We start from the raw sequence: 57,091 nt of genomic DNA on the forward strand, positions 1-57,091 counted from the left end.
TGACTCATGTATCAGGCATGCCCATCGAGTCTCTTATCAATGCAGACCAAAACACTCGAGACCGAGCAATGCGGCTACTGTTGCAATTGCTGTTCAAAGAGATATTTGAATTTAAATTGGTCCAAACTGACCCAAACTTTGCCAACTTTCTGTTTAATTCGGAGCAACAAAAAATCGCATTACTCGATTTTGGAGCTACTCGAAGCTACAGCGACAATATCAGCAACGGATATCGCCATGCGTTCAGTGCGATTTTAGATACCGATACAAAACGACTGGACGCTGCGTTGCAGCAGATTGGTTTCTTCAATCAAGACATTCTTCCAGAGCAGAAAAGTGCAATCTTTGACCTCGTCACCTTAGCTTGTGAACCGTTAATGACATCTGGCCTCTATGATTTTGGTTCTAGTAATTTAGCGCAGCGCTTGAGTCAAGCTGGTACAGTGCTTAGCATGGAAAAAGACTACTGGCACACACCGCCTGCTGATGCTCTATTTTTGCACCGTAAAATTGGTGGACTCTATCTGTTAGCGGCCAGATTAAAAGCAAAGGTAGACGTGCAAGACTTGTTTACGCCTTACATTCTCACGCAGCCTTAAAGAGCCAACTCACAAACAACAATGTGTTACAAACAATCGATACATTTATAAAACGGCGCGTTTTATTCTTAAGTAATCGTCACAATTGCCGATACCATTTGAAAGCCCACAAGGAAGTGCTTAAATGACAAAACTAGGCAGGACATCCAGCAACAATGACTCGTTAGTATTAATTGTCATTTTGGTGATTTCGATTATGCTGGCATCTGCTTTGGGGTATGCTTTCTACACTAGCCATCAAAATCATATCTCGCCTAGCCGCGTGTATGGTAACTGGATAGAAATCGGAGCTCCCAAACAAAGCACCGAAATTTTGACCTTTACGGATTATGGAGCCTTGCGTAACCACAGATTGATAGCAACTTCTTTCGAATTTGATGGTCGAGTCGTCAAGTTGAAAACAGGCAGTGGTTTATGGATTTATGAACGAGTGGGCACTCCTAGGTCACCGCAGTTACGCAGAATCTCCCCTGCTCTACCCCCACAACGATTCATTTTTGAAGGCTATGAACACACAGTACCGATGGATGGCTATAACCCAGGGCAAAATCGACGTTCAGCGCTTAGGGAACATTTCTCCACTAAATAGCCCTTCGGCAGCAAGTTCGGTAAACCTTTTTCTCCTAAACTACCTAAGCCTGTGAAAAACAATGTCTTTGCATTACATTATGACAGAACCCTGAATTACAACGCTTGATAGTTTACTATGATAGCGCCATTTACAATTGACCCAGCCTATAATATGAAGTTCACATCCATAAAAGAATCTAAGATTGCAGGCATGCTCTGTCTTGCAGCATTTGCTTCCCTAACATTCATCATTTCGCTGGTGTTTTTTCCTAGTCATCTAACATCCATTGTTACAGAGGCAATTGGAGCGCTGATGCAAAACCTTACCTATTCTGCCGGGCATCAAGGTTTTCTGATTTCATTGGCTATCTTCATGGGACTTATTGCGTGGCATCGTCGTCAAGCGACTAACAATCTACACCTATTGATTCAGTTGGGATTACTGCTTGTTCTGAGTTTCGGAGCAAAAACCTTCCTTAAAGAATTTACTCAAAGCCCGCGACCTTACACGGAAACACTCGCTGAGCTTCATGTCATCGACTCACCACAGACCTTCTACAATCTCACCGTTGATGAGAAAAATGACAGGATTCATCAAGTGGAAGAACAGGTTAGTGAATGGCGTACTAAGCACTGGATTGGAGAGACTGACTATTCGTTTCCATCAGGTCATACTATTTTCGTTTCTGTATGTGTGTTGTTTTTTGGGGGGCTTTTCGCAAGCCAAGGCCGTTATGTACTCGCTTCATTGGTCATAGTATGGGGCGTAGGCGTGGCAGCAAGCCGTTTGTGGTTAGGCATGCATAGACCTGCCGACCTTTTTGCTTCGATGTTCTTTGGGCTTATCCTCTATATCATCATACCTTCTCACTACCCCATACTCGACAAGGTGCTGTTCAAGATCAAAAATCGCTAGAGACTGCCATAAATTTCCATTATTATCGAAATACTGATTTTGGAGAGTGTTGTATGCAAATAGAAGTCGCTGCGAAAGCCCTAAAAGAACTTGGCCATGTTACTCGCTTGGCGATATACAGACAGGTTGTGAGAGCTGGACACAAAGGGACGCCTGTCGGTGAGATTCAAGATCGATTGAATATCCCAGGGTCTACGTTGTCACACCATATCTCAAGCCTAGCATCGGCAAACCTTATTCAACAGCGCCGAGAAGGAAGAACGTTATATTGCGTTGCCAACTATGAACACTTAGAAGGTGTGATTAGCTTCTTACAAGATGAATGTTGTATCGACGAATCTTGCTAAACCCTAACTCAAGGCCTTACGTTTACGTAAGGCCTTTCTTCTTATAATTAAGACTTCGCATCATTAGTCCTGACTTTACTTAGCGGTAATCCCCTTAGGTTCGTACAGTTTTACTACTACCACAGGGAGATGTGTCCATGCGAGCCTCAAAAGTGGCCGATTATTCCGGTCGAACACTTCTTATTCTGTTTATGGTGATAACGTTCAGTATCACTGCGATTGCTGTGTTATTAGTGGTCGATCATGAAGCAGAGAAAACCATTGCTAAACTTCAGTCCAATAGTGCAAAGACTGAAATCCAAGCGGCTAAGAACTTTATGGATCAGTTTTTTATCGCGACCGATATGCATATATCTCACCTAGTTGAAGAACCTGCCATTATCGCTGCAGTTAGCGGTGACGAATAGCTAGGTGACCACCAGCATCACTCTCATAATGGCCATTCTCATGGCACTAACACGACTCCGACTGGACCAGATGTATTCAAGCACCTTCATCAATTTCATCTCTCCAATGTTGAAGTGAAATTCTGTTTGTTTAACTCATCAGGAAGTGTTGTTTTTAACACACTTCCTCAAGAAGGACCGATTGAACAGCGACTAAAACTGCTAGAGGTTATCAAGTCTAATGCAACTAGAGAAACGGTTTACCTGCTGAAAGAACACAACAATCAGAAAATCATTAAGTTCTATAAGCCTATTTACGTTGACACCCAACTTCGAGGCGTTGTAGTAGGAGCGTTTCCGTACCTCAACGAAAGCTTTTTCAGTAAGCTAAGTAGTAATAACTCCCGTTGGTTTTCTTTGACACAACCCGGTTCTAATTGGCTAGAGACACCACCAGAGGGGAATTGGAAAACGGAGAGTATTCGGTTAGCGAAGTCCAATATCTCGTTAGTCTTTGGGATTAATAATGCAGCATCAGATTTACAGCGAGACGAACTACTTAGTAGCCTTGCTATTGCATTAGCCATAGCCCTTTTTACCAGTTCAATTATTGTCTACATGTTCGGACGTAGGATGATAATTAATCCGTTCCAAAAGCTTGAGCAATCTCGAGCGAAGTTAACACAGCAGACTGAATTACTAGCAATAAAAGAACGCGAGGCAAGACGTTTAGCCAACGTTGCTAAACACACACGTGACGCGGTGTTGATTACCGATAAGCAAGGTCGTATCGAATGGGTTAACCAAGCTTTTGAAACCATGACGGGATTCATAAAGGAAGAAATAATAGGCATAAAACCCGGCACTCTTTTACAAGGTGAAGGTTCAAATACAGAAGCCATCGAGCAATTAAGAAAAGCGGTGCAAACTCACCGACCGACTAGAGTGGAGATCCTTAATTTCTCAAGAACAAAGCAACCTTACTGGGTCGATATAGAGCTTTCGCCAGTATTTGACTCTCAAGGAGAGCTAGATAAGTTTATTGCGGTCGAACGCGACATCACCGCCACCAAACAGCTGCAAGAAAAGCTCGAAAATGCCGTCGTGGCCGCTGACTCGGCAAATATCGCCAAAACGCAGTTTCTCGCCACAATGAGTCATGAAATTCGTACGCCAATGAATAGAGTACTAGGCATGGTGCAAGTTATGCTGTCAGAGACAAATGATCAGCAACAAAAGGAAAATTTGTCACTTATTCTGGAGTCCGGCAATCACTTGATATCCATACTTAACAATATTCTAGATCTCACCAAAGTGGAACAAAACAAAATCGAGCTAGAAAACCGTCCTTTCACTATCGAACAAATAATTGCCTCATTACGTTCTACTTATCAAGCCGTATGCCAGGAGAAAGGAATTGACCTCCATATTGATTGCCATGTTGACTCTAAGATAACGTATCTTGGAGACCGTAGTCGCGTAAGACAGGTTTTATACAATTTACTTAACAATGCCATCAAATTTACCGAGCAAGGAGGAATAACTGTCAAAGTCACTCACAATGTTTCCCTCCCTTCACTATTACACTTTTCCGTGCAAGATAGCGGCATCGGAATTGAGCCAAATGCGCTAGAGAGAATTTTCGAACCCTTTGTCCAAGCTAATGCTTCCACGACTCGACGATATGGTGGTACAGGACTCGGCCTAGCGATTGTTAAACAACTTATAGAGAAGATGGGCGGCACGATCCATGCGACCAGCAAAGTTGGTCAAGGAACGCGGTTTGACTTCCAGTTTGAACTTCCAATAACGTATGGTGAGCGCATTACATTAGTAGGCCGCAAGGCACACCAAAGCCCCCCTCTCACAACGCAAAATATTCTCATTGTTGAAGACAATCATGTTAATGCTCTTGTCGCCCGTAAGTTGTTAGAGTCAGAAGGACATACAACCAGCACCGTCACCAATGGTGCGATGGCATTGGAGGCGCTAAGTGAAAACAAATATGACCTTGTATTGATGGACAACCATATGCCAGTTATGGACGGTGTAGAAGCCTGTTCACGTATTCGAAGACAATTTGGAACTGATTTACTAATCTTTGGATGGCCTGCTGATGTTTTCGCTGATTCAAAACAGGCGTTTATCGACGCTGGTGCTAATTGTGTTCTGCACAAACCACTTAAGAAAGACGAACTGTTTGATGCCATTATGCAATTTTCTAATACTCAAGAGCATAATCGCTATAAAGAATAACCGCGACAGATTGTAAATTGGACGAGTCTGAATGTTATGTAACGCCAGATATTCATTGATATAGGCTAATAGCAAAGGACTCATTCTATCAATAATCCACATATAGCATGACATTCTGTCCTATTTATTACCTTTCAATATAAAAACAATATTATCAACAGGTGCATTTGCCTCTCAAATCATGTGGTTATATTCACCTATATAAAATTTAATTTGCATCACAAATATAACTCACCACTGGCTAAAAATAACGCAACTAGCACGTGAGGCATTATATTTAATGAGAAATATATCTATTAGTTCGTTAAGATGCATCTAAATAATATTAATAACCTGCTTTCATTCGTCAGCCAAATGGAATTTGGTCTAATTATAAGTTGGAGAGGAAACCTTCAGTGAAACTGAACAATCTGTCTATTCGTACTAAGCTGCAAGCTATTGTCATCTTCGCAGTTTTAATTCTATTTTCTCTTGGTACATTTAATCTATTAATACAAAAAGATGCGAGCTACGAGCAAAGAAAAGAGCAAGTCCGTTCAAATGTGCAAATCACCTACGAGATTGCGAAACATTATCAAAAACTCGAATCTACGCTTGGCAAACAAGCTGCACAACAAGCTGCGATAGATGTCATTAACCAAATTAGATACGACGATAGTAACTATTTCTGGATAGCGAGTGCCTCCAATACAATTGTTATGCACCCTACTCAGCCACAGCTTAACGGCACTAGTACAAACACCTTGACAGATTCCAGAGGAAATCATTTTTGGCAAGAAATGTCATCCATTGCTAAAACCACAGGCAGTGGTTTTCTTACCTACTACTGGCTAGGTCCGGATGGTGAGGAGTCCGAAAAGATTTCATTCGTAAACTATATCCCGGAATGGGACTGGATTATTGGTTCAGGCGTCCAAACCTCTGATATTGATAAAGCGTTTCAGAGCCAACTTATAAAAGAGCTTATCGCAGACTCCGTAGCAGCACTTGTACTTATCGTCATTTGTTTGGTTGTTGCACGCAATATCATCAAACCCATTGAATCACTTGTAACACAGGTTCATAAAGTCGCAGATGGCGATCTCACGGTCGATATGAAAACAGAACGACGCGACGAAATTGGTTATTTAAGTAACGAACTGAGTCGAATGATGGACAAACTCAAAGAGACCATTAGTGCTGCCAAACGTTCAGCGGACTACTCTGGTCAATTATCCAGTAGCATTGCAGCAGCAAGTGAAGAGACGTCAACGAGTATAGACTCACAAAGCCAACAACTTGAGCAACTTGCTACCGCGATGAATGAAATGTCATCAACCATTCAAGATATCGCGGGTAACTCTGAAAGAACATCAGCGGCCACAGAGGAAAGCAAAAACTTTGCTGCTCAAGGTAGCCGAAGCATGGGATATACACTTAACAACATAGCTGGGATCTCCGAAGACATCTCCAGTACCTACCAGTTAATGGAAGCGTTGAAACAAGGCGTCAATGATATTAGCAATGTCGTCAATGTTATTCATGAGGTCTCGGAGCAAACCAACTTACTCGCGCTTAACGCAGCGATTGAAGCAGCACGAGCTGGTGAACAAGGGCGCGGCTTTGCTGTGGTGGCAGACGAAGTCAGAAACTTGGCAAGCAGAACCCAAGAGTCAACAGCTCAAGTACAAACTACCATCGACAAACTCAATGAACGTACCGAAAGAGTGCTGTCTGTTATGGCTTCAAACCAAACTAAAGTGACAGAGAGCGTGGATCTTGCTTCGCAAACTCAAGACAAACTTGATACTGCTGTCGCTAAGCTCAACGATACTTATGACATGGTGGCACAAATTGCGGCAGCAGCAGAACAGCAAGGAACGGTTGCAAATGAAGTGAATGAAAATGTCAGCATCGTGCATATGTCGATTAGCGAAATACGTCAGGCGAGTCAGAGCCTTGCGGAGCAATCTCAATCTATGGCAGCAGCATCTGACGAGCTGAATCACAAACTCTCTTACTTCCGGGTCTAAAACCCAAAAAACGCTCCATCTTAGATGGAGCGTTTTTCATTATCAATTGTTAAGCTCAGTTATTTTTGGTTATACACCATGATAAAAGTGATGGGCACTGACGTGGCTATTGACGGCAATCCTGCCACCTCACGTAACTTTTCAATGCTAGCTTCTAGTCCAAAATCTGATGCTTGCACAATCACAGGATCCGTCGAGACAATGGCGATCTTGTTTTCAGTCAATCGCATCACCGTTAGTTTGGCTGCGTAAGTTTTCTGCACGCCATGTAGAACCAAAGTAAGATCATTAACAACTGAGTACACTCCACCAATTTGCCTATTGTTCAGTTGACTCATATCGACCACAGTGGTGATCGTCGCTTTGGCAAACTCTGCGACATTAAACAACATCGTTTGCATGCGTTCGTTACGAATAGGAATATTGGTCTCAACACTGGATAGGTCAATGACTACCGTAGCTTTACCATCATCGCTGATTGTCCCCGTCATTGAGGAAAAGTGATGCACTTCACTTACACTGTTTTTCTTAGTCGACACAAATTTTAATGACGAGTTATTACCATCCAACATCCATTCTGCCTGAGCGGGAAGCACGACTATGAAGGCCAACAATATGGTTACCATTCTGACTATCATTTTTTTCTCCTAACTGATCACTGACCTAGTTAGGTTTAGTCTAACCTACCAAAAAACGTCATTTTGCTCACCGCTAGCCTAGATAATCGACACAATCTGTCATTGTCCCATCGCTTTCACTATTCCCATGATGGTTCTCACATTGCGAACATCGTAAGAATTAATTGAAACTTGGTAAACCACCGCCTCTGGCGGTGTGACTCGAAAAGGCTCTGCCGTAACAGCGTGCATCGATGGGAAAATGACCTCCTTTATAGAACCGGCAAGTTCAAAGGAGGTCATATGAGAGACTGGCAGAGCCAAGCTCACGTTAAACATTATTGCAAATATCACGTTGTGATTGTTCCAAAATATCGAAAGAAAGCGATTTATGGTTCATTGCGTAGAGATATCGGAAAAATCTTAAGAGAGTTATGTAGACAGCAAGGGGTAGTATTGGTTGAGGGTTATGCGATGAAAGATCACATCCATATGCTCTTGATGATTCCACCAAAGTATAGCGTGGCCAATACTGTTGGCTTTTTGAAAGGAAAATCAGCAATAAGAATTTTCCGCGACTATATGCAGGTAAAACGTAACTTTACTGGGAGAAAATTCTGGGCAAGAGGTTACTGTGTTAGCACAGTAGGACTCGATGAACAGATGATTCGTGAATACATACGTAATCAGGAGTCGGAAGAAAAACGCCAAGAGCAGTTGCGACTCTCGGGCTTATAAAACATAGCCCCTTCTAGGGGCTTTCATCATACTACCGGTTTCACCGGTAGTTTTGATTCTATTGCATTGAAATATATAGAATTATCACTAGGCATCGAATTTGCTTACCTGTGAAGAACTCGCCTTTAAACGTCAAAATAGAGGATTAAGCGATGAGTACAAGGAACGTCATCACAATAGCCAGTTTACTCCTATCATGGCAAGTCTATGCTCTTTCTGTAGCAGATTTAACCTTCGAGTCTGGCGCGGAGGCATCAAATTATTCAGCTAAAGGAAAGCCGAGTAACTTATATTCTGTCGCAGACACTTTGCCCCAAGATGTATTAACCAATGTCTACTCTATGCTTCCAGAAGGTAGTGTCGTCAACAGCGCTTTCATTGCGCCAGATAAATATTCAAGCATCGATATTGATGATGAACTAAATGGAGCAGAATATGCGACTGCCCGTATTACATTCCTCAACGAAGGTGCTGGATATCAAAACACTCTTGGCTATTTTGTTCAAACACCACCAGGGATGACTTGGCAAACACACATGAAGGCATTCGGTGGTACAAGTTTTATGGATAGTGCATTATTCGGACTTCATGATGACCGCTCTGGCGGAGCACAATCGTTTCTATCAGAAAACAATATGCCTTGGGTTATTAATATTCGTGACCAATGGGACCACCCAAAGGAACTGGTTGATATTACTGTCGCCTACCCTAACTTTCCTAACTGGGTCACGAGTGCTGGAGAACAAGATAGCGATTGGTATCAATACGCGAGCGCAAACCAAGTAATCTCAAATTTGGAACAGTAAGGAGTGTCCTATGATAAACCCAATAAAACCTCTCACTCTTTTCGCTGCCCTAGCCTCAATTGTTGCATGTGGCGGTGGCGGTGGCGGTGGCGGTGGCGGTGGCGGTCAAGATACTGCGAACACCACTCCGGTAAAACCCGTTGAAACACCGACTGAAACACCAATTGAACGAACTGCAGACCTAGTGGCAGATAGAACATTTTCATTCGATGTAGGCCAGATCATCACACTGTCAATTGACAAAGGCAGCGCAGGTAAAGGTGCGTTGCATATCTATAGTCAAGCCGCACACACTTTTGAAAATGGAAATGTCGCTGCGGAGCCAACTTCACGAGTGACGACCATTTATCCAGCCGAAACCGATGAAGTCACATTGCAAGTTAACAACAATTGGACCAAGATTTACGCTCAATGGGTGCCAATGACAAGTAGTGAAGAAGAGCAAACCTGGACTATTGATTTGAACCAAACCCAGAACGCTTACCATCTCGCTTTTTAACTTAGCTTGTATTGGGCTCGGCTCAATCTCTGAGCCCATATAACGTTTGGTTTGGTTTGACACTTCATTCATCACCACAGGCTATCGATAATAGTATTGATAACCATTATTATTTGAGATACGATTGCGCTCTTTTGTTTCTCCCTTTCAGAATGAGCCAATCAATGAAATCACTACTCGCTAAAGGATTAAGCACGGTTTTTCTACTTTCGTTCGCTCTTATGGGTGCATCTGCACATGCACAGAGCCAACGCGTCATAACCGACCAACAAGGCAGTATCACCATCAAAGGAACACCAACTCGAGTCATCGCACTTGAATACTCGTTTGTGGACGCGTTAGCTGCTGTTGGTGTTTCACCGGTAGGCGTAGCTGATGACAAGAACATTGAGCGAATTCTTCCGGAGATACGCGAACTGATTAAGCCTTGGCAATCAGTGGGCGTAAGACCTCAACCAAGCCTAGAAGCTATCTCACAATTAAAGCCAGATCTCATCATTGCTGATGCTGAGCGTCATAGCACAATTTACAACGATCTTATGGCAATCGCACCGACGATATTATTGAAAAGTCGCGGCGAAACTTACCAAGAGAATTTACAGTCTGCGACGAAAATTGGCATTGCAGTCAATAAAGCCGATGAAATGGCAGCACGTATCGAACAACACCATAAAATCATGGACCAATACAAGGCTAAGCTTACTTCGAATGAGTCGTTTCAGTTTGCTGTTGTAACCGATAAAGGTATGTGGCTTCATGGCCCAAACTCATATGCAGGGGGGGTGATTACTGCGCTTGGATTACATGGTCCAGCGGTGCCAAAAACCGATAAAGCCTACATTGAAGTCAGCTTTGAGCAGCTACTCAAGATTAACCCTGATTGGCTACTGCTTGGTCCCTATAAACCTCACACTATTTATGATCACTGGCAATCAAATCCATTAAGCAAAATGCTGAAAGTAGAAAAAACTGAGCAAGCCGTTAAAGTTTCGCCACAGCTCTGGTCATTAAACCGTGGTATTTTGGCAGCTGAAGGTATTGCCAAAAATCTGTCTGATATTATTAATCAATAGCACTAATCTAATATGCCTCAATCAACACAGTGCAAGCTCTGGCTTGCACTTATTGCTGGTACGCTGCTGAGCCTAAACCTCTCTTTAGTGGCGTGGTCTAGCTTTGACCTATCTTTTCAATCATTGCAGGGCTTCTGGCTACACTTTGATTCAGCCAGCATGGAACATCAAATCATCGCAACACTAAGAATGCCTCGTGTACTCAGCGGTGCATTAATTGGAGCTAACCTCGCTGTTGCAGGCGCTCTCATGCAAGGATTGACTCGTAACCCCCTCGCTTCACCATCCGTGCTTGCTATCAATTCTGGAGCAGCACTATTTATCGTGTTGAGTAGCTTTGGCTTCCTATCTTTATCCTTGCCAACCGCGGTAATGGGTGCGGTAGGCAGCGCGTTAAGTGGTCTGTTGGTTATGTTTCTTGGTGGCGCTTTTGATGATCGTCCACATCCTGTGAAACTGGTACTAGCGGGCATCGCTATCAACGCTTTGTTGCTAGGACTCACACGCGCAACGATTATTCTTGCTGACGATCAAGCCTATAGCGTGCAATCTTGGCTCATTGGCTCAATTAGTAATTTAGATTGGTCTGCCCTGCACCAGTTATTGCCAATTAGTGTTGTGGGGTTAGCGTTAGCGTGGGCGCTTGCTCATCCTATCAACCTGCTAGTTCTTGGTAACGATGTCGCTACAGGCTTAGGCGTAAACACCAGCATGATTCGATTACTGGCTTTCGTGGCTATTATTTTACTAACCAGTGTCAGTGTTTCCATTGCAGGCCCTATTGGCTTTGTCGGTCTTTTAATTCCTCATATTACACGCAAACTTGTCGGACACAGTTTCTTCGCGCTCATTCCCGCTAGCGCATTATTGGGAGCAATCTTAGTCATGTGTTCAGACGTACTTGCCAGGGGTATAGCCTTTCCCACGGAAACGCCGGTTGGTATCGTCACTGCGCTAATAGGTACACCCTTTTTCATTTTTCTTTCTATAAAAAGTCGGTTGAGCTCATGAGTAGAACTTGGCTAGTCCTTATCTCGACTACCCTAGCCCTGTCTGTTTTCAGTTTGGTAGTAGGAGTCGCTGACTTATCGTTGTCGCAAATATCCGTAACAGCCTTCAAAGGTGGCGAGTACGATTTCGTTGTCAATCACTATCGACTTCCACGCCTCTTCCTCGCCATTGGTGTTGGCGCTGGATTAGGAATCTCCGGAGCGTTGGTCCAAGGCGTGATCCGCAACCCTCTCGCCTCACCAGATTTAATCGGCGTAAGTGCTGGTGCTGGGTTTGTTGCCACACTTTTGTTGACAGTATTCCCCAATGCACCAGTTTGGATGCTGCCAGTTGCCGCAATGATTGGTGGCGTATCTGTAGGGTTACTGCTGATCATCATCGCGCGCTCAGTTCAACTACCACCAGCCAGAATGGCACTCACTGGAATTGCTATCAGTGCCTTTCTTGCTAGCGGCATCGATTATTTGCTAGTGGTGCACCCAATCGAGATCAATACTGCAATGATTTGGCTCACTGGCAGTCTATGGGGACGAGGCTGGGAGCAGATGCCTTATATCTGGATGGGGCTTGCTATCTTACTGCCTCTTTCATTGTGGCTCGCATGGCGACTAGACATTGTTGGTCTCGGCGATGAATCTGCCATCTCCCTTGGTGTAGAGCTTGATAAAGTGCAAGCCATGGCACTGATTTGCGCCGTCATGCTTGCCAGTTTGAGTGTGTCTATCGCCGGAACGATAAGCTTTGTTGGTCTTCTCGCACCGCATCTCGCCAGGCTACTGTTCGGACATAATCATAAAGCTTTGCTGACGGGCTCCGCTGTGATTGGTGCTCTTCTTGTCCTTACTGCCGATACCATCGCTCGAGGGATCTCGCCGCCGATCGAACTTCCTGCCGGCGTTCTAACCTCTGTTATTGGCGCACCCTATTTCATCTTCCTACTCAAACGTTACAAGGGCTGGTAATGCTGTCTGTCGAGAAATTGAACGTTGCCTATGGCAATAACACCATTATTGAAAATCTGAATTTGACGATTCCGAAAGGTAAAATTACTGCGTTAATTGGTCCCAATGGATGTGGAAAGTCCACGTTGTTGAAAACATTAGCGCGGATAAACAAGCCTAAATCTGGAAGAGTCCTACTTGATTCTACGCCCTTAGATGAGTACGGCTCCAAGTCGTTGGCCAGACGCCTTTCTATGCTCCCGCAAACCCATACCAGCCCAGAAGGCATCACGATTCAAAAACTGGTGGAGTATGGCCGCGCGCCTTATACCTCTCACTGGGGCAAATTGTCCTCTGAAGATAAAGCGATTGTAGCGAATGCTATGCAAGCAACTGGTGTAGATACACTTGCACAAAGCCCAATTGATGCGCTCTCCGGAGGTCAAAGACAACGTGCGTGGATCACAATGATCGTGGCTCAGGATACTGAAATCGTGATGCTTGATGAGCCAACGACTTATTTGGATCTATCTCATCAAATTGAGCTCATGCGAATGATGCAAGATATGCATGCACAAGGAAAAACGGTGATTGTGGTACTGCACGATTTAAATCAAGCCTGTCGTTACTGCGATCATTTAGTGGTGCTAAAGCAAGGGCAACTCGTAACCCATGGCACTCCAAAAGACGTGTTTACCCAATCGTTATTAAAAGAAGTCTTTGACCTTGATGCGTTGGTGATTGAAGACCCAATTTCTGGTTCACCTATGTGTGTAGCACGATAATTATATCAATAGGTTATAGATCGCCTTTCGTTAATAATAATAACGCTATTGATAACTATTATCAAAAGCATTAATATCGCCACCCTAATGAGAAACACAGTGGTAATCAGGACACATGGCAAATCAAACTGGGAAGAAAGTCGTCTCCCTTTCGCTTCTCGCTCTGTCAATCGGACAAGCATTTGCGACAGAAGAAGTAAACGAATCACAGCCAACAAACAAACAGAAAACTGACGAAAATATGGTCGTTACTGCGACCCGCTACAGTCAAGATACAAATAAAATTCCGGGCTCAGTTCATGTCATTTCAGAAAAAGAACTGGAACAACAAACTGCGGTATCCGATGACCTAACCAGTGTTATCGCCAACCTAGTTCCGGGCATGACACCAAGTCGACAAAAGCTATCTACCCAAGGTGAAAACCTTCGTGGACGTACCGCACTTATCATGGTCGACGGTGTTCCGCAAAATAACCCACTTCGCAATGGTAACCGTAACGGTTACACCGTAGATTCTTCAATGCTTGAGCGTGTGGAAGTGGTTCAAGGGGCAAGTGCCGTACAAGGTAACGGCGCCACTGGCGGTATCATTAACTACGTAACCAAAAGTGCTAAACCAGGCGACCATTGGAAGCAGACCGTTGGAACACGCGTAACCTCAAACCTAAAGGAAGATGGTACAGGCGGTAAAGTCTATTACAATCTGAGCCAGTATGACGAAGATTACGATCTCTTTATTGGCGGTGCGTGGGAGCAACAAGGGCTGTATTACGATGGTAATGGCAACCCGATCGGCATGAACTCCATCCAAGGTGAAACGCAAGATTCCAATGCCACAAACTTTCTCGCTAAAGGCGGCTATAACTTTGATGGCGGCAATCAACGCGTCAGCTTCAGTGCTAGTCGCTACCACCTAAAAGGCAACCAGAACTACGTTAGTGTTCCTGGCGACTGGCAAAATGGCATTCCGGGAACCGTGGTTCCGGGTACGCCTTCTGGCGATCCTACGTCAAACTATGCGGAACTGTATAACTTTGGTTATGACCACTATGACTTCTTTGGTGGCGAGCTGAAATTCCAAGCCTTTTACCAAGACTTTGAAGCAGTATTTGGTGAAGCATCGTGGTGGCCTACTCAGAATAAACAGTACGACCAAGGCGCTATCGTTTCAACCAAGAAAGGCTTTAAGCTGAGTTACGTTAAAACCGACCTTCTTGGTTGGGATGATAGTTGGGTAATCGGGCTTGATGGATTAGAAGATACCACTAAGCAAAAACTGACGCAGTCTGGTAAAGACGTCACTCCCGATATGAAATACCAAAGTCTCGCACCATTTGTGCAAGGCGATATGTTGGTGACTGACTCTTTGCGTTTGTCGGGTGGTGTTCGCTTCGAGAATACCAAAGTAACCGTCGCAGATGGTCAAACGCTTTGGGGTTATGGTAATGCTGGTCATCGTCAGGTTGATATTATTGGTGGCGAGCAAAACTTCTCTCAAGCCGTCTTTAATGCCGGTGCTGTCTATGACTTTACCTCAAGTATCAGTTCATTCGTTGGCTTTAGCCAAGGCTTTGGTTTACCAGACATTGGACGTGTGCTGCGCGGTAACTGGATTGGCGGTCCAAATGTCGTAGCTCCTGTTGGCGATGCACCGATCGACTTTAACACCATGCCAGCGGTGAAACCTGTTGTCACCGATAACTACGAAGTAGGACTAAGCTACAGCGATGACAAATGGTTTGTGAGCGGCAGTACTTATATGTCTATTGCTAAAGATGGGGCCAACCTAAGCCTAAACAGCGGTGGGACCTATGATGTTGTGCGCCAACGTACAGACATTAAAGGCTACGAATTCACAGCGTCGTACAACATTCTGCCTAACACGCAAATTCAGGCGTTATACGCTCACGTAGAAGGTCAAGTGGATACCAACCAAGACGGTTCGGTAGATAGCAACATGGACCTAAAAAACCTATCGCCTGACCGCTTATTGATGGCCGTTAACCACAGCTTCTCAGATCGTTGGAATGGTCGCCTACAGTACAATCATCTGTTCTCCCGCAGCAAAGAGAAAAACGATGCGGGTAGTGCACAGCAGTTTGACGGCTATGGCTTGATGGATGTATCTATGTTTTACGATATGCAGCGTTACGGTCGCATTAGTGTCGGTATTGAGAACCTCTTGAACGAGCAGTACATCAACTACTTCAGCCAGATACGTCACCATAATGCGTACTACTTCTCTGGTCGTGGTCGAACGTTTAGCCTAGGTTACGAAATCGACTTTTAGTCACTCGCCACACTAGAAAAAAGCCCGCTTCATCAATAAAGCGGGCTTTTTGTATTTAAATCACACCAATTAAACGGCTAGTAGTTGCTGTTTCGTCGCATCGTCAGTAAAAGCAGCATTCACGCTGTTACGGTAAATGTGCATATATTCTTCTTCGGACAAACCAAACTGCTCAATCACCAATTGGACTTCTTTCGTCATCGTCGTGTTGGATACGGTGCGATTGTCAGTATTGATGGTGACAGGTATTCCGCGTTGACGGAAATCCTCGATGGGGTGCGCTGTCATACTTTCGACCGCCTTTGTCTGAACATTACTGCTTGGACAGGTTTCTAGCGCGACTTGTTTGTCGTGCACCAAGTCAAAAGCCTGTTGATGCGTTGCGATATGAATGCCATGCCCCACACGCTCTGCTCCCAACATGGTGATGGCATCGTAAACGTTTTGCCCTTCACCTTGCTCACCTGCATGAATCGTCACGTTTAATCCCTGCTCTTTTGCGTATTTCGCAAACGAAATAAATTTCTCGCAAAATCCAAGTTCTTCTCCGCCAGCAAGGTCAAAAGCTGCGACACCTTTACCTAGATACGTCGCGCCAACATCAATGACATCGTTGATCTCGTCCGTTGGCATATGACGTAGCAAAGACAAAATAATGTTACCCTTAATGCCATGCACGTCTTCTGCTCGTTTCATACCTGCCACGACCGAGCTAATGATCTCTTCAACATTTAGCCCCTTTTCTTTGTGCAACAGCGGACCAAAGCGTACTTCCATGTATTTTACATTTTCAAGCGCCGCATCTTCGTAGACTTCAAAGGCAATGCGTTCCAATGCCTCTTTGGTTTGCATGACTGATAGCGGTAAGTCAAAACGTTTTAAGTACTCAAGCAAATTAGGACACGTCTCAGGAGCAATCATTAAATCACGAATAACCTCAATATCCTGAGAGGGAATATCAATACCCTGAATAGAGGCCAATTCGATGATGGTTTCAGGTCGCACGCTGCCATCTAAGTGACAATGAAGGTCGATTTTTGGGAGTTGTTGATAGTTCATCGTTACCTCTGTTGGAATGATTGACAAGCCTCACTTTTCTATCTACCTAGTTTGGATACGTACAGAAATGTGACAAGCTCATTCACTTGTTACATAAACATACATTAACCATCACTAAGTTCGCCAGAAAATGGGGAGCATTTATACTGATTAATTCCAAACAAAGCCACTTTCAGGTTCCTTTTTTTAGTGACTTAGATCAAAATTTATTAGTTAAACGTTTGCTTCTAAAAACGGACCCAACGGCTTCTCTGGCAAGCATACCGCTCATTAATCACCCAAATAGAACTCGACAGTTCACACACAATGCATTACATTTCCTGTACAGACGCTCGATTCGAAACTCTTTACAGTACGCCTCGAACAAATTTATCGACTATTCAATAGGTATTAGAATGAAAAAAGCAGTGGCTCTCGCTTTAACGACATTATTTGCAACTAGCGCATTTGCAGGAGCAGCAGACCCAGGTTTTTACGTGGGTGGTGGTTACGGACTAACTAAAAGTAAAATCAAAAGTCTTGACAGTAATAGCGATGGTTCAATCGATGCGGGTCACTCACTAAGAGCTTATGGTGGTTACGCCTTTAACCGCATCGTGTCTCTAGAGGGTTCGTACACTAAGTACGGTAAAGCAGAAGAAGGTCAAGGTTACTCTTGGGATCCAAGTGCACTAGCACTTACTGCAAACCTTGGTTACACGTTCGATAGTGGCTTCCGCCCATTTGCTACTCTTGGTCTATCTTACCTAGACCTTAACGAGTCTGGTGCCAAACTATTTAACAGCGATTCTGGTACCGCTTTCCGTTACGGTATCGGTGTTGAGTACATGCCTGCGCAAGTTGAAGGTCTAGGTATCCGCTTAGCGTATGAAGCTGACGCATTCAAGATTGAAAGTGCTCAAGGTCAGGACAACGAAACTCTAAACGTTGGCTCTCTGTACCTAGGTGCATCATACAAATTCTAAGCAACTCTAAACACGTCAGTTAGAGCTTAACGACCCTAAAAGCCACTTCCCCTATGAAGTGGCTTTTTATTATCGAGAAAACAACCTTAACCTGTTTCCAACCAACTGATTTAGCTCAAACAGAGAGCAAAAATCGACGACTAAGAGAGTTGCGTTCCAATTCACTAGCAAAACCCTCGAAATAAAGCCGTCATTATTATCAGGTGAGAAACACCATCAATCCCTTTACAGCGTGACTTGCGGTAAGAACCAACGCTGAATCTTGACGTTAACTTCGCCTATCTGATTACACCGAATCAGTCACTTTAATCACATTTTTCATCTGACCCTTTATTTGCTTCCTTTGGATATTGGAATATAGGCATCGATTTGGGCATCCAAAACTCACACGCGACGCGCGTCATGGTTGTTGGGTTTCCCCATGCATTACAAAGGTTTTTTTGCTGAGATTTCGCTCGAGAAAACTGCCGACAAGTACCGCACACCATTTCCATATTCGTTGTCTTCCTTAAAAGTCAGTTATGTATAAAACCTATGCTAATTCACACCATTGATAGCAAACTTGATGTTGAGCAAATTCCGGCAAATTATCCGAAAGCACTTTTATCACAGAATGAGAAATGGCAATAAGATTTTTGTTTCCTTTCTTATTCAGTAGGAATATAAATTGCTTAATTAGTTTTGATAATAGATAACACAGATATGGGAAATACACAGCAACCCACAACTCAGGTTAACGAAAAACCACTGCAACTTTTAATGCAAGTTGCCGTGTCCGATTCACCTGTTTCAGCGAAAGATTTAAGCATCCAATTGGGCGTTCCACTTAGTAGCCTTTATCGTCATATAAAGCTACTCAAAGAGTGGAACCTTATTGAGGAGAGTCCACATGATAAAACATTGATTGTTGGACCTGCTGCTCTGATGCTCATGCATAGCTATCAATCAAGTACCCATAACCTTGAGGCGATTGAGAGCATACTGTTTCGTTTGCAAAAACAAACTGGCGAAATGTCGGCCTATATGGTGCCTGTTGGCTACCGAGCCCTTTGCGTCAGCCTACAAGAAAGTGCGCAAGCACTGCGATGCAGTTATGTAAGAGGTCAGAGTCAACCTTTACTGCGTGGTGCTTCTTCAAAAGTTATGCTGGCTTATTTACCCGAGTCTCGTTGCGAAAAAATATTGCGTCATTTTGGTGAACATGACCATGTCGCTGATTGGAACAAAGAATTGGAGCAAATTCGCCGTCAGGGTTTTGCTATCAGTACTTCTGAGTTCGACCCAGGCGTCACAGGTATCAGTGCGCCGGTAATGAAAGGCTCAAAGTTAATTGGAGCTGTTTCCATTATGGCTCCTGCCTATCGTGTAGAAGCCAACAAGGACAGGTTCATTCTACATGTATTGCAAGCAGCAAGGGCGCTGCCGCCAGAAAGGTAATTCATCATGCTCAACGTCTTCAAACAGATCTGGAAACGTCGTTATCATCCTGCTTTAGAGAGCCACCTGTCTGTATTTACGGTATCGGAAGCTATCAAGCCTATGAACAACGCCCAGTTTGAAGACGCGGATTCCCTTCTTGAAACAGCCTATGATTGGTTAAGTGCTCAACAGAACTCTAATTCAATGAGAAACATAGGCCACTATCCAATCTTAGGTTCTTATTGCTCTGAGAGACCATATTTCGAAAGCCCAGTTGCCAAACGTGACTTTACTGGTCATCTGAATCAGCAACTTTCTGTTGGTGCCATGCCTATGGTCATCACGAATTGCCATGAAACCCTACTCGACATCATTCCTAATCTTCTCGTCGACAAAGATGAAATTGGGATTGTGAATATCAACTCTGAGTTATTGCTCGATCAATGTTTAGACATCACGGTTGGCTCTATGTTGCATTTTGCCCTCAATCGCTATAATGAGTGTCGAGCCTTTCACATCGGCATCGACAATCATCGCTGCAACAAAAAACAACTAGAGTATGCGGAAGATATGGGCTGTGATTGGTTATTATCTAACGAAGTGATCTATCGCAACCGAGCGATGATAAAAGAGCAGCTTGCACGATTTATCAGTCATTGCGATAAACTTGTTGTCACTATTGATTTGCCTTCTATCTCTAGACACAACTCAAATTTAGAGAAACACAAACTTGACATAGCTATGGTATTGCGAGTCCTGCGTCAGTGTTTGGCATCAGATAAAGTGCTTTTAGTACAACTGGCTGGCTCGAAAGAACAACACATTTATTCTAAGCCTACCCAACTTCTTGTTCAGGAAACGGGATTGTTTTTTTCCTAACCAAGTCACTGTTATTCTTGGTAACGAGCGAGAAACATTTCGGTGCTAGATAACGCAAGCTGGTGAGCTTCCTCATCTTTTAAGGTGTCGCTCAAAACCATTAATTGTGGCCAGAAACAGCTGCCCTTAATTAAGCTATGCAGTTGGACGCTTGCCACATGGATATCAGCAATATTGAGCTGCTTTTGGTCATGCTGCTGCTCTAACCATCGATACAGCGCAGCTTCCTGTTTAGATATTTTTCCGCCTGAGCTTTTTGCTCCTCTGGTCGATAGAGCTGTACGCCCTACCACGTTATCTGCCAAGGTCAGCAAGACACTAGTGCAAACTGGTTAACTCAGCAGCTAAAACTGCGCTAATTCCTCCCTTATTAACAAGCGTTTGGTTTATAAATCAAACGCTTTTTTCATGCTTACCCTAGCAGTTTACCGTCAAACCACCACAATAGAGATGCCTGTTATTTAACCACATGACGATACATAATTTTAACAATTGAAATTTTTATACATTTTTATTGCATAAATAACAATTATAATAGTATAGTGCACAGAGTGATTTTTAATGCAGTAAATCAGCATGGGTATTCAAGCAAACAAGCTCAATAAGTTCTATGGTGAAACGCAAGTTTTGCACGATGTCAGTTTTCATTGTGGGAAAGGTGAAACCTTAGTTCTTCTAGGTCCAAGTGGCGCTGGTAAAAGCTCCCTACTTCGTCTTCTCAATCTACTAGAAACCGCAGATAGTGGTGCGCTTAGTATTGCTAATAACAGCTATGATTTCAGTAAACAAGTTACTGAAAACAAGGTTTAGCGCTGCGCAAGCAAGTAGGTATGGTTTTCCAACAATACAACCTCTGGCCCCATATGACAGTCATGGAAAACCTAATTGAAGCGCCAACTAAAGTCGCTGGTATGTCAAAAGACCAAGCTACCCAAGAAGCCCTCAAGATGCTTTCCACCCTTCAACTCTCTGACAAAGCCGATGCATGGCCACTGCAATTGTCAGGTGGGCAGCAACAGCGAGTCGCGATTGCCCGAGCATTGATGATGAAGCCTGAAGTATTGCTTTTTGACGAACCTACTGCAGCACTCGACCCAGAAATCACTACACAAATTGTCAATATCATCAATGAATTAAGTGAAACGGGCATCACTCAAGTTGTGGTGACACACGAAGTTGATTTTGCGAAGAAAATCGCGAGCCATGTTCTTTATCTCGAAAAAGGTCGAGTCATTGAACATGGAACCAAAGATGCATTTAAACACCCTGCTACCAAAGCGTTTGCTGATTATTTAACACACTAGATAACGTTAAAGGTTGCTCTGTAAGGCAATCTAACAAGGAGAATTATCATGAAAAAGATGTTGCTTGCTTCCCTTATTGGTCTTGTTTCTACAGGTGCTATGGCACAACAAGAAATTAAATTTGCAATGGAAGCGACCTACGCTCCGTTCGAATACGTCGATGAAAATAATGAGATCCAAGGTTTTGATGTCGATCTTGCCAACGCTCTATGCAAACAGATCGAAGCCAAGTGCAGTTTTCATAACCAAGCATTTGATAGCTTGATCCCAGCCATTAAATTTAAGCGCTATGATGCGGCCATCTCTGGTATCGACATTACTGAAGCTCGTCAACAACAAGTAAGCTTCACCGATGCTTACTACGACAACTCTGCTGCATTCGTAGCTATGGATGGTAAAGTGGCTTCTCAGGCTGCACTTGAAGGCCAACGTGTTGGTGTTCAAAACGGCTCAACTCACCAAAGTTATCTACTAGAACAAATGCCGGGCGTAACGGCGGTGCCTTACGGCAGTTATCAAGATGCTTTCATCGACATGCAAAATGGCCGTATTGATTCTGTCTTCGGTGATACCGCCGTTGTCGCAGAGTGGTTTAAGAAGGACGGTAAGTTGGCGTATGTTGGTGACCAAATCACCAACCAAAAATATTTCGGCAACGGTTTTGGCATCGCTGTTAACAAGGATAATCAAGCGTTAGTTGATCAGCTAAACTCAGCGCTGAAAACAGTCAAAGCTAACGGCGAATACCAAGCTATTTTTGATAAGTACTTCGGTAATTAATATGGGTTTAACGGGTTACTCGGCGTCACTCGTACAAGCAAGTTGGGTCACGATCCAACTTGCCTTTGTCAGCCTCTTAGTTGGCTTAGTGCTGGCGATCATTTTTGCTGGTGGCGAGATGTCTCGCCACAAACTCATCTCTTGGCCAACTACTGCCATCGTCACCATTATTCGTGGTTTACCAGAGCTTTTAGTGGTGTTGTTTATCTTTTTTGGTTCGACACAGGTACTTTTTTTACTTACCGGAGACTTTATTGAAGTCAGCCCTTTCTTGGCCGGTGTGATTGCACTTTCGCTAATATTTGCCTCTTATGCAGCTCAAACTATACGAGGTGCTTTAAAGGCGGTACCGAGCGGGCAACGTGAGGCAGGCAGCGCGTTAGGACTAAGTCGTGCACGAGTCTTTTTTAGAATTGTATTACCGCAGGCGGTCAAACACGCTTTACCTGGGCTGACCAACCAATGGCTCGTTCTTTTGAAAGACACGGCGTTGGTGTCTTTGATTGGTGTGACGGACTTGATGAAGCAAGCACAATTAACGTCTGCCGCAACCCACGAAGCGTTTACTTGGTATGCGACTGCGGCTGCCATTTATCTTGCCATCACCTTAATCACTCAAAAAGCGGTCAAGATATTAGATAAGAAATTCTCAACTAAAGAAATGTCATCGGGCAACAAAGGAGTCACAGCATGAACCAACAACATGTTTGGCAAATGATTGATGGCTTGCAAACGAGCTTACAACTGACCGCAGCGGCGTTGTTTGTCGGATGTTTGTTGGCACTACTGATGACACTTAGCTTGATTTTGCGTACACCCGTTATTCATTGGATAACACGAGGTATTATTACGCTTTTCACTGGCACTCCATTATTAGTTCAAATCTTTCTCGTCTACTACGGGCCTGGACAATTTGAAGTTATCAGAGAAAGCTTTCTATGGACATGGCTAAGCCAGCCTTGGTTCTGCGCTATGCTCGCGCTGGCACTTAACACTGCGGCATACAGTACTCAATTATTTAAAGGTGCATTTAACGCAATACCATCAGGCCAATGGCAAGCATGCCGTGCTCTAGGGATGGATATGAAAGCGACGTTACGAGTGCTACTTCCGTTTGCGATTCGCCGAGCTATTCCAGCGTATTCGAATGAAGTGATATTGGTATTTAAAGGGACTTCGTTAGCAAGCACCATTACCATTATGGACATTATGGGGTACGCCCAACGTATTAATGCCCAAACTTACGACACACTCGTTGTGTTTAGTGTCACCGGCCTTTTCTATTTAGCGGTGAATGGCATGCTCACTTTGATATTCAGACAAATTGAGAAGAAAGCATTAGCGTTTGAGACCGTGCCTTAAAAAGTGGAGCTAAGGCTCCACTTAAATCATCACTTTTAATGAAAACACTAAGACGTCAGTAAAAAGCGCAGTTTCAAAGCCTAGGTGTTTGTAGTGTAGTGTTAACGTTGGCGCAAATACGGGGGTAATACCGCCGACTTGAATGCGATTCTGTTCTTTCGTATATCCACTGATTACCCCCCAATCGCAATCCCACCTTTGCCCAAGATTTCCAATCAATTTGGGGATGGTAAGACACAATATATGAGCGAGTATTAAAACTATTCAATAACGTAAACGCCTCAAATTGCTTGTATCGAAAGCCGACAATATAGTTATCCTGATTACGACCTGTCGACTTCAGGTGTTCTGTCCATCCTGCAAACGTGACATCAACATTGCCTTTCCAGTCATCAATTGGCCCGTTTTGTTGGTTATCTTGTTTGGCTAACGCTGCATGACTTGTCGCTATCAGCAAAATTAATAACATTATTTGGCGCATCATTCTGATCTCTTCCGAATACAATACGGAGGACGCTATCCTACAGAATATCACTAACGTTTATTGTCCCAAATTGTATATTAATGTCGTTGTTCTCAGTTGTGATGCATACTCGCTATTATTTGTCATCATTCCGCGAGGATTCATTTCAATCAACGGCTTACCTTCGCTATTAATAACCAGAGTTTTATTGCCTTCTTTAACGATTTTAACTTCTGATGGTAACGATATCGGCCTCTTAAACACAAAGGCGACTGGGTCAGGTAAGGACGCATCAGAGATAAGAGCCTGCAATCTCGCCACCATGTACATTCCATGGATGATAGGGCTATTAAAGCCAAATAGCTTCGCAGACCACTTAGCCAAATGGATAGGATTAAAATCTCCCGACAATCTCGCATACTCTCTCGCTTGCTTTACATCAAGCGTAAACCTTGAAATCTGCGAACGCTCTATTGGTAAACTCGAATTTTTTGCCTTCGAACCACTATGTTTTTGTGGCATCAGCATCAAGTAGCCGGAACGATAAAAAGCCACTTTCCCTCCATTACAGAAAAACGTACCAAGCACTTCGAAAGCGAGGCCACGCTCGGTTCTTCTCTCGTTTTGTAACTCGAGTTTAAATTGATACATCTGCATGGGATCAAGTTCAACCAACTGCTCAAACTCAATATGGGTATGCACGAGTCCTAAAGGTCGAATCGCTGTTCTGCTGTGGGTGAACAGTTGTAATTGTTCATTTTGAGTAGCTACAAATAAAAATGGTAACGGCAAGGATTGTTGATTGAAGCCAAAATAGTTCCGGTAACGTTCAAGGCGCTGTCGATCAAAACGGAAACTGGAATTGGTCAGTGACATTGGTCCAATGTGCGCAGCAGCATCCAGATCAACTCGTTTTAACATTGCTCTAATTAATAACGTCGAATACCGACAACTGGAAGCGTTAATGTGCATTGAAAATCCGTAAACGTAGCATTAGTCGAATATCGCTAGTTTACTCTCTCTGCCGCAAATGAAATAGCGTCTCTTCAAACAGAGACGCTAAATACTATATTAATTGTCGGCGCAATTATTGGGGAGCATTCATTTTGATCACAAGCTTGCCAAAATTCTTACCTTCTAACAAACCAATAAATGCATTGGGTGTATTTTCAAATCCCTCAATGAGGTGTTCCTTGTACTTAATTTTGCCTTCTGCGAGCCACTGCCCCATCTGCGCAGCAAACTCATCATAGCGATGGGCATAGTCGTCAAAAATGATGAACCCTTGCATTTTAATTCGCTTGATAAGTAACGTTGCAACCAGCGTTGACATACGATCCGGCCCTTCAGGTAACGAAGTCGCATTGTATTGTGATATCAAACCACATACCGGAATGCGCGCGCCGGTGTTAAGGAGCGGCATGACGGCATCGAACACTTTTCCACCCACATTTTCGAAATAGACATCAATACCATCACGACAAGTCTCCGCAAGTTGCTGGGCTAAGTCATCAGCTTTGTGGTCTAGACATGCATCGAAACCTAGAACGTCTTTCGCGTATTGACACTTCTCTGCGCCACCAGCAATACCGACCACTTTACAGCCTTTAAGCTTAGCAATCTGGCCCACCGTCGCACCTACAGGCCCTGTTGCCGCGGCCACAACCACGGTATCACCCTCTTTAGGCTGACCGATATCCAAAAGACCCATGTAAGCGGTGAAGCCCGGCATACCCATAATGCCAAGCGCAAATGAAGGATGCGTTGGATTCTTGCCTAATTTTACCAACCCTTCACCATTAGAGACACCATAGTCCTGCCACCCCGTATACGCCAACACCCATTCACCTTGTTCAAAATTGGCGTTATTGGACTGCTCAACCTGACATACTGTTGCTCCAACCATTACATCTTCAAGCGCAACTGGTTCGGCGTACGACTCAGCAGCACTCATTCGACCACGCATATAAGGGTCAAGAGACAGATAAATCGCCTTGAGTAACACCTCGCCTTCTTTTGGCACTGGAATCACTGACGACTCCAAACGAAAACTTTCATTTGTTGGCGCACCTACAGGACGTGATGCTAGGACAATTCTTCGATTGTGTTGTTGTAACATATTGATTCCCTTTCATTCGGTATTTTTCAATAATAGACCAGTCGTCTAGTGGTTTATCCTACCATTCAAGCCACTTGCAAAACCAACAACGAACTTGCTGTCGAGTTTCTTTAGTTAGCCTTCACATGACTTGCCTTGGTTTTTTGAGTTACAATCGCTTTCAATTAGACATCTTCAGAAAACACGAGGGAATGATGAAGAAAATCGCACTGATGTTTTTGCTCACTTTACCGTTGATGGCTTGTACCGAAGTCGGCAGCGAAGCGTGGTGTAAAGACATGAAAGAGAAACCAAAAGGCGACTGGACAGCAAACGAGGCGAGCGATTACGCTAAGCATTGTATCTTTTAGTCAATGAGACTGAACCAAAGTAGCCTTCGATAGTCCCATTAAAAAAAACAATGGGACTTCAAATGATACGTTCAATTATTGTCAGCCTAGCGGGGCTTTCCTTCTGTGCTAATGCCACTGTTAGTTATCAGCTAATCACTAACACAGCTAACCCAAAGCAAGTAACCATTCAGGCAGACACCTCTGATATCGGAACCTTCCAACTTTCCAAACCACGAACGACTCAGTCGCCCGATGTTCCTGATATCCAATGCATCTCAAATGCTGGACAAACATCAAACGTCAGCTACGACACGCCAACTTCTTGCCATCAGTTATCGTGGACGGTCACGTTTCAAGCCAAGACGTCTGACGAATTCGAGCCTGCACAACAAGTTGATACCTATTCGCCTGACGAAGGCTGGTATTTTTTAAGTGAATGGAATTCACTACCGACTATTGCAGGACAAGATATTCAAGTTTGCGATCCAGACAACCTCTGTAGTGCTATGCCAAACTCAGAGCAACCTCCTCTGTTTGTGGTATGGGGCATGCCTCATGAGCGTATGAATATCGGGTCATCGACCGTTATTGTAAAAAGTAATGCCCTGCCATTACTGAAATCTAACGGGTCATGGTTCAACAACCTCACACACCAATTAGATTATCTAACCGACGTTTTTAACAACAAACGACCACAGCAATGGCAACTTATTTATTTTTCCAAGGATAAGAGCCAACGTAATATCTCCGGTGCCGCTGGACATCATATCCTCTTGAGCAACCTACTGACGCAAAAAGGTCAACTAACGAAAGACAGCATGTTTCACCTAGCCAAAGTGACCGCTCACGAATCTGTGCATTTCATTGGCTCGCGCTCATTGCCCGTGTGGGCAGAAGAAGGATTAGCCGAATACTACGCCATCAAGTCATTAAAATTTACCGATTTGAATTACCACTCTTCTCCGATCAAAACATGGGGAAAAGCGGCAAACGGCTTTCAACATCTTGGGAATGTAGGATTAGTAGAAGCGGGTAAAAAAGTGACGCTCGATAAAGACATGCAATACTATCCGCTGTTTTATGTTAAAGCACCTGCTTTCTGGCAAGCTGTCGACGAGCAGCTACAGGCGAACCGCAGTTCTCTTGACGCTTTAGTCCCTTTGTTAAAAACTGGCAATGACTTCGAGCTTCCTGATGAATTCATCAATCAAGTTGTCGATATTATTGGTCATGATAATTGGCAACAAATTACCTTAGCCTACTTGTAACTTTACAGTACAATACTGCGTCTTTTTGATATGAGAAAAAACCATGACAATCAATAGAATAAACCCAGGAAAACGTTGGTCAGATATCACAGTTTTTAACGGCATCGGTCACTTTGTTGAAGTTGCTGAGTCAGACACCTCTGCCGATGTAAAAGGTCAGACACTACAAATCTTAGAACAAGCAGAGCAGATGCTTGCCAAGATGAACAGCGACAAATCGCGCGTTCTTTCCGCTACCATCTTTCTTACTGACTTTGCTAACTTTGATTCATTCAATGAAGTATGGGATGAGTGGTTTGCCGAAGGCACCGCTCCTAGCCGTGCGTGTGTCAAAGCAGAACTCGCCGATCCGAATCTGTTGGTTGAAATAGCGTTTGTGGCCGCTGAACGTCAGTAGTCATTGCGTTGGCAAACCACACGGTTGCCATTTGATACTCACTTTCCTGTGATTATCGTTAGCACAACAAGGAGACCCTTAGCTCTCCTTGTTGTTCGCAACTATTTAAAGTAAAACCTTCTCTTTGGCAGCTTCCAAAGAATAAATAGTCCCCAGAATGTGAAAAAAGCTTCTGCGAGTAAGTACAGCAACATAGTGTCGTTGGGTTGAGACTCAATGGCTATACCCATTGTGCGAGCAAATGCCATAAAGCCGGCCAACAGCGTGGACGCGACCACCGACACTTTCAGTGTTTCGTCTTTTATGACCAGAAGAATGAGAATGATGCCGACTGCGACAGACATACCGCCATAGGTTGCACGCACATCAATACTGGCAGAATAGGAAAACAGAGCGCTGTCGGTGACGCGTTCAAATAACGCATTGGGAGAGAGTGTAAACAAAGCGCCGTATCCAAAAAAGATCAGTGCCGTTATCCAAACCATCAATTTTGCTTGTATCATAACAATCCCGCTAGAGAGACTAACTATAAGAAGTGTAAGCCACAATGGCCAATAATGCGGGATTTTCGTTCTGCGGTTCGTGGTTAAGGGAGCGAATTCTTAACTATGAAACTCAAGCATACCCTCTGTTAAAATGAAGTCGATGATGGTATCTAGTCCCTTGCTTTCTTTAAGGTTCGTGAACACATAAGGCTTCACAGGACGCATTCTTTGCGTATCTTGTTCCATCACTTCAAGTGAAGCTCCAACATAGGGGGCAAGGTCAATCTTATTGATAACCAATAGATCTGAACGGGTAATACCGGGGCCACCTTTACGGGGAATTTTTTCTCCTTCCGCTACATCAATAACGTAGATGGTAAGGTCTGCAAGCTCTGGGCTAAAGGTCGCACTCAAGTTGTCGCCACCACTTTCAACAAAGACCACATCGAGATTTTTGTGGCGCTTTGCCAACTCCTCTACCGCCGCAAGGTTCATCGACGCATCTTCACGAATTGCCGTATGGGGGCAACCACCTGTCTCTACGCCAATAATTCTATCGGGTTCCAGTGCTTCTGCTCGTGTCAGGATTTTGGCATCTTCTTGGGTATAAATGTCATTGGTTACTACGGCGATATGTAACTTATCGCGAATCGCCTTACAGAGTACTTCTAGTAGTGCGGTTTTGCCCGACCCAACAGGACCGCCAATGCCAATTCGTAATGGTTGTTTGTAACTTTCCATAGTCTTTCCTATCTCCTCCGCTGTTTCGTCTAAGAACGAAACAGTCTGGTATATTGTGTTTCGTGTAGGCTGCTGGCGATGGATACCGCAGGAGTAAAGCTGCCAATCATCCACTCTTCGGTCGCCTGTGCAATTGCTAATGTTTCAGCAAAATGGTTTGATAAATTGATAAGTGCCAACTGTCCATCGGTCTGACCTAGTGGCACCAGTTTAACGCCAGCCATCACCAAGTTTTCGGCCCAGCTCCATAAATAGCCTTTTTTTAAATCGGTTAACTCGATATTCCAGTACACCGCAGCGACGCATAGTCCGAGAAGCTGTGTTGCTGGGTAAGCACTGAGTTCAATGTCTGGTAGTTCAACGTCCAGACGCTTGAGTAGCGTATTCAAAGCAAGGCCACGCTGCTGCTCTTCTGCCCGTAACTCTTTGGTTTCTCGACTGCTGTAGAGGCATTCCGTAAGCCGCTGTATTTGTTCGCTATCTTTTGACTCTACCGCCGCATACAAACGTTCAAGGATGGGTAGTTCCAACGTCGCAACACTGTTAAACAGCATATTCGCTAACCAGGTTTCCATTGATTCGCGATTTGTTACCCAGCACGCTTCTACCGCCCACTCTAATCCTTGCGAGTATGTAAACCCGCCAATCGGCAGTGATGGGCTTATCAGCTGAAAAAGCCGGTAACTAGAGACATCACCGCTAACAACGGCTGCATTTGATGTGCCTTTGTCTGACACCATCGCGTCATCTTCTGCTGCGTTTGAGGCCATACATTAAGATGCCATTAAGAATGCAGAACTCAGCGCCGCAACACCAACTGCCATCCAACGTGAAGCGGCTAAATGGCCAATTTGAATTCCGACAGCCATTAACACCGTCGCACCCATCGCCATTCCCATAGAAAACTGACCAAGTGTACCTTGCGCTTCAACGCCGTGAGCGTACCCGTGAAAGAACATCATGCCGATACACAAACCCACAGCCAGCTTCACCATTTGCTGCGATGCGCTAAACACTTGCCAGATGGCTGCACTAACGACAAACAGAGAGGCGACAATGGCTATCTCCACACCAGAGACTAGACCAAACCAATTTCCGGAGAGTAAACCAGCCATAAGAGTTATCAGCGCTCCCACAAGTAAGCCTATCTTCTGAGCTTTGCTTACCGTTAAACACCCTACCAACAAACCGAAGGCAACCAGCATAATAAGGTGATCAATACCTGTGATGGGGTGCAGCAAACCGCTGGTGAATGCCATTGAGTCGTGGCCTGGATGAGCAAAAGCACACGCTGGGGTTAACAATGACAGCGCTGTTGTTGTCTTGAACACTGATTTGGCGAACTTTGATTTCATTGAATATTCCTTTTCTTGTTATTGGGCTTAATAGATATTAATTAGTGAGGATGGTGATGACCGCCACTCTTGCCGCCGTATGCCCCACCTTCTGGCTCGAACGGAGCAAGCTCTACTGAGACAGTTGCGCCTAACCCTTCAACCATTTCATCCAGTACATGATCATGTTGGTATCGAACCCAACCAAACTCGACTTGCAGTGGGACATGTCGATTGCCTAGGTGATAAGCAACGCGGGTTAACAGGTGTAGGTCACTACAATAGATGGAGGAGACTTTTTCCGGCGCAGCTTTAACTTCTACCACTAAACCGCAGCGGCTTTTTAATTGCTCACCACCGCGCAGAATATGGCCTCTTGGCAAAAACAGCCCTGCATCTCGACCATCATCGAGAATCACTTTCAAACGGCTCTTGATTCGACTGTCAATCGGCAAGCTCAAGAAGGCATGGGGCTGAGTCGTGGGTTGTTGGGTAATCTCTACTAGCTCTATCACTGTGTTGTCCTCAATGCTTAACCATCTGTTTTTATTAAAATAAGAAGTAGCGCTGCGCCATTGGCAGTACATCCGCTGGTTCACAGACCAACAATTCGCCATCCGCTCGGACTTGATAAGTCTGGGAGTCCACTTCAATATTTGGCTGCCAATCATTCAGCTTCATATCCGCTTTACTGATGGTGCGACACTGTTTAGCAATACCGATGAGGCTACCCAATCCGAGTTCCTCAGCAATTCCAGCATTTTGTGCCGCTTGAGATACAAACAACATCGACGTGTGCTGAGAAGCCTTTCCATAGCTACCAAACATCGAACGATAGTGAACAGGTTGAGGGGTAGGAATCGAGGCGTTAGGATCTCCCATTGGCGCCATTGCAATCATGCCACCTTTGAGAATAACACTTGGTTTTACGCCAAAGAAAGCCGGTTTCCAAAGCACCAAATCAGCCAACTTACCCACTTCAATTGAGCCAATTTCATGAGCCATGCCATGGGTAATAGCAGGGTTAATGGTGTATTTGGCGATATAACGTTTCAGTCGCAAGTTATCGCTATAGCTTGAGTCTTGCTGCAAACTGCCACGTTGTACTTTCATCTTATGCGCGGTCTGCCATGTGCGAGTAATCACCTCGCCAACTCGTCCCATCGCTTGTGAATCTGAGGCGATCATAGAGAACGCCCCAAGATCGTGAAGAATGTCTTCCGCGGCGATCGTTTCACGGCGGATACGCGACTCGGCGAAGGCAACATCTTCTGCGATCGAAGGAGAAAGGTGATGGCACACCATCAACATGTCCAGATGTTCATCCACCGTGTTTACAGTATAAGGTCTAGTTGGATTGGTAGAAGAAGGCAACACGTTAGACTCTCCTGCCGCCTTAATGATATCTGGCGCATGACCACCACCCGCCCCTTCAGTGTGATAGGTATGAATAACTCGGTCACCAATCGCCCCAAGCGTCGATTCAACAAAGCCCGATTCATTCAATGTGTCGGTGTGAATCGCCACTTGCACGTCCATCTCATCTGCGACGCTCAAACAAGTATCAATAGAAGCAGGTGTGGTTCCCCAGTCTTCATGCAATTTTAAGCCAACCGCACCTGCGGCTACCTGCTCACGTAACGCCTCTGGCTGACTGGCATTGCCTTTCCCTAGCAAACCAAAATTCATTGGGAATTGGTCGAGTGACTCCAACATGCGGTGCATATTCCAAGGGCCCGGAGTACAAGTTGTCGCGTTAGTACCAGTATTCGGCCCGGTACCACCACCGATCATGGTAGTAACACCAGACGCAAGCGCTTCTTCGATTTGTTGCGGACAGATAAAGTGGATATGTGAATCAATGCCCCCAGCGGTAAGAATTGAGCCTTCTCCTGCTAATACTTCGGTTCCGGGGCCAACAATAATATCGACACCGGGCTGAATATCGGGGTTCCCCGCTTTACCAATCGCTGCGATACGGCCGTTTTTCACCGCCACATCGGCTTTAACGATTCCCCAATAGTCGAGGATCAGCGCGTTTGTGATAACGAGGTCTGGCGTTTGACTGCTAGGCAATTGACTTTGCCCCATGCCATCACGAATGACTTTGCCACCGCCAAACTTAACTTCATCACCATATACCGTGAGATCTTTTTCAACTTCTAACCAGAGCTCAGTATCCGCTAAACGAACTCGGTCTCCTACCGTAGGACCAAACATCTCTGCATAGGCTTGCCTAGAAATACTCGCCATTATTCTTCCTTGTTGTTTTGAGTTAGGCGTCTTATAAACTGCCCATGACCTTACCTTGAAATCCGTAGACTTCGCGTTTACCCGCAAAGGCAACCAGCTCCACTGTACGTGATTGTCCGGGCTCAAAACGCGTTGCTGTACCGGCGGCAATGTTTAAACGAAATCCTCGCGTCGCTTCACGATCAAAGCTGAGTGCATTGTTCACTTCGTAGAAATGGTAGTGAGAACCTATCTGAATCGGTCGGTCACCAAGGTTTTCAACGGTCACCGTTACTGTATCTCGCCCCGCATTGAGCTTAATATCGCCTTTTGCGGTTTCAATTTGTCCCGGGACAAAGCCCGAGTACTTTGCTGTCGATGCTGCCATAACTCCCCCGCTAAACAATGGGTTCGTGGACAGTGACGAGCTTGGTCCCATCGGGGAACGTGGCTTCAACTTGCACATCAGGAATCATCGAAGGTACCCCTTCCATAACTTGGTCAGATGTGAGTAAAGTGCGTCCGAAATCCATTAGTTCTGAGACAGTTTTTCCTTCACGTGCCCCTTCTAAAATGGCACTTGAAATAAACGCTACCGATTCAGGATAATTAAGCTTTAGCCCTTTCTCTTTACGCTGTTTTGCCAACATCCCGGCGCAAAAAATCAGCAGTTTGTCCTTTTCTCTTGGGGTTAATTCCATTTAATAACCTTATGTTGTGAATATTGAATTTCGATCAAGTTGCCCAGATTCTTGGAGGCTCAGGACAGTCACCAGTCCAATACTCGCGAACCAACTGCCAGATCTTTTGGAAGCACGCCAAGATCACTTCGCTCCAGTTTCCTAAGGCACGAATAACCAGTAAATTTTCTAACTGGCTCGCAGCAATCAACACTGCACCTTCGTTGTGTTCTTGTTGCATGTTATTTAGCAAGGTCTGTACCAATTGGTAAAAATCCTCATCATCAACTGAAATGTAAACTGTCCCCATCATTTGACAATTCAATAAACCTCTACTTTTCAATAAGTTATCATCACCCCGAACATTCAAACCTTCAGTCAGTAGCAATTGCTTATCAAGATAAACCTCTGTTTTTCCGAGCAAATGACCTGAGCTATATCCCTCATTTAGTGCAGGCCGCCCAAAACAGTGCATTTCCCAGCCCAAAAACTGTGCACCACGCTCCAAATGGATTTCGGTATCAAGGCGAACATGTGCATCAGGAAAAAAGATGTTCTCTTGCGGTAGCCACTCCAAGCGAGAGCCGCTGGCAACATGCAATGTTTGCTTCTGCCTGGCGTATTTAGATTCCGAACGATAAAACTTGGTCGCACCCGGGGTGGTAATAAGTGATTTGGCACCTTGAATGGTATGCACACTGATCTGTAGAGTGTCTCCACCAACGGCTCCTCCGGGAGGATGGAGCAAGTAGGTATGGCAAAGGTTACCCTCTGGATACAGAGGGCGCTGAGTAGCGAGTGGACCTTGTTGAGAGCGGTGTTTTAATACCGTTTTATCGCCGCGATCAATAAAGGTTAAGTCGAGACTCGCTTTCCAACCGAATTGAGTGTGAGCATCTATTACTTGTCCAAGCTGACCCTGAACCGCACTACTTGGATTGGCGTCTATTGTTTGTTGATTTGTCGCTGGTGAACTCATACTGTGAGGTACTCCTTGATTAACGCTTCGTCTAGGGTCGACATCTCACCCGCCGCAACTTGCCTACCACGATCCAGAATGCAGAATTGGTCTCCAACTTTTCTGGCAAAAGGCAGTTTTTGCTCTACCAGCAATACTGTTAGGCCAAGCTTTTCATTCAACATTCTAATGATGTCACCAATCTCTTGGACGATATTGGGCTGTATGCCTTCGGTAGGTTCGTCGAGAATCAGCAGCTTTGGATGAACGACCAAAGCTCTACCAATGGCTAGTTGTTGCTGCTGACCGCCCGACAAATCGCCACCGCGACGATGTAACATCTCTTTCAATACTGGGAATAAATCAAAGATAAATTCAGGAATGCGTCTATCGCCTTTTTCTCGAATCGGCAGACCAACTTCGAGGTTTTCTTGAACGGTCAACATGGGAAATATCTGTCGTCCTTGAGGAACGTAACCAATACCCATACGAGGTCGAGATTCTGCGTCATGCTTAAGTAGCGACTCTCCGTTTAATTGAATATCTCCGCTTGAGACTTTCACAAGCCCCATAACACACTGAAGTAGCGTGGTTTTGCCCACGCCATTTCGTCCCATCAGTACGGTGCACTTACCCTTCGGAATCGACATGTCCAAATCCCACAAGGTATGACTTTCACCATAAAACTGGTTCAATGACTGGATCTGCAACATATTATTCCACTAAATACACTTGTTTTACTTCTGGATGAGATTGCACTTGATCCATGGTTCCTTCCGCCAAGACATGTCCTTGATGGAGCACGGTGACGTGACTGGCAATAGAGCGAACAAAATCCATATCATGCTCTACCACGACCACCGAGTGTTTACCCGTCAGCGAGTTCAATAGCTCCGAGGTGCGATCCATTTCTTGATGAGTCATGCCTGCTACAGGCTCATCCACCAGCAACAACTTGGGGTTTTGCATCAGCAACATGCCGATCTCTAACCATTGCTTTTGTCCATGAGACAAGTTGCCAGCCGTCAACGTGGCATGATCTTGCAAATGAATCAGCGTCAATACTGACTCTAGCTTGTCCTTTTGTTTGCCAGACAGTTTGGCAACAAACGTCCCCCAAACCCCACGAACGCCGGACATAGCCAACTCTAAGTTCTGCCAAACGGTTAGACATTCAATAACGGTCGGTTTTTGAAACTTTCTACCAACACCCGCATTGGCAATTTCAGACTCGTTCATTTTTAACAAGTTAATATTAGAGCCCAACCAGACTTGCCCTGTGTCTGGCTTCGTTTTGCCCGTGATGATGTCCATCATGGTGGTTTTTCCCGCACCATTGGGACCAATGATGCAACGTAACTCCCCCTCTTTGATATATAGGTTCAGATCGTTGATGGCCTTAAACCCGTCAAAGCTTTTGTTGACCCCTTCCACGTACAGAAGGACGTTATGACGAGTATCAATTAGGGGGTGATGATCCGGTTTTAAAAAAGAGAACACTTCGTCTCGACGAGTCAATTCTTGAACTGAGCATTTCAGTTGTTGGGCTCGATGCAGCGTCGTCATACTGTGACCTCCTCTGCCTTAGTTTTCGGGTTAGATGCCTTTTTGCAGATTTGTTGAACTTTGTCGGAGAATAAGCCAATCAAACCTTTAGGGAAATACATCGTTGAGAGGACAAACAACCCACCCAACGCAAACAACCACACTTCTGGAAACTCGACCGTAAACCAACTCTTTGCATAGTTGATCACCAATGCCCCTACAATGGCACCGCACAAGGTAGCGCGACCGCCAAGGGCAACCCAGACAAACACTTCAATGGAGTTGAGAGGTGCAAACTCACCAGGGTTAATGATGCCCACCAGTGGGACATATAAAGCGCCCGCAACACCTGCTATGACTGCCGATAACACAAAGATCCAAAGCTTGATACCATCAACGTCATAGCCCATAAATCGGGTTCGTGACTCAGTATCACGAATCGCCATCGAAACACGCCCCAATCGGCTACTAATGATGGTTCGACAGACCACATAACTCACCACCAAAGCGATGCCAGTAATCATAAATAGCGCAATTTTGGTGGCATCCTGCTGTAAGCTAAAGCCCAAGATGTCTTTAAAGTCAGTGAGACCATTGTTGCCACCAAACCCCATCTCGTTACGGAAAAAAGCCAGCATTAATGCGTAGGTCAAAGCCTGAGTCATTATGGATAAATACACGCCCGACACACGAGAGCGGAAGGCGAGATATCCAAATACGTAAGCCAAAGCACCAGGCACCAACACTACCATCAAACAAGCAAACCAGAATTGGTCAAAGCCCTGCCAAAACCAAGGCAGAGCTTGCCAGTCTAGAAACACCATAAAGTCCGGTAAAATAGGATTACCATAGACACCCCGATCACCAATTTGACGCATCAAGTACATGCCCATGCCATAACCACCTAAAGCAAAAAAAGCCCCGTGCCCAAGACTCAAAATCCCTAGATAACCCCAGACTAAATCCACAGCGAGTGCCAACATGGCGTAACTGAGATACTTGCCCATAAGTGAAATGGTGAAGGTTTCAACATGAAGTGGGTGACCTACTGGCAACAAGGTGTTCGCCAGTGGCACGACAACAACAGCAACTAGGAGAGCCAGAATGGTAAGCTGACCACCCCTATCTCCCCTTAATGCCGATAGAACAAAAGATTTAGATTGCATAGTGTCAGTTATCCTTAACCTTCAGCCGCTCGCCCGCGCTGTGGAAATAAACCACGTGGACGTTTTTGAATGAACAAAATGATGAATACCAATACCAAGATTTTGGCCAATACCGCCCCAGCCCAAGGTTCAAGGATCTTATTGAATAGGCCAAGGCTTAATCCCGCAACGAGCGTTCCCCACAAGTTACCAACGCCACCGAACACCACCACCATAAACGAGTCTATGATGTAGGCTTGTCCCATATTCGGGCCCACATTGGTGAGCTGGGATAACGCCACTCCTGCCACTCCTGCTACTCCAGACCCTAGCCCGAACGTCAAGGCATCCACTCTCTCGGAGCGAATGCCCATTGCTCTCGCCATAGCTCTATTTTGTGATACGGCCCGAACCTGCAAACCCAGTGGGGTTTTCTTAAGCACCATCACCAAGCCGATAAACACCATGATGCAGAACAAAATGATGTAAAGACGGTTATAGGTAAGTGACAACATTGGGTTGACTTGCAGCGCACCTGACATCCAATCAGGTGTGCTCACTGAGCGATTAAGTGGAGAGAAAATGGAGCGCACAGCTTGCTGCAGGATCAAACTGATCCCGAAAGTCGCTAGCAAGGTTTCTAGTGGTCGACCGTAAAGATGACGAATGACGCTTCGCTCAATGGCAATACCTACTAGTCCAGAGACAATAAACGCCATAGGGATAGAAAGAATCAGCGCTAGACCAATTTGGTTTGGCATTAACTGCTGCATGACATAGGTGGTGTAAGCACCGATCATAATCAGCTCACCATGGGCCATATTAATCACACCCATCACACCAAAGGTGATAGCTAACCCGATCCCTGCGAGTACCAAAACCGAGCCTAAGCTGAGCCCGAAAAATACCGTCTCAACCCCTGAGTAGAATTTTTGACTCTGTTGATAGCGGTCTAATGCGCGCTCTGCTGCACTGCGCACGAGTTCGTCAGTCTCCGTTTTCAGCACTTGATTAAGCGTTGATAACACTACCGATTGTTTGTAGTCAGATAGAACATCAATGGCGGCAATCCGCTGCTCAGTGGTGTTGCCTGTTAGAGCTTCGACAATGGACAGTGCGAGACGCAACAGGCTTGCAATCTCTTGTTCCGTTTCAATACTGGCTCTTTGTTTAAGACGGGAGATAACTGCATCGTCGGTTTGCCCCACTAATGCTGTTACTGCATTTAAACGAATCGTCGCATCGGCATGATCCAACCCGAGCGAGGCAATTTCTAAACGAATTAAGCTTCGTAGCTTGTTGTTCACCCGAACTTTTTTGAACTGGCGAGAAGACTCGACAGCGAGAGTAGTATCGCTCCATGCACTGACGATTTGAGCCGCATCGCGGATATCGCTTGATAGAAATAATTGTTGGTATTGGTCACTCGATTTGTCATTGAAATAATACAGATTGCCATGTAGCCAAGCGGTTAACACATATTTAGCGACATCGCTGGGTTCGTGGTCCACGAGCCAAGACATCGCCGCTTGTTTTTGAGGGGTGCTTTTTCCTATGAGCACTTTTGAGAAAGACTCTCGGTCACTTACGTTTGCCAACGCGACATTCGTACTCAAAATTAAGAACACGACCACTTTCAATAATTGAGTTATGTTTTTCATGAAATGCGTCCTTTGTGTTGCCCTCTCTTGAAATACATTGAGGACAGGATCTAAAAGGTGCTTTCACGAGAAACCGTGAAAGCACCATACCGTCTAGCAACTAGTTTGCGCTTCCTGAGCACTTACCAGTTTCGACGTTGAACGCACCACAAGAAAATGGTTTAGACCAACTAGAATAGAGCTTTGCAGATTCTGGCAAGAAGTTTGACCATGCATCACCAGCCACTAAGCCCGTAGTTTCCCAAACGATATCAAACTGCCCGTCGTCTTGAATCTCACCGATCAGAACGGGTTTGGTAATGTGGTGATTAGGTAGCATAGTCGAGTAGCCCCCAGACAGATTCGGCACCGAAACACCAATTAGCGCATCTTGAACTTGTTCTGCATCCGTCGTACCCGCATTGGTGACCGCTTGAGTCCACATATTGAAACCAATGTAGTGTGCTTCCATTGGGTCATTCGTCACTCGTTTGTCACTCGCGATAAACTTCTGCCAAGTTTCTACAAATTCTTCATTTGCCTGTGTGTCGACACTCATAAAGTAGTTCCAGGCTGCCAGATGCCCGACTAACGCCGACGTATCCATGCCAGATAGCTCTTCTTCACCTACTGAGAATGCGACTACGGGAATATCCTCCGAAGAGACACCTTGCGCGCCTAACTCTTTATAAAAGGGGACATTCGCATCGCCATTAATCGTAGAAACCACCGCCGTTTTTTTACCCTCAGAGCCAAACTTCTTAATGTCTGAAACAATCGACTGCCAATCAGAATGACCAAATGGCGTGTAACTGATCATGATGTCTTTCTCACTGACACCTTTGTCTTTTAAGTAAGCTTCTAAGATCTTATTCGTCGTGCGTGGATAAACATAGTCCGTCCCTGCCAGCACCCAACGCTCGACGTCCAGTTCGGTCATCAGGTAGTCAACGGCAGGAACGGCTTGCTGGTTTGGCGCGGCACCAGTGTAGAACACATTCTTCGAAGACTCTTCGCCTTCGTACTGCACTGGATAAAATAAGATGCTGTTTAACTCTTCAAAAACGGGCAACATCGACTTACGAGAGACCGATGTCCACCCACCGAACACCACATCCACTTTTTCTTTTTCCACTAATTCGCGAGCTTTCTCCGCAAACAATGGCCAGTTGGAAGCAGGATCGACAACCACAGCTTCTAGCTGCTTTCCGAGTAAACCGCCCTTTTTATTTTGCTCTTCCACCAGCATTAAGATGGTATCTTTTAGCGTGGTTTCACTGATGGCCATGGTGCCAGACAAGGAGTGCAATACTCCGACTTTAATCGTTTCTTCCTCAGCCACTGCTATACCCGATACAAGCGCCATTGAAGCACTCACTGCAGCAAGTTTAAGTTTGAACGTCATGTTCATGTTGGATATCTCCTTATTATGAATAGTTATGTCTAACTTTCATATTTCAAGAAGAATGCCAGATATGATAAGAATAATTACACAACATCAACCAACTGAATATTAAGGCTTTTATCTCAACCAACTCCAGATTGAAGCTTAATACTCATTCTGGCGCGCTGCATATTGGTGCAATCATAGGTAGAATTTCACCAAGTTAGCGATATCTCTCGCAATATTTATCACCTGTCTTTGTTCTTTAGCCTCAAGCTAGAAAAAGCCTCCTTGGTTAACGCTTCCATATAAGAAAAATTGCGACTAACTCGACATCTCATCCAAGGTAACTGATTGCATACCATGTTGATTCTTATTAAATTTAATAAAACAGACAGCAGGGAGAAAGCGATGCAACAACAAACCTTTAGCGAATTTATCAAACGTATTTTGATGCTCGGCGTGCCTATCGCTTTGCAAAGCTTACTGATGAGCAGCTTGGGGTTTGTTGATAGTTTAATGATCAGTCAATTAGGTACGCAGGAAGTCGCTGCTGCGGGTATTGGTGCGAGGATATTTTGGGTTTCTATCGTTTTCATCTGGGGATTAAGCTCCGGAATGGGGATTTTACTTGCGCAATATTGGGGCGCACAAGATGAGCATGGCTTAAAGAACAACCTTGCATTAGGCACCATTGTGACGCAAATATTTGCCTTTCTTTGCTTTGCTATCTGCTTTTTTACGCCGCAATTACTGCCTCAACTATTTAATCCAAGTCGCGAAGTACTTGCACTCTCTAGCCAATATGTACAACTGCTGGGCATCGCAACCCTGCTCTCAGGATTAACCATTGCTGCAGATACGGCACTGCGCTCCATTGGTCAAACGCAAATCAATCTTTATCTGTCCATCATGGAGATTGGCCTCAACGTTACGTTGAACTACGTACTCATCTTCGGCCACTTTGGTGCCCCAAAACTTGGTTTATTTGGCGCAGGCATTGGCAGTGTGATCGCGCGTAGTATTCGTCTTGTTGCCGTCATCACGATTATCTATTCTCGATACCCTGTGCTTGCCATTCGCCTTGAGCATATATCCAATGCCTTTAAACCAGTGCTGGTTGGTAAGTTTTTCACGATTACTTACCCTATTGTTGTCGGAACCTTTATCTGGTGCGCAGGGATCTTTACCTTCCACTTGATTCTTGGCCGCATGGGCGAAACTGAACTGGCGACTATGGCTGTGATTACGCCGTTAGAGTCTATTGGGCTTTCTGTGGCTCATGGTTTATCTAGCGCTGTGGGTATAATGATTGGCAACAGTTTGGGTGCGAATCAGTTTGGACTCAGCACCATTTACGCACGCTGGGCATTCAAATCCGCCATTCTTCTTGGCGCTGTGCTCGGCGCACTGTTACTGATAATGCAAACAGCCATATTGCAGCTCTATGGCGCGCTATCGCCAGATCTTATTGACTTGATGACACTAAGCTTCCCAATTGTCGCGTTGAGTATCTTGATGCGCAGCATCAACATCACCTTGATTGTGGGGATTTTGCGTAGCGGCGGAGACAACAAATTTTGCATGAATATGGACTTTGTTTGCCAGTGGGTGTGGGCAGTTCCACTCACCGCCTTAGGGGCGATGTTCTTTGACTGGTCGTTTCCAGTGGTATTATTAATGATGACATCAGAAGAGATCGTCAAAGCTTTCCCGGCTACTTGGCGTGTATTCAGCCATCGATGGGTCAACAATCTAACTGATAACGAAGTACGACCCACCGCTTAACATGAGCTTTCAGGCCACTAACCAATTTCAAAAGAAGTCACACCAAAGGTTTTACTAAGTGCAATATCAGGACTGCCCTTGGTATACATGCGCGCTGTCTCAAAACAGGCGGTCATTTGATGATTTGATGCCAACTCTAGTGCTGCTTTATTGGTTTCAGGGACATCTAGAAAAACCGGCTGATCTGGCTTAACACTCGAAGTAAGTCCAGTATAGAGCATGTTTGCAATACTCATTGAGTCAGCAAATAACGGTCCTATTTTATACCCGTCTTTGCACGGCCGAATAACCCCAATACCTTTAATATCAGAAGGTGTACCAGCATACAAAGCCACACTGTTTGGTTGAAACAGCCATGATTGATAGAACGCTTCTCGATGCGACGGGAAAAAGGGAAGCAAGTACTGCTGAGCTAAATCCAAACTTACACTATGCAAGGGCTTGATCGTCTCTTGGTCATATAAAGATGATGCGGTCAGGCTTTGATAGCGAATATTACGGTGTGACAAGGCAAATCCAGATCGCTTGTAGTTGCCCTGTTGGTCTACGACGCCATCCAAGGCCACATTGCAACCCTCTAAATAGGCCATACCTTTTCGCCAAATTTGTATTCCATACCCTTTCCCCCGATACTCTGGTTTGACGATATAAAACCCCAAGAACCCAAAGCTGTGGTCATATTTGATCACAGAAATACATGCTATCGGCTCACCGTCTAAACTCCCTATCAAAAAGCCGGACGGATCAGCAAAGAAGTACTGATGCGCATCATTGAGCCCTGAGTTCCAACCCTCTTTCGCCGCCCAATCCACCGCTAACTGCACCTCTTCCAAATTCATTTGTCTAATATGAAATCTTTTCATATTTTCCCCTTTCATTACGTCTACTGTTATAAGTAACTTAGTGGGCAATACAAACTTCGACAACAAGCTCATTGGAAGCAACTAAAGGTCGTGCTAGATTTTGTGAGTCATTACCAAAAAGAACGAAAGACATGCATACATTTCCTAACTGGCTTCAGGGCGAAGTCATCAAATACAAGGTTACTAACCCTAATATTCAGGTTGGCGACTACTCCTATTACTCTGGCTTTTACCATGGCAAGAGCTTCGAAGATATTGCTGTGCGCTATCTACTGGGCGACAAACCCACGAGAGAATTTTGGGAAAGCGGTGCTTATACCGATATCGATAAACTGATCATCGGTAAATTTTGCTCTTTTGCGTCAGGGGCAACGTTTATGCTCGCGGGCAACCAAGGGCATCGACTTGATTGGATTTCTACCTTCCCATTCTCACAAGAAACCTTCGGTGCAGATGTCAAAGATGGCTTTCAGAAAGCGGGCGACACCGTCATTGGCAACGATGTGTGGATTGGCAGTGAAGCGATGATTATGCCTGGTGTCAAAATCGGCGATGGCGCTGTCATTGGCGCTCGTTCGGTTATCACCAAAGACGTAGAGCCCTATGCCATTGTGGTTGGACATAATACGGTGATCAAAAAACGTTTCAGCGAAGATCAGATCAATAAATTGCTTGAGATGCAGTGGTGGAACTGGCCTCTAGATACACTAAAGCAAGTTATGTCCGTAATGTGTAGCCCTGATATTGATGCGTTGTATCAATACTACCAATCACATCCAGACTTAACGCATTCATGATAACTATTTAAGTAAGTTAACTTATTGTCGCTTCATGTAAAACCTACCAGCTGCTGACAGGCCGTTAACTCGACAGTCGCGAATACATAGACAATGACCTGAGAACACACATCTCTTAGGTCATTCATGAACAAAAAATTCTCCCAAAAAGCGCTATTACTCATCTTATTTTTGAGCGTTTTGTCCTCCCCTACCTTTGCTGAAACTTGGCATAAACACTTCGACAAACCGTGGAAAAAGCACAAACATCATAAGAAAGAAGTTCACATTGTACACCACTATGAGCCACATAGATTGCCGGACTCCGCCGTTATGCTAGCCATCGCAGGCGTTACCTATGCGTTGATTGAAGGTCACTACTACAAAAAAGACAAGCACAAATACATTATCGTAGAGAAGCCACCAAACAGGCGTTATCGACTAGGACAAATGGTGAAAAAGCTCCCTGAAGGGGCAACAGCAGTAAATAAAAGAGGACAACAGTACTTTGTTTCGAGAGGAAATTGGTTTCTTGCGGTGAGCAATAGTAAATACGTTGTGGTTGAGCCATAGCTCTTAAAGAAGGGGGAGACTTAGGCGATACTCACATGAACTGCTTTAGGGAGTATCGCTTACTTTTCAAATCCTTGAAAGGCTGGTTACATAACCCAAGTTAGGCTTAGTAACAAAACTACAGCTGAAGTCGCAAGATACATAGTTAGGATAGTTGCGATCTCACCTAGAGTAGAAGTTGAAGATTTTGATGCTTTTTCTACTTCTGTAGTTTTCTCAGTGTCCAATGTTGATAGAAGTGCTGCGTTCATTATCTCTACCTTATGTAATAACATTTCAAAAGACAGAGCGAATTTTACTCATTTCGTGACAAAGGTCAAATGTTTTAAGTAATTTAATTACAAGTAATTTTATGAACTCTTGATTAGTTTATCTAATCCACATCGGCAAACTTTGTGAATGTTATTAGACTTTAAAAGCGCCGCGTAAAACTCGAGATAAACTGACGCTTTGTACTTCCATTCTAACCGTAATCCAGTGTATGGGTATTTACTGTGCGCAACGAACCTCACGTAAAAACAAAGCAGCCTACTTTTAATGAGCGCTACGTCTCATCATAAAGCATCAATTCAATCAATATTTAACGATTATCAATAGCTTTAGTTCGGCTTTGTAAGCGTTTAGCAGATAAGACAAACCCTTTACGCGCATTTTCAACAATGGGAGAGCCATGTGCAGGTAACAAAGAGTCATAGTTTAGCATTGCCTTTTCCATTAGCTCACTTGAGTCTGGCTTCGCCATTTTCAGCCATCCTGGGCCAAAATTACATGCAGAAATAAAACCCATTCTTGGCATCATCCATTTCGCTAGCCAATTGAAATATTCATCAGGTCGAGACCAATTTTGCATGCTGTCGCCTGATATCAAAATACCGTTGTCACGCTGCATCAGAATTAAACCCTCTTTGGGCGAACTCGTCGCAAATTCATGATAAGACGCATTTCTGATTGGCAGAGCATCACCTGATTTGAGAATTCGGTCAGCGCGATAGTATTCTGAACTTTTTTCTAGTGAAAACCCTTTTAAATAAGGGGCATCCACCGACCACAAGGTTGCACCAAACGTTTCTTTGTAAAAAGGGTCATCAAAACCATGAAACGCCGCAAGACGAATAATGTGTTTGACATCACCTAGTTCATCTAACTCAGCAATACCTTTTTCATCCAATCTCACCGAGTTAATTAAGATAAGCTCCCCACCTTGTTTAACTACAATCATATTTCGGCTAAAGACCTGACTAAACGGCCCCCATTTAGGATGTGGCACTTTCATAGACACTGACCCTGTAACCAAATAAATATTTGCTAATACTTGAGTCAACTCACCATGCGGTAGTGCTTGTGGGTAGTTCATTAGGCCACCTTAATATGCAAACTTGCTTTGATTATAGACAACCTCCGACAAATCACTACGTTACGTGACATCAAGTCAATCAATAGATCTTTATAATCCAATAACCGACCAGTATGAACATCTCAGATGACGACTAATCATTAACGTCTATTGAATGCTTGCTTACATAGTAAATCGCAATACTGACGGCTAGCACCCCTTCTTCGAGTGAGCTTCTAGACGGAACGGCTCGATTTTTATTCATTCTAAATTGCCCAAATTACCAATAGGGATTATTGGCAATTCAACGCGAAACTCTAACTATGAATATTGTAAAAAGACCACAGTTTTCGATGCGAATGCTTGCTCCTAAGTACTGGGGGATCTGGTGCGCTTTTGGCTTGCTCGCTGTTATCGTAAACGTGCTTCCCTACCCTTTATTGCGTGTCTTAGGGACGGGCACTGGATTATTGGCGAAGAAAATACTCAAGAAAAGATCCCACGTTGCTGCGCAAAACCTGGCACTTTGCTTTCCAAATTACACCCCTCAACAACGTGATCTAATACTGAGAAACACATTTAAACGTACTGGCATGGCACTGTTTGAAACCGGTATGGCTTGGTTTTGGCCTGATTGGCGCTTGCGCAGAATCTCTTCAGTCGTTGACCGAGAAACCCTTTTACAACAGGAAGATGCAGGGCGAGGTACCTTGGTCGTGTGCAGTCATCACCTAAATCTAGAAATGACCGCTTCAATATTCGGTCAGTTTGCTCAGGGTTTTGGCGTTTATCGACCTCATTCAAATCTGGTTTACGAATTTATTCAACACCGAGGCCGTACACGAAGTGGTCATCAAATGATTGACAGGACAGACGTAAGAACCATGCTTAGAGTTCTTAAAAAAGGATATCGACTGTGGTATTTACCAGACCACGATTATGGTCATCACAACTCTGTTTTTGCGCCGTTTTTTGCTGTTCAGCACGCTGCCGTAACCGCTGGCCCGAGCGTTCTAATTGATGCGACAAATTGCGCCGTCATCTCTGGCGTGACGGTATTGGAAGATAATCATTATACGTTGCATATTGGCAAGGATTTGAGCCCACAAATCCCAAGACGCGATCCTGAAACCACGGCCAAGGTTTTAAATAAAGAGTTAGAAGTCATGATCAAACGTGACATTCCTGCTTGGATGTGGCTTCACAAACGCTTTAAAACTCGCCCGGAAGGCGCAGCCAGTCTCTATACATAATAGGCCGTATTCACCCGATAAAAATAACCTGTACCGCTAAACGAGATGACTCCTATGTATCGAGCGCTAGTTCTACTATCAATGTTCACCTTAGCCTTACCTGTAAAGTCAATGGGGTTTGAAACACTAAATATCGACCAACCCGCTATCCATTACTCAGACTTGGCCTTTCCCAATGACAATAACATCCAACCCAACCGTAGTGACTTTTCCATCAATAACTTTATATTGATGAGCAGCGACGAGGGAGAAGGTTGGGCTGTTGTCACTGTCACCAATACATCTTCAGCTAAAAGGACTCTCGATCACAACCAACTCATCGCGATTTTAGCGAATGGGTAGCGTATTTTTTCGCAAGACTTCCATACAACCGTTAATGGACATAAAACGACGTCCATCACCATCAATTTTGGCTGGAATAGGTTCCCGATATTAACCATATACTCAAGATACTCAAGATACTCAAGAAATTAGGAATCAATGTCCCTTTTCATATCCAAAAAAACCAGTCACTTAAGACTAGTTTTTATGGTTTCGAACCTGCAAAGTTGCCGCTACTAAGCCGAAAGTTTCTCGCGTTCTTTGATGATATTTTTTACCGGATTTGCGTAACTATCAATTAAGAACTGGTGAGCTCCCTCTGGCAGCGAATCCAGTTTGTTTTGTAACATCGCTCGAGTCGTACCAGTAATAAACTCATCTTCCAAACCTGCCGCTAACTTATTGATTGGGAAGAGCGTATAGTTCTCATGTATCTGGCGATCGATCTCTTCAGCAAGGGCTTCTGGTGTTTCAAAATCTTGGTCGATCACGCTGCCGAACACGACATGTACACTATCCTTTCGACCAATAATCCCTTGGACAATGCTCTCGATATCTTCAAACTCACCTTTCTGATAATTGCCATGCGTCGCTTTTTCATAGAGCTCTTTAGCTTTCGCTATGTCGCACGGATCGTTTTCATAAGAAATTGAAACAGGGACAATCTTCAAAGAGCGGATGTACTCAGAAAAAGGGATTTTCTGTTTGCGTCCTTCAACATGGAACATCTTAAGAATCGCTGGATCGGTATAGTCATTACCATCTTTTGCGCGACCTTCTTTTTGGGCGATCCAAATGGAATTACCTGTGTCCAATGAATGTTTGATGTATGAAGACAGCGTTCCTAACGCTTTCATCATTTCACGTGGGCCTTTTACAGAGCGCTTAACAATAAAACTCTTATTTAGACGCATCAACTCTGTGGCACAGGGCTTTTTCAGTAGGTTATCACCAATGGCAATACGAACCGTTCTATGGTTCCCCTCGTGAAGACCATAATTGACCAAAGCAGGGTCCATGGCGATGTCACGGTGATTAGAAACAAATAGGTATGAGGTATTCTTATCGAGTTTATCGAGGCCTTTGTAAACCACGCCTTTGGTGGTGCTATTCAAAGTCTGCTCTAGGTACTTTTTCACCTCAAGCTGAATCGCTTCAACACTATCCAGTTTCGCCCACTTAAACTTCAAGTAGACTTTAACCATCGGGCTCATTAAAGCCTTGAACCAAGCAGCGTGACTTGAAAAGCGATGTTGCAAAATTGCATCTATAAATTCTGCGTCATTAATCAAACGATCAATCGCAGCAGGAATCTCTTCGTCATTGTACGGACGAATATCAATATACGGGTCGTTTTCTATAGTCATGTTTGTTACATCAAATTAAAAGCTGCACTATTCTACGCTTAGTGTCTAAAGACCGCAGCTAACTTAAGTCTATTTTTGTTAAGGTCAGACCACACTTTTGCATGATTGTTCAGCACAGCGCACATAAAAGTGCGATCTTTGGTTGGATTTGGGATTCACTCACGGTAACCTACGCGCAGATTAACTACTTAAGATCATCATGAATCACGCCATTGACTTTCAATCCATCAGCTACGATTTGCTGACCATTACACCTCGTAAACACACCCTACATAATCAGCTGTTCCGAGTTGAAAGTGGCAAGGTGTTGTTAAAGCTTGGTAAAAACGAATACGTCTATAGTACCGGTGACGCATTCTGGTTACCGTTGGATTGTCTGATGAGTTTAACCATCTTGCCAACGAGTCAGGTGAGTGCAGTGAAATTCTCTGTCCGGTTAACGGATGCTTTTCCCAAGCAAGCTGGTAAGGTCAACATAAGCCCGCTGACTTCCGCGCTCTTAGATAGGCTTCTTATTGAAAGTCGTGTTGATATCACCAAGGACTTGCTTCAAGTCATTCGTCGTGATGTGACGAAGCTTTCTCCAAAGCTCTCACAAACTCAAGAATGCTTAGCGGTAAGTCAATGGAAACCGTACAGTGAGACGATTTCTGGCGAACTCGCACTCGCGCTGCTCATAAGGGAAGCTCGAAAGCAAAGACTATCTGGGATCAAATTAGAGGCTATCTGCGACAATCTTTTTGCAGGAAATAAAGAGCAACTTCAATTACTGTCTCAAAGCTTATTGGGCAACACTGAGCTCAGTTAATTGACCGCAGAGTACACCCTCCTATTTCTAGCTTTTCCTACTACTTTACTCGGCGTCTCTGGTTGAACGACTATCATCAGAGACGACACCTCTCATAACAAACAACTATTCAATACTATTGACTATTAAAGAAGTTATATAACCGTCCTAGGTGATTAGCACTAAGCTAGATAAAGATCTTACTTCAAACATAGTAATAAAGCTGTTATTGGACGCCTCAATAGCGTTATTAGAATTAATCCATTGGTCTTCTGAGAAATATGTACTCGCTTTACGTAGATATGAGTCAGGACACCAAAGAGGTTAATAATGCAAACCATTGATATTGTATGGCTTAAGCGTGATTTGCGCTTAACCGATCACCAACCCTTACAACAAGCCTTATTGTCTAAGTTCCCGACCGTACTTCTGTACGTTTTTGAACCTATGTTGCTTGATAATCCTCATTACTCTGAACGACACTGGCGTTTCGTCTGGCAGTCCCTCACCGATATGAACGCTACGCTTGCCCCTCTCTCTCACAATGTCACTATCATGCACGGTGACGCCTTAGAGTGCTTTCGCTCTATAAGCAACCATTTCCAGATTAATGCCGTGTTTTCTCATCAGGAGATTGGCCTGAACTGCACTTTTGAACGAGATAAAGACATAGCCACTTGGTTTCAAAAACACAATATACCGTGGCACGAATACGACTTTGGTGCGGTAATACGAGGAGCGGCCAACAGAACTCACTGGGATAAACATTGGAACAAAGTGATGAGAGAGCCTATTTTAGATATCCAACTCCATAACAAGGCACTTACCACTCTCGACACGGTTAATCTTAATCATGCTTTTTCTCCACCACTAAACTGGCAATCGAAACTTAAAGGTATGCAGACTGGCGGTAGTTCGCTAGCTTGGAAGACGCTACATGATTTCTTCCAACAACGTGGTCGTGAATACTATCGCTCCTTATCTAGCCCTACAGCGTCTCGGGTGGCGTGCACACGCCTCTCTCCCTATCTTGCGTGGGGCAACATCTCACTTCGACAAGTTTACCAAAGCCTATTACAGCATTGGCACGTTACTGGTTTTCGTCGCAGTCTAGTCGCTCTGTCTTCTCGTTTACATTGGCACTGTCATTTTATGCAGAAATTTGAGTCGGAGTGTCAGATGGAGTTTCGTTGCCTAAACAAAGCCTATGAGCCATTGCTGGAACACAACAGCAGTAGAGATCTACTGCTGTTAGAGGCCTGGAAACAAGGTAAAACAGGCATACCGTTAGTCGATGCTAGTATGCGCTGCTTGCACCGGACAGGGTATCTCAACTTTCGAATGCGCGCCATGCTAGTCAGCTTTCTAACCCATCACCTAAATATAGATTGGCGTGCAGGTGTCACACACTTAGCACAGCTTTTTCTGGACTTCGAGCCCGGTATTCACTACCCACAGTTTCAAATGCAGGCCGGCATCACAGGGATAAATACGATCCGTATCTACAACCCCACGAAACAAGCTCAAGAGCACGACTCTGAGGGTAAGTTTATTCTCAAGTGGCTGCCTGAGTTGTCTAAAGTGCCTGTGCCGCTTTTGTTTGAGCCTTGGAAGATGACAGCGATGGAAGCCATTATGTACGATCTCGACTCTTCCACACCCTACCTCAACCCCATCATCGATATAGAATCCAATGCAAAGACAGCAAGGGAGAGACTCTGGACATGGCGAAAAAGACTTGATGTCAAAGAAGAAGGACAACGTATCCTGTCACGTCACGTCCGGTTATCAAGTCACAAGAAACGCGGTTGATCGACCAACCGACTTGACGCGTAAGATAGCTGTTTTATCACCTTTGAAAGAGACATTTATTAATACAGTTATCGTTGAAATTCTGCCTCTTTTAGCACGTAAAAATATCGAAGGGAATGGCAGAAAGCCTCCAATGCATTATGAAAAATATCACCTTTTCAAAGAAAGATATCGATAACATGGAATCTAGGTATCGAACTCGTCTTATCAACTCGTTAGCTGGATACAAAAGCGCAAATTTGATCGGCACTTGCGACCAACAAGGCAATGAAAATCTCGCTATCGTAAGCTCTGTCATTCACCTTGGCTCCCAACCACCACTCTTTGGCTTTGTTGTTCGTCCAAGAAATAGTCGCAGGCATACCTTGGAAAACATACTCGAGACTAAACATTTCACGATCAATGCCGTTGCTGCCAGCTTCTTCCAGCAAGCACACCAAACATCCGCAAGATATCCAAAGCACATATCCGAGTTTGTTGCTGTCGGCCTTACTCCCTATTACGAGCCTTCTTTTCCTGCTCCATTTGTACTTGATAGCAATTTGAAAATGGGTTTGGTTCTGAAAGAACATATCCATATTAAAAGTAACAATACAGAAATGCTCATAGGCGAAGTGGTTTCTATACATATGTCAGAACAAGCCATTATGCCTGACGGTTACCTTGATTTAGAAAGCATCGACTTAGTAACCATTTCTGGGTTAGACAGTTACCATGTCACACAACGACTTGATCGCTTGAGTTATGCCAAGCCTGAAGAAAGTTTGGTTTCATTAAACCGAAGGGGAGAACCCTAGTTAGGATTACAGAGTAACTCATATTCTACGAGGTAAGCGTGGGAGCTGATAAATAGAGCACATTACTTATCTAAATCTAGCTAAAACGGCACTTCCACCTGCATCATCATATCGCCTTGGTAGTCTTGATGCCAACGGTAGTCCAAGCGTAAACGTGGTTCTTTACCTTTTTCACCAAAGCCAACGCCGAAATGAAGCCCTTGTGCCATCAGCCATTCTTGCATCGACATTTCGTCTTTATGACGAGCGATTTCCTCAGGTACCCATAAACCAATACCAACAAAACTATTTTCTATGTTACCTGTTAGCACAGGTTCGGATTCTTGCGTAAGAAGCCATTGCTCCCAATAAGAATCTTGCAGAGAATTGAGTGGCTTTTCTTCTTCGATTAAACCACCAAGCGTAATAACTTGGTTGCCAATATAGTTGAAAGGTTTAGAAATAAGCGAACAGAAGGTCTCTTCCTCCGTCGCTTTTAACACAACAGATTTGTTCGTTTTGCTCTCACAAAATGCGAATGCGAGAGGACTATTCATCACTACTACTAAAGCGATACCACTCCATCTTGCTTTCATTTTTATTTTTCGTCCTTGTTATAGTCTTTATCAATATAGCTTATGTGCGACCAAATGTTGAGCAACGCTAAGCGTCGTTAAGTGATCTACATTCAAACCTTGTGACAAACTATATCGTATTGTTGTTGAGCGAATCTTTACTTTCTCAGGACACGCAAGAATAGACCACCTTTCCACAATGTCTTGTGCTCTATAGAACTTATTAAAGCTGAAGAAATTGTCAGGTCCAACGACAAAGGTCAACTCTGCATCTGGGTATCGTTTTTCTAGTGCTTCTAAAACAGCAAACGTTGTTACTGACTGTCCTGGCTCGTAGAGAGATTCTTCAATGTTGGAACGCTCCACATTCTCTTGGCCAATATCGGAAATGAACATGTCTACAAGCTGACAACGTATGCTGTAATCAAGCATACTTTTTCCCCATGCATGAGAGATACTAGGAATTAATAGTACTTTGTCAAAATGATTGAGAGATTGAATAACACTCTTATGGCCAAAACTTGGTGGGTTAAAAGCGCTACCAAATATCGCTATTTTTGTCATATGTATCTCAATAAATCGTCTCTCTGCATAGATTGACCCTAACTGTAACTTTTTTTCAGCGATTTTCGTAGGTATCATACGAGAAAATATTTTTTGCTTGCAGGAAAAGGGATCCCACATGGAACAACTAATTCGAGACGAAATGCGCGTGCTTCCGTCTATTGATTCACGCTTTGAGATTGAACGTCGCGTTGCTTTTATCAAGTCAAAACTTCAGCAATCTGGCTGTAAATCTATCGTCCTGGGTATCAGTGGTGGTGTTGACTCAACAACTTGTGGTCGTCTTGCTCAACTTGCAGTGAATGAACTGAATGCCGAAAGCAGCTCTAATGACTATCAATTTATCGCGGTTCGCCTACCTTATGGTGAACAAAAAGATGAAGATGAAGCACAGCTCGCTTTGTCTTTTATTGAGCCTACACACTCTGTGTCTGTAAACATTAAAGCGGGCGTTGACGGTTTGCACGCCGCTTCACATATAGCTCTAGAAGGCACAGGTCTACTACCAGAAGACAGCGCAAAGGTCGACTTTGTAAAAGGTAACGTAAAAGCTCGTGCTCGCATGGTTGCTCAGTATGAAATCGCGGGATACGTGGGAGGGTTAGTGCTAGGTACGGACCACTCGGCAGAAAACATTACTGGTTTCTACACCAAATTTGGTGACGGTGCTTGTGACCTTGCCCCGTTATTTGGCCTGAGCAAACGCCAAGTTCGTGAAGTAGCAGATACCCTTGGCGCGCCAGAGCAACTCGTTAAGAAAACACCGACTGCAGATCTGGAAGAACTCGCACCACAAAAAGCGGACGAAGATGCGCTCAACCTGACTTATGATCAGATTGACGATTTCCTCGAAGGTAAGCCTGTATCTCAAGAAGTCAGTGATCGCCTCGTTGCCATTTATAAAGCAACACAACATAAACGCGAGCCAATCCCAACGATCTACGACTAAGTTGATTTCCTTCATAGAGCCAGCAATTATTTGCTGGCTTTTTTTAACCCTGTGATTTACCTCTCTGAAATCAGAACTTGCCATCGCTCAACTTTTAATCAGCTTAAAGATGTGCCATTGTTATAACAGCACTAGTGATCACAAGTGCCGTTGGCGCCCAGAGTCACTTGTGCGAATGCCCAAGCGAAAACTATTGTTCACCAATAAAAGGGGTTGCTATGTTAGGCGAAGATCACTCTCTTCTGAAGGAATTTCCAGAGCATCAAGACGTTATTCATGCCTTAGCGGCAAGCGATGAAGGCTTTGCTGCCGACACGAAAAACTACAACGCACTGGATAAAGAAATTCGTGTGTTAGAACTGAACGGTTCACCTATCGAAGATACCGAAATGCATCAACTGAAACACAATAGAGCAGTACTAAAAGATTCGTTGCATCAACGTATAGTGAGTGCTTCAAAGTAGGCAATACATAGAAAGTCGGTGCCAGTTGGACACTGGCACCAAACAATCTCTCGTTTCAGCAGTTAACTGACAATATCCACATCAGTTTGTGGAACCGCACAGCAAGCTAAAATCTTACCTTCGGCAATTTCACTCTCTTGAATAGCGAGCACGTCAGGTTGATGAACTTTTCCTGATTCCAGCGTAACCTTACACGCACCACAAAATCCAGCGCGACAACTGTTAGCAACTGAAAGACCCGCTTTTTCTGCTTGCTCTAGAATCGTTCTTTGATTGTCACCCTCAAATATCGTTCCATCTAGGCTGATTTGGACGGTTTTTAACGTCAGCTCTGTTGCAGTCGCGACGCCAAAAGCCTCCTGATGATAACGATCTTCTGGCAGCCCTCTCTTTAGCATCAGATTTTTTGCTTTTTGCATAAAGCCGTCAGGCCCACAAACGAAGACTTGTCTCTCAGTAAGGTCGGCAATTTGTTTTAGATGGGACAAACTAAAGCGTCCTTTTAACCCCTGCCAATCCTCCGAAGGTTGCGTCAGTGCCAATATCACCGTGAGATTTTGGTGCTGTTTCTCCAGGCTTTTCAGCTCTGTTGCAAATGGGATGTCGGCGTACGTTGAACACTGATGATAGAACACCACATCTCGCATATCGTTTTGGTCGCAAAGGTCACGCAGCATTGACATCATCGGTGTGACACCACTGCCAGCAGACAGTAATAACAGTGGCTCGTGTTCCGAGTTACCAATGTGGAACGAACCATTAGGTTTATCCGCAATTAACGTGTCACCCACTTGGAAATGATCAAACAGCCAATTTGATACTTCTCCCCCATCCACTCGCTTCACCGATATCGCCAAGCGCCCAGGACGACTTGGACTTGATGACAAGGTGTACAATCGATTCACCGTGTTACCATCGATATTCAGTTCCACAGGCAGGTGCTGGCCGGCTTTGTACGTTGGCATCGCGCCTTTTTGAGGTTCCAGCCAAAATGTCTCAAAGTTTTTTGCAACGTGCTCTCGCTCGACACAAACAAACTCTTGCTTATTCGCATCTAAGTCCTCGTAGTACTCTTTCTCTTTATATTCCAGTACTTCGATCGCATCTCCAGTGCGAATCATACCCTCATTCTTTGCCACTAGGTTTTGCCCAAAGAATACGCCACCGCGTTCGTTGGCACGGAAGCGAGAGAAGGTCGTTAGCGGTTCTTTGCTCGGTCTGAACTCTGCTTTCTCGATATCAACCGTAGTTAAGATGCAACGTTCACAAGGCTTTACTGCTTCAAACTCGACTTCACCGATCTTAATTCGTTTCCACGAATCCTCAATAAATGGCTCGTCCGAATCGACCACTAAATTGGTTCTGAACTGATCCATGCTATGCACTTCACTGCTGCGTCTATTCAACTCAGCTAATGAACCCGAGCTAATGATGAGCAGAGGATACCCATCAGCAAAACTCACATTATGCCCCAGTTTTTGTCTCACGCGGTTTGATTGCTCACCGGTAAAAAGTAGCTCAACCCTTTGATCTAATACTTCACTGAACCAATCATCCGCTTCATCTGTCGTGGTATAAGCCGAAAAACTATCAGCCCAGACCGTTGCGGCTGTGTCCTGCATTTTAAAGGCACTGTATTGCAGCTTTAAAGGCGCGAGCCCCGGATAGGCGAAGATAATTCCTGTCGGCAACAAGCTAGAAGAGACTTTAACCATGTTTGGGTACTTGCGTGCGGTCACCATCGAGCCATCGGCTAACGCCACCATGAAACGGCGATCAAAACAAAGCCCTTGTTTTTCAACCCACGAAGAGGGAAGTGAAATACCGCCAACCGACTTGACTGGATAAATATTGATTTGGGAAAGCAGAGTAGATTTTGCCACGACCGAGCCCTTTTCTAGTGATGTCCATTGCTGAATCTAATGGTAACGTCTTTTTGCACATTGTCCCAGAAACATAGTGAAATCTCAGTCGTTTTCCTCTATCATCCTGTCGCCTAAGCGTAAGCGATTGCATTCACATTTTTCGCGACTGTTTAGGCTCCGTTTCAAGAAGAATCTAACTTGGTGGGAGCCCCAAATGACTACATTGACTATCACTCGTCCTGACGACTGGCACGTTCACCTTCGCGATGGCGAAGTACTTAAAGATACCGTTCGTGACATCAGTCGCTACAACGGCCGCGCATTGATCATGCCTAACACTATCCCACCTGTCACTGACACTGAAATGGCACTTGCGTATAAAGCGCGCATCATGGCCGAAAAACCATCTGAGCAGTTTGAGCCTCTAATGGCGCTGTACCTAACCGACAACACCTCTCAAGAAGAAATTCGTAAAGCCAAATCGGCTGGTGTGGTAGCGGCAAAACTGTACCCAGCAGGTGCAACAACGAACTCAGATTCTGGCGTGACTTCAGCAAAGAACATCTACTCTGTATTAGAGACAATGGAAAAAGTTGGAATGCTACTTTTGGTTCACGGTGAAGTGACTACTCACGACGTTGACATCTTCGACCGTGAAAAAGAGTTCCTCGATACGGTACTGGCTCCA

63 protein-coding genes and 1 pseudogene (2 of these 64 only partly in view) are annotated in these 57,091 nt (G+C 44.5%); 36 read left to right on the plus strand and 28 right to left on the minus strand.

From position 1 onward, the window contains the following. The 7 genes from VTH8203_RS09295 to VTH8203_RS09325 form a co-directional block, all read left to right on the plus strand. On the plus strand, positions 1-599 hold the final stretch of the coding sequence (locus VTH8203_RS09295) for an ABC1 kinase family protein (protein WP_096993424.1). 721 nt of this gene lie to the left of the window's left edge; the window shows 599 of its 1,320 coding nt (coding positions 722-1,320); its start codon lies off the left edge, out of view; it ends in the stop codon at positions 597-599. A gap of 196 nt (positions 600-795) precedes the next feature. Next, complete coding sequence (locus tag VTH8203_RS09300) at positions 796-1,188, plus strand: DUF2850 domain-containing protein (protein WP_370739218.1); 393 nt, start codon at positions 796-798, stop codon at positions 1,186-1,188. Positions 1,189-1,341: 153 nt separating this feature from the next. Continuing rightward, complete coding sequence (locus tag VTH8203_RS09305) at positions 1,342-2,085, plus strand: phosphatase PAP2 family protein (RefSeq protein ID WP_370739216.1); 744 nt, start codon at positions 1,342-1,344, stop codon at positions 2,083-2,085. 53 nt (positions 2,086-2,138) lie between these two features. Then, on the plus strand, positions 2,139-2,432 hold the full coding sequence (locus VTH8203_RS09310) for an ArsR/SmtB family transcription factor (protein ID WP_006074618.1): 294 nt from the start codon (positions 2,139-2,141) through the stop codon (positions 2,430-2,432). A gap of 137 nt (positions 2,433-2,569) precedes the next feature. Beyond that, positions 2,570-2,839 (plus strand): hypothetical protein, encoded by a 270-nt coding sequence (locus VTH8203_RS09315; protein WP_096993427.1) that lies wholly within the window; start codon positions 2,570-2,572, stop codon positions 2,837-2,839. A gap of 126 nt (positions 2,840-2,965) precedes the next feature. Next, on the plus strand, positions 2,966-5,074 hold the full coding sequence (locus VTH8203_RS09320) for a PAS domain-containing hybrid sensor histidine kinase/response regulator (RefSeq protein WP_096993428.1): 2,109 nt from the start codon (positions 2,966-2,968) through the stop codon (positions 5,072-5,074). Between the two features lie 395 nt (positions 5,075-5,469). Continuing rightward, positions 5,470-7,086 (plus strand): methyl-accepting chemotaxis protein, encoded by a 1,617-nt coding sequence (locus VTH8203_RS09325; RefSeq protein ID WP_096993429.1) that lies wholly within the window; start codon positions 5,470-5,472, stop codon positions 7,084-7,086. Positions 7,087-7,145: 59 nt separating this feature from the next. Here VTH8203_RS09325 and VTH8203_RS09330 read toward each other — a convergent pair whose 3' ends face one another. Then, the gene (locus VTH8203_RS09330; RefSeq protein ID WP_096993430.1) at positions 7,146-7,724 is read right to left on the minus strand and encodes a YceI family protein; all 579 of its coding nucleotides are present in this window, start codon (positions 7,722-7,724) and stop codon (positions 7,146-7,148) included. A gap of 99 nt (positions 7,725-7,823) precedes the next feature. Next, positions 7,824-8,006 carry a hypothetical protein gene (locus tag VTH8203_RS24485; protein ID WP_158296105.1) on the minus strand — a complete coding sequence of 61 codons (183 nt, stop codon included), beginning with the start codon at positions 8,004-8,006 and terminating at the stop codon, positions 7,824-7,826. Between VTH8203_RS24485 and tnpA the strand changes: the two genes are divergently transcribed. The 8 genes from tnpA to VTH8203_RS09370 all read left to right on the plus strand — a co-directional run bounded on the left by tnpA (position 8,007) and on the right by VTH8203_RS09370 (position 15,846). Then, the gene (tnpA, locus tag VTH8203_RS09335; RefSeq protein ID WP_096991864.1) at positions 8,007-8,441 is read left to right on the plus strand and encodes an IS200/IS605 family transposase; all 435 of its coding nucleotides are present in this window, start codon (positions 8,007-8,009) and stop codon (positions 8,439-8,441) included. It begins immediately after the preceding gene. A gap of 152 nt (positions 8,442-8,593) precedes the next feature. Then, positions 8,594-9,247: an LruC domain-containing protein gene (locus VTH8203_RS09340; RefSeq protein ID WP_096993431.1), complete on the plus strand. Its 654-nt coding sequence runs from the start codon at positions 8,594-8,596 to the stop codon at positions 9,245-9,247. A 10-nt stretch (positions 9,248-9,257) separates the two neighbouring features. Continuing rightward, entirely contained in the window at positions 9,258-9,746 is a 489-nt protein-coding gene (locus VTH8203_RS09345; protein ID WP_096993432.1) for a hypothetical protein, read from the plus strand. Positions 9,747-9,841: 95 nt separating this feature from the next. After that, a complete protein-coding gene (locus VTH8203_RS09350; protein WP_370739219.1) occupies positions 9,842-10,819 on the plus strand; it encodes a Fe(3+) dicitrate ABC transporter substrate-binding protein in 978 nt (325 codons plus the stop codon). A 12-nt stretch (positions 10,820-10,831) separates the two neighbouring features. Continuing rightward, positions 10,832-11,830: a FecCD family ABC transporter permease gene (locus VTH8203_RS09355; protein WP_096993434.1), complete on the plus strand. Its 999-nt coding sequence runs from the start codon at positions 10,832-10,834 to the stop codon at positions 11,828-11,830. Next, entirely contained in the window at positions 11,827-12,792 is a 966-nt protein-coding gene (locus VTH8203_RS09360) for an iron chelate uptake ABC transporter family permease subunit (protein WP_096993435.1), read from the plus strand. Before VTH8203_RS09355 ends, VTH8203_RS09360 begins: the two co-directional genes overlap by 4 nt. Next, complete coding sequence (gene fecE, locus VTH8203_RS09365) at positions 12,792-13,556, plus strand: Fe(3+) dicitrate ABC transporter ATP-binding protein FecE (protein ID WP_096993436.1); 765 nt, start codon at positions 12,792-12,794, stop codon at positions 13,554-13,556. The genes VTH8203_RS09360 and fecE overlap by 1 nt, the downstream gene beginning before the upstream one ends. Before the next feature lie 115 nt (positions 13,557-13,671). Further along, entirely contained in the window at positions 13,672-15,846 is a 2,175-nt protein-coding gene (locus VTH8203_RS09370) for a TonB-dependent receptor (RefSeq protein WP_096993437.1), read from the plus strand. Positions 15,847-15,915: 69 nt separating this feature from the next. Here VTH8203_RS09370 and add read toward each other — a convergent pair whose 3' ends face one another. Continuing rightward, positions 15,916-16,905, minus strand: coding sequence for an adenosine deaminase (gene add / locus VTH8203_RS09375; RefSeq protein WP_096993438.1), 990 nt, complete (start codon positions 16,903-16,905; stop codon positions 15,916-15,918). A 395-nt stretch (positions 16,906-17,300) separates the two neighbouring features. Between add and VTH8203_RS09380 the strand changes: the two genes are divergently transcribed. The 3 genes from VTH8203_RS09380 to VTH8203_RS09395 all read left to right on the plus strand — a co-directional run bounded on the left by VTH8203_RS09380 (position 17,301) and on the right by VTH8203_RS09395 (position 20,168). Further along, a complete protein-coding gene (locus VTH8203_RS09380; RefSeq protein WP_096993439.1) occupies positions 17,301-17,870 on the plus strand; it encodes a porin family protein in 570 nt (189 codons plus the stop codon). Positions 17,871-18,572: 702 nt separating this feature from the next. Continuing rightward, positions 18,573-19,307 (plus strand): IclR family transcriptional regulator, encoded by a 735-nt coding sequence (locus tag VTH8203_RS09390; protein WP_096993441.1) that lies wholly within the window; start codon positions 18,573-18,575, stop codon positions 19,305-19,307. Between the two features lie 6 nt (positions 19,308-19,313). Continuing rightward, positions 19,314-20,168, plus strand: a complete 855-nt coding sequence (locus VTH8203_RS09395; protein WP_096993442.1) for an arginase — start codon at positions 19,314-19,316, stop codon at positions 20,166-20,168. Positions 20,169-20,179: 11 nt separating this feature from the next. On the opposite strand, the gene VTH8203_RS09400 is transcribed toward VTH8203_RS09395, so the two are convergent. Then, positions 20,180-20,461, minus strand: coding sequence for a TetR/AcrR family transcriptional regulator C-terminal domain-containing protein (locus VTH8203_RS09400; RefSeq protein ID WP_244181180.1), 282 nt, complete (start codon positions 20,459-20,461; stop codon positions 20,180-20,182). 283 nt (positions 20,462-20,744) lie between these two features. Between VTH8203_RS09400 and artP the strand changes: the two are divergent. The 4 genes and pseudogenes from artP (at position 20,745) to artM (ending at position 23,614) form a co-directional block, all read left to right on the plus strand. Next, a pseudogene (gene artP, locus VTH8203_RS09405) lies at positions 20,745-21,472 on the plus strand (arginine ABC transporter ATP-binding protein ArtP). A gap of 48 nt (positions 21,473-21,520) precedes the next feature. Beyond that, entirely contained in the window at positions 21,521-22,252 is a 732-nt protein-coding gene (locus tag VTH8203_RS09410) for an arginine ABC transporter substrate-binding protein (protein WP_096993444.1), read from the plus strand. 1 nt (position 22,253) lies between these two features. Then, positions 22,254-22,946 (plus strand): arginine ABC transporter permease ArtQ, encoded by a 693-nt coding sequence (gene artQ, locus VTH8203_RS09415; protein WP_096993445.1) that lies wholly within the window; start codon positions 22,254-22,256, stop codon positions 22,944-22,946. Next, entirely contained in the window at positions 22,943-23,614 is a 672-nt protein-coding gene (gene artM / locus VTH8203_RS09420) for an arginine ABC transporter permease ArtM (RefSeq protein ID WP_096993446.1), read from the plus strand. Before artQ ends, artM begins: the two co-directional genes overlap by 4 nt. A gap of 73 nt (positions 23,615-23,687) precedes the next feature. On the opposite strand, the gene VTH8203_RS24860 is transcribed toward artM, so the two are convergent. From VTH8203_RS24860 to curA, 3 genes are all read right to left on the minus strand, one after another. Then, positions 23,688-24,098 (minus strand): hypothetical protein, encoded by a 411-nt coding sequence (locus VTH8203_RS24860; protein WP_208617729.1) that lies wholly within the window; start codon positions 24,096-24,098, stop codon positions 23,688-23,690. Between the two features lie 57 nt (positions 24,099-24,155). After that, positions 24,156-24,998, minus strand: coding sequence for a MaoC family dehydratase (locus VTH8203_RS09430; RefSeq protein ID WP_158296106.1), 843 nt, complete (start codon positions 24,996-24,998; stop codon positions 24,156-24,158). A 166-nt stretch (positions 24,999-25,164) separates the two neighbouring features. Next, positions 25,165-26,196, minus strand: coding sequence for an NADPH-dependent curcumin/dihydrocurcumin reductase (gene curA / locus VTH8203_RS09435; protein ID WP_096993448.1), 1,032 nt, complete (start codon positions 26,194-26,196; stop codon positions 25,165-25,167). Positions 26,197-26,390: 194 nt separating this feature from the next. On the opposite strand from curA, the gene VTH8203_RS09440 reads away from it, so the two are divergent. The 3 genes from VTH8203_RS09440 to VTH8203_RS09450 all read left to right on the plus strand — a co-directional run bounded on the left by VTH8203_RS09440 (position 26,391) and on the right by VTH8203_RS09450 (position 28,193). Further along, complete coding sequence (locus tag VTH8203_RS09440) at positions 26,391-26,546, plus strand: DUF3012 domain-containing protein (RefSeq protein ID WP_096993449.1); 156 nt, start codon at positions 26,391-26,393, stop codon at positions 26,544-26,546. Between the two features lie 62 nt (positions 26,547-26,608). Then, complete coding sequence (locus VTH8203_RS09445) at positions 26,609-27,796, plus strand: hypothetical protein (protein ID WP_096993450.1); 1,188 nt, start codon at positions 26,609-26,611, stop codon at positions 27,794-27,796. 43 nt (positions 27,797-27,839) lie between these two features. Next, entirely contained in the window at positions 27,840-28,193 is a 354-nt protein-coding gene (locus VTH8203_RS09450) for a RidA family protein (RefSeq protein WP_096993451.1), read from the plus strand. Positions 28,194-28,294: 101 nt separating this feature from the next. On the opposite strand, the gene VTH8203_RS09455 is transcribed toward VTH8203_RS09450, so the two are convergent. From VTH8203_RS09455 to urtA, 14 genes are all read right to left on the minus strand, one after another. Then, positions 28,295-28,696, minus strand: a complete 402-nt coding sequence (locus VTH8203_RS09455) for a DUF4345 domain-containing protein (protein WP_096993452.1) — start codon at positions 28,694-28,696, stop codon at positions 28,295-28,297. A 99-nt stretch (positions 28,697-28,795) separates the two neighbouring features. Beyond that, positions 28,796-29,419, minus strand: coding sequence for an urease accessory protein UreG (ureG, locus tag VTH8203_RS09460; protein WP_006074664.1), 624 nt, complete (start codon positions 29,417-29,419; stop codon positions 28,796-28,798). Between the two features lie 29 nt (positions 29,420-29,448). Then, a complete protein-coding gene (locus VTH8203_RS09465) occupies positions 29,449-30,159 on the minus strand; it encodes an urease accessory protein UreF (protein ID WP_096993542.1) in 711 nt (236 codons plus the stop codon). A gap of 33 nt (positions 30,160-30,192) precedes the next feature. Continuing rightward, positions 30,193-30,774, minus strand: coding sequence for a HupE/UreJ family protein (locus VTH8203_RS09470; RefSeq protein ID WP_096993453.1), 582 nt, complete (start codon positions 30,772-30,774; stop codon positions 30,193-30,195). A 41-nt stretch (positions 30,775-30,815) separates the two neighbouring features. Next, positions 30,816-31,268 carry an urease accessory protein UreE gene (gene ureE / locus VTH8203_RS09475; protein ID WP_096993454.1) on the minus strand — a complete coding sequence of 151 codons (453 nt, stop codon included), beginning with the start codon at positions 31,266-31,268 and terminating at the stop codon, positions 30,816-30,818. A 34-nt stretch (positions 31,269-31,302) separates the two neighbouring features. Then, positions 31,303-33,006 carry an urease subunit alpha gene (gene ureC / locus VTH8203_RS09480; protein ID WP_096993455.1) on the minus strand — a complete coding sequence of 568 codons (1,704 nt, stop codon included), beginning with the start codon at positions 33,004-33,006 and terminating at the stop codon, positions 31,303-31,305. A gap of 31 nt (positions 33,007-33,037) precedes the next feature. Then, positions 33,038-33,373: an urease subunit beta gene (locus tag VTH8203_RS09485; RefSeq protein ID WP_096993456.1), complete on the minus strand. Its 336-nt coding sequence runs from the start codon at positions 33,371-33,373 to the stop codon at positions 33,038-33,040. A gap of 10 nt (positions 33,374-33,383) precedes the next feature. Further along, positions 33,384-33,686 carry an urease subunit gamma gene (ureA, locus tag VTH8203_RS09490; RefSeq protein ID WP_006074658.1) on the minus strand — a complete coding sequence of 101 codons (303 nt, stop codon included), beginning with the start codon at positions 33,684-33,686 and terminating at the stop codon, positions 33,384-33,386. Between the two features lie 34 nt (positions 33,687-33,720). Further along, positions 33,721-34,644, minus strand: coding sequence for an urease accessory protein UreD (locus tag VTH8203_RS09495; protein ID WP_208617730.1), 924 nt, complete (start codon positions 34,642-34,644; stop codon positions 33,721-33,723). After that, complete coding sequence (gene urtE / locus VTH8203_RS09500; protein ID WP_096993457.1) at positions 34,641-35,336, minus strand: urea ABC transporter ATP-binding subunit UrtE; 696 nt, start codon at positions 35,334-35,336, stop codon at positions 34,641-34,643. The genes VTH8203_RS09495 and urtE overlap by 4 nt, the downstream gene beginning before the upstream one ends. A gap of 1 nt (position 35,337) precedes the next feature. Next, positions 35,338-36,189, minus strand: coding sequence for an urea ABC transporter ATP-binding protein UrtD (urtD, locus tag VTH8203_RS09505; protein WP_096993458.1), 852 nt, complete (start codon positions 36,187-36,189; stop codon positions 35,338-35,340). Continuing rightward, on the minus strand, positions 36,186-37,334 hold the full coding sequence (gene urtC / locus VTH8203_RS09510) for an urea ABC transporter permease subunit UrtC (RefSeq protein WP_096993459.1): 1,149 nt from the start codon (positions 37,332-37,334) through the stop codon (positions 36,186-36,188). The genes urtD and urtC overlap by 4 nt, the downstream gene beginning before the upstream one ends. A 14-nt stretch (positions 37,335-37,348) precedes the next feature. Continuing rightward, positions 37,349-38,974 (minus strand): urea ABC transporter permease subunit UrtB, encoded by a 1,626-nt coding sequence (gene urtB, locus VTH8203_RS09515; RefSeq protein WP_096993460.1) that lies wholly within the window; start codon positions 38,972-38,974, stop codon positions 37,349-37,351. 100 nt (positions 38,975-39,074) lie between these two features. Continuing rightward, positions 39,075-40,364 (minus strand): urea ABC transporter substrate-binding protein, encoded by a 1,290-nt coding sequence (gene urtA, locus VTH8203_RS09520; protein WP_088878837.1) that lies wholly within the window; start codon positions 40,362-40,364, stop codon positions 39,075-39,077. Between the two features lie 384 nt (positions 40,365-40,748). On the opposite strand from urtA, the gene VTH8203_RS09525 reads away from it, so the two are divergent. Continuing rightward, positions 40,749-42,125, plus strand: a complete 1,377-nt coding sequence (locus tag VTH8203_RS09525; RefSeq protein ID WP_096993461.1) for an MATE family efflux transporter — start codon at positions 40,749-40,751, stop codon at positions 42,123-42,125. Between the two features lie 17 nt (positions 42,126-42,142). Here the strand turns inward: VTH8203_RS09525 and VTH8203_RS09530 are convergent, their stop codons facing one another. Further along, positions 42,143-42,988 carry a GNAT family N-acetyltransferase gene (locus tag VTH8203_RS09530; protein ID WP_244181181.1) on the minus strand — a complete coding sequence of 282 codons (846 nt, stop codon included), beginning with the start codon at positions 42,986-42,988 and terminating at the stop codon, positions 42,143-42,145. A gap of 131 nt (positions 42,989-43,119) precedes the next feature. Here VTH8203_RS09530 and VTH8203_RS09535 point away from each other — a divergent pair, with 131 nt between their 5' ends. Together VTH8203_RS09535 and VTH8203_RS09540 are read left to right on the plus strand one after the other, a co-directional pair. After that, on the plus strand, positions 43,120-43,785 hold the full coding sequence (locus VTH8203_RS09535; RefSeq protein WP_096993463.1) for a CatB-related O-acetyltransferase: 666 nt from the start codon (positions 43,120-43,122) through the stop codon (positions 43,783-43,785). 126 nt (positions 43,786-43,911) lie between these two features. Then, positions 43,912-44,337, plus strand: a complete 426-nt coding sequence (locus tag VTH8203_RS09540; protein WP_096993464.1) for a DUF6515 family protein — start codon at positions 43,912-43,914, stop codon at positions 44,335-44,337. 86 nt (positions 44,338-44,423) lie between these two features. On the opposite strand, the gene VTH8203_RS24490 is transcribed toward VTH8203_RS09540, so the two are convergent. Then, the gene (locus tag VTH8203_RS24490) at positions 44,424-44,588 is read right to left on the minus strand and encodes a hypothetical protein (RefSeq protein ID WP_156020246.1); all 165 of its coding nucleotides are present in this window, start codon (positions 44,586-44,588) and stop codon (positions 44,424-44,426) included. A 329-nt stretch (positions 44,589-44,917) separates the two neighbouring features. Next, the gene (locus VTH8203_RS09545) at positions 44,918-45,691 is read right to left on the minus strand and encodes a hypothetical protein (RefSeq protein ID WP_096993465.1); all 774 of its coding nucleotides are present in this window, start codon (positions 45,689-45,691) and stop codon (positions 44,918-44,920) included. A gap of 302 nt (positions 45,692-45,993) precedes the next feature. Between VTH8203_RS09545 and lpxL the strand changes: the two genes are divergently transcribed. Next, entirely contained in the window at positions 45,994-46,923 is a 930-nt protein-coding gene (gene lpxL, locus VTH8203_RS09550; protein WP_096993466.1) for an LpxL/LpxP family Kdo(2)-lipid IV(A) lauroyl/palmitoleoyl acyltransferase, read from the plus strand. Positions 46,924-46,977: 54 nt separating this feature from the next. After that, positions 46,978-47,265 carry a hypothetical protein gene (locus tag VTH8203_RS24865; RefSeq protein WP_208617731.1) on the plus strand — a complete coding sequence of 96 codons (288 nt, stop codon included), beginning with the start codon at positions 46,978-46,980 and terminating at the stop codon, positions 47,263-47,265. A 215-nt stretch (positions 47,266-47,480) separates the two neighbouring features. Here VTH8203_RS24865 and VTH8203_RS09560 read toward each other — a convergent pair whose 3' ends face one another. Beyond that, a complete protein-coding gene (locus tag VTH8203_RS09560) occupies positions 47,481-48,611 on the minus strand; it encodes a 1-acyl-sn-glycerol-3-phosphate acyltransferase (protein ID WP_096993467.1) in 1,131 nt (376 codons plus the stop codon). Positions 48,612-48,810: 199 nt separating this feature from the next. Here VTH8203_RS09560 and VTH8203_RS09565 point away from each other — a divergent pair, with 199 nt between their 5' ends. The 3 genes from VTH8203_RS09565 to VTH8203_RS09575 all read left to right on the plus strand — a co-directional run bounded on the left by VTH8203_RS09565 (position 48,811) and on the right by VTH8203_RS09575 (position 52,007). Next, on the plus strand, positions 48,811-49,419 hold the full coding sequence (locus VTH8203_RS09565; protein WP_096993468.1) for an AraC family transcriptional regulator: 609 nt from the start codon (positions 48,811-48,813) through the stop codon (positions 49,417-49,419). Between the two features lie 309 nt (positions 49,420-49,728). After that, the gene (locus tag VTH8203_RS09570; protein ID WP_096993469.1) at positions 49,729-51,210 is read left to right on the plus strand and encodes a cryptochrome/deoxyribodipyrimidine photo-lyase family protein; all 1,482 of its coding nucleotides are present in this window, start codon (positions 49,729-49,731) and stop codon (positions 51,208-51,210) included. Positions 51,211-51,350: 140 nt separating this feature from the next. Next, positions 51,351-52,007: a flavin reductase family protein gene (locus tag VTH8203_RS09575; protein WP_096993470.1), complete on the plus strand. Its 657-nt coding sequence runs from the start codon at positions 51,351-51,353 to the stop codon at positions 52,005-52,007. Positions 52,008-52,087: 80 nt separating this feature from the next. Here VTH8203_RS09575 and VTH8203_RS09580 read toward each other — a convergent pair whose 3' ends face one another. Together VTH8203_RS09580 and VTH8203_RS09585 are read right to left on the minus strand one after the other, a co-directional pair. Further along, positions 52,088-52,582 carry a hypothetical protein gene (locus tag VTH8203_RS09580; RefSeq protein ID WP_096993471.1) on the minus strand — a complete coding sequence of 165 codons (495 nt, stop codon included), beginning with the start codon at positions 52,580-52,582 and terminating at the stop codon, positions 52,088-52,090. 30 nt (positions 52,583-52,612) lie between these two features. Then, on the minus strand, positions 52,613-53,125 hold the full coding sequence (locus tag VTH8203_RS09585) for a nicotinate-nicotinamide nucleotide adenylyltransferase (RefSeq protein WP_096993472.1): 513 nt from the start codon (positions 53,123-53,125) through the stop codon (positions 52,613-52,615). Between the two features lie 118 nt (positions 53,126-53,243). Between VTH8203_RS09585 and nadE the strand changes: the two genes are divergently transcribed. Further along, positions 53,244-54,074 (plus strand): NAD(+) synthase, encoded by an 831-nt coding sequence (gene nadE / locus VTH8203_RS09590; protein WP_096993473.1) that lies wholly within the window; start codon positions 53,244-53,246, stop codon positions 54,072-54,074. 218 nt (positions 54,075-54,292) lie between these two features. Next, positions 54,293-54,538, plus strand: a complete 246-nt coding sequence (locus VTH8203_RS09595) for an HP1242/YdcH family protein (protein WP_006070919.1) — start codon at positions 54,293-54,295, stop codon at positions 54,536-54,538. Between the two features lie 62 nt (positions 54,539-54,600). On the opposite strand, the gene VTH8203_RS09600 is transcribed toward VTH8203_RS09595, so the two are convergent. After that, positions 54,601-56,421: a hybrid-cluster NAD(P)-dependent oxidoreductase gene (locus VTH8203_RS09600; protein ID WP_096993474.1), complete on the minus strand. Its 1,821-nt coding sequence runs from the start codon at positions 56,419-56,421 to the stop codon at positions 54,601-54,603. A 196-nt stretch (positions 56,422-56,617) separates the two neighbouring features. Between VTH8203_RS09600 and pyrC the strand changes: the two genes are divergently transcribed. Further along, positions 56,618-57,091, plus strand: the 5' end (the start) of a protein-coding gene (pyrC, locus tag VTH8203_RS09605; protein ID WP_096993475.1) for a dihydroorotase. It continues 552 nt past the right edge of the window; 474 of the gene's 1,026 nt are visible here — the first part of the coding sequence; its start codon is at positions 56,618-56,620; its stop codon lies beyond the right edge, outside the window.

Source organism: Vibrio thalassae, from assembly GCF_900089835.1.
GTDB classification, from domain to species: Bacteria; Pseudomonadota; Gammaproteobacteria; order Enterobacterales; family Vibrionaceae; genus Vibrio; species Vibrio thalassae.

Coding starts and splice junctions, on each gene's coding strand:
- VTH8203_RS09300 (WP_370739218.1), top strand. CDS start 796: ATGCTGGCATCTGCTTTGGGGTATGCTTTCTACACTAGCCATCAAAAT.
- VTH8203_RS09305 (WP_370739216.1), top strand. CDS start 1,342: ATGAAGTTCACATCCATAAAAGAATCTAAGATTGCAGGCATGCTCTGT.
- VTH8203_RS09310 (WP_006074618.1), top strand. CDS start 2,139: ATGCAAATAGAAGTCGCTGCGAAAGCCCTAAAAGAACTTGGCCATGTT.
- VTH8203_RS09315 (WP_096993427.1), top strand. CDS start 2,570: ATGCGAGCCTCAAAAGTGGCCGATTATTCCGGTCGAACACTTCTTATT.
- VTH8203_RS09330 (WP_096993430.1), bottom strand. CDS start 7,724: ATGATAGTCAGAATGGTAACCATATTGTTGGCCTTCATAGTCGTGCTT.
- VTH8203_RS24485 (WP_158296105.1), bottom strand. CDS start 8,006: ATGACCTCCTTTGAACTTGCCGGTTCTATAAAGGAGGTCATTTTCCCA.
- tnpA (WP_096991864.1), top strand. CDS start 8,007: ATGAGAGACTGGCAGAGCCAAGCTCACGTTAAACATTATTGCAAATAT.
- VTH8203_RS09340 (WP_096993431.1), top strand. CDS start 8,594: ATGAGTACAAGGAACGTCATCACAATAGCCAGTTTACTCCTATCATGG.
- VTH8203_RS09345 (WP_096993432.1), top strand. CDS start 9,258: ATGATAAACCCAATAAAACCTCTCACTCTTTTCGCTGCCCTAGCCTCA.
- VTH8203_RS09355 (WP_096993434.1), top strand. CDS start 10,832: ATGCCTCAATCAACACAGTGCAAGCTCTGGCTTGCACTTATTGCTGGT.
- VTH8203_RS09360 (WP_096993435.1), top strand. CDS start 11,827: ATGAGTAGAACTTGGCTAGTCCTTATCTCGACTACCCTAGCCCTGTCT.
- fecE (WP_096993436.1), top strand. CDS start 12,792: ATGCTGTCTGTCGAGAAATTGAACGTTGCCTATGGCAATAACACCATT.
- VTH8203_RS09370 (WP_096993437.1), top strand. CDS start 13,672: ATGGCAAATCAAACTGGGAAGAAAGTCGTCTCCCTTTCGCTTCTCGCT.
- add (WP_096993438.1), bottom strand. CDS start 16,905: ATGAACTATCAACAACTCCCAAAAATCGACCTTCATTGTCACTTAGAT.
- VTH8203_RS09380 (WP_096993439.1), top strand. CDS start 17,301: ATGAAAAAAGCAGTGGCTCTCGCTTTAACGACATTATTTGCAACTAGC.
- VTH8203_RS09390 (WP_096993441.1), top strand. CDS start 18,573: ATGGGAAATACACAGCAACCCACAACTCAGGTTAACGAAAAACCACTG.
- VTH8203_RS09395 (WP_096993442.1), top strand. CDS start 19,314: ATGCTCAACGTCTTCAAACAGATCTGGAAACGTCGTTATCATCCTGCT.
- VTH8203_RS09410 (WP_096993444.1), top strand. CDS start 21,521: ATGAAAAAGATGTTGCTTGCTTCCCTTATTGGTCTTGTTTCTACAGGT.
- artQ (WP_096993445.1), top strand. CDS start 22,254: ATGGGTTTAACGGGTTACTCGGCGTCACTCGTACAAGCAAGTTGGGTC.
- artM (WP_096993446.1), top strand. CDS start 22,943: ATGAACCAACAACATGTTTGGCAAATGATTGATGGCTTGCAAACGAGC.
- VTH8203_RS24860 (WP_208617729.1), bottom strand. CDS start 24,098: ATGATGCGCCAAATAATGTTATTAATTTTGCTGATAGCGACAAGTCAT.
- VTH8203_RS09430 (WP_158296106.1), bottom strand. CDS start 24,998: ATGTTAAAACGAGTTGATCTGGATGCTGCTGCGCACATTGGACCAATG.
- curA (WP_096993448.1), bottom strand. CDS start 26,196: ATGTTACAACAACACAATCGAAGAATTGTCCTAGCATCACGTCCTGTA.
- VTH8203_RS09440 (WP_096993449.1), top strand. CDS start 26,391: ATGAAGAAAATCGCACTGATGTTTTTGCTCACTTTACCGTTGATGGCT.
- VTH8203_RS09445 (WP_096993450.1), top strand. CDS start 26,609: ATGATACGTTCAATTATTGTCAGCCTAGCGGGGCTTTCCTTCTGTGCT.
- VTH8203_RS09450 (WP_096993451.1), top strand. CDS start 27,840: ATGACAATCAATAGAATAAACCCAGGAAAACGTTGGTCAGATATCACA.
- VTH8203_RS09455 (WP_096993452.1), bottom strand. CDS start 28,696: ATGATACAAGCAAAATTGATGGTTTGGATAACGGCACTGATCTTTTTT.
- ureG (WP_006074664.1), bottom strand. CDS start 29,419: ATGGAAAGTTACAAACAACCATTACGAATTGGCATTGGCGGTCCTGTT.
- VTH8203_RS09465 (WP_096993542.1), bottom strand. CDS start 30,159: ATGGTGTCAGACAAAGGCACATCAAATGCAGCCGTTGTTAGCGGTGAT.
- VTH8203_RS09470 (WP_096993453.1), bottom strand. CDS start 30,774: ATGAAATCAAAGTTCGCCAAATCAGTGTTCAAGACAACAACAGCGCTG.
- ureC (WP_096993455.1), bottom strand. CDS start 33,006: ATGGCGAGTATTTCTAGGCAAGCCTATGCAGAGATGTTTGGTCCTACG.
- VTH8203_RS09485 (WP_096993456.1), bottom strand. CDS start 33,373: ATGGCAGCATCGACAGCAAAGTACTCGGGCTTTGTCCCGGGACAAATT.
- ureA (WP_006074658.1), bottom strand. CDS start 33,686: ATGGAATTAACCCCAAGAGAAAAGGACAAACTGCTGATTTTTTGCGCC.
- VTH8203_RS09495 (WP_208617730.1), bottom strand. CDS start 34,644: ATGAGTTCACCAGCGACAAATCAACAAACAATAGACGCCAATCCAAGT.
- urtE (WP_096993457.1), bottom strand. CDS start 35,336: ATGTTGCAGATCCAGTCATTGAACCAGTTTTATGGTGAAAGTCATACC.
- urtD (WP_096993458.1), bottom strand. CDS start 36,189: ATGACGACGCTGCATCGAGCCCAACAACTGAAATGCTCAGTTCAAGAA.
- urtC (WP_096993459.1), bottom strand. CDS start 37,334: ATGCAATCTAAATCTTTTGTTCTATCGGCATTAAGGGGAGATAGGGGT.
- urtB (WP_096993460.1), bottom strand. CDS start 38,974: ATGAAAAACATAACTCAATTATTGAAAGTGGTCGTGTTCTTAATTTTG.
- urtA (WP_088878837.1), bottom strand. CDS start 40,364: ATGAACATGACGTTCAAACTTAAACTTGCTGCAGTGAGTGCTTCAATG.
- VTH8203_RS09525 (WP_096993461.1), top strand. CDS start 40,749: ATGCAACAACAAACCTTTAGCGAATTTATCAAACGTATTTTGATGCTC.
- VTH8203_RS09530 (WP_244181181.1), bottom strand. CDS start 42,988: ATGAAAAGATTTCATATTAGACAAATGAATTTGGAAGAGGTGCAGTTA.
- VTH8203_RS09535 (WP_096993463.1), top strand. CDS start 43,120: ATGCATACATTTCCTAACTGGCTTCAGGGCGAAGTCATCAAATACAAG.
- VTH8203_RS09540 (WP_096993464.1), top strand. CDS start 43,912: ATGAACAAAAAATTCTCCCAAAAAGCGCTATTACTCATCTTATTTTTG.
- VTH8203_RS24490 (WP_156020246.1), bottom strand. CDS start 44,588: ATGAACGCAGCACTTCTATCAACATTGGACACTGAGAAAACTACAGAA.
- VTH8203_RS09545 (WP_096993465.1), bottom strand. CDS start 45,691: ATGAACTACCCACAAGCACTACCGCATGGTGAGTTGACTCAAGTATTA.
- lpxL (WP_096993466.1), top strand. CDS start 45,994: ATGAATATTGTAAAAAGACCACAGTTTTCGATGCGAATGCTTGCTCCT.
- VTH8203_RS24865 (WP_208617731.1), top strand. CDS start 46,978: ATGTATCGAGCGCTAGTTCTACTATCAATGTTCACCTTAGCCTTACCT.
- VTH8203_RS09560 (WP_096993467.1), bottom strand. CDS start 48,611: ATGACTATAGAAAACGACCCGTATATTGATATTCGTCCGTACAATGAC.
- VTH8203_RS09565 (WP_096993468.1), top strand. CDS start 48,811: ATGAATCACGCCATTGACTTTCAATCCATCAGCTACGATTTGCTGACC.
- VTH8203_RS09570 (WP_096993469.1), top strand. CDS start 49,729: ATGCAAACCATTGATATTGTATGGCTTAAGCGTGATTTGCGCTTAACC.
- VTH8203_RS09575 (WP_096993470.1), top strand. CDS start 51,351: ATGAAAAATATCACCTTTTCAAAGAAAGATATCGATAACATGGAATCT.
- VTH8203_RS09580 (WP_096993471.1), bottom strand. CDS start 52,582: ATGAAAGCAAGATGGAGTGGTATCGCTTTAGTAGTAGTGATGAATAGT.
- VTH8203_RS09585 (WP_096993472.1), bottom strand. CDS start 53,125: ATGACAAAAATAGCGATATTTGGTAGCGCTTTTAACCCACCAAGTTTT.
- nadE (WP_096993473.1), top strand. CDS start 53,244: ATGGAACAACTAATTCGAGACGAAATGCGCGTGCTTCCGTCTATTGAT.
- VTH8203_RS09595 (WP_006070919.1), top strand. CDS start 54,293: ATGTTAGGCGAAGATCACTCTCTTCTGAAGGAATTTCCAGAGCATCAA.